Source organism: Pseudomonas sp. TH39(2020), from assembly GCF_016650715.1.
Classification (GTDB): domain Bacteria; phylum Pseudomonadota; class Gammaproteobacteria; order Pseudomonadales; family Pseudomonadaceae; genus Aquipseudomonas; species Aquipseudomonas mandelii_C.
The window spans coordinates 285,906-343,177 of record NZ_JAEKFF010000003.1 but is presented as its reverse complement, the minus strand read 5'-3'; the positions used below and the strand labels follow the sequence as shown (position 1 = coordinate 343,177).

Sequence of the window (57,272 nt, the reverse complement as noted above, 5' to 3'; positions counted from 1 at the left end):
CCACGTCATCTCGCGTTGGAAAATGCCGTAACAAAAACGTGGCATCACGCCTTACTCGATCTGGAAGGGAGCTATCTCGGCTTAGCTCAACTAGAAATTCGCGAGTCTGCACCACCGCGCGCGAACGCTCGTCTGGCATCGTCATTTTTTATCTCCACGAGGGCGGGTATGCACAGCTGCTGTGGCTTGCAGCCTCAAGTCCATCGCTCATTGGCTGGTAGTGTTATTCCTCCGGATGTTTTCATTCTACGTCGGTGTACTAAGCTTACGAGACCAAACCGACAAATGACAGAATGCGTGCAACTAATGTTTCTCAAAAATACGGAAACCGATTTTTCAGGAAATTAGTTCTCTAGTTTTCAACTTTTTAGTTCGGAGTTCTGGCGCATCAGTGCCTTACGAGGCTCATGAACATTTCTAACATGGCATCTGGTTTAACATAATATACATTACACGTAACAAGGTGTTTCGAGATTAGCCCGGTTGCACGCAGATTTTGAAGCGATCAAATCGCCTCAGCCACTCATTCTCCCATCAGCTTCTCAAACAACTCCGTGTGTTCGGGAAATTGCTCGGTAAGCTGCTGCTGATTACCCAACTCCATATCTGCAAAATCAAACCCTGGTGTAACCGCTTCGCTGATCAGGCCGTATCCCGCCAGTCCACTTGTAAGCTGCGAAGCTTTCCAAACGCCACCAGGTACAGGCAACTGCAGACATTGTCCGGCGATTATATCGCTGCCCATCACAACGGTTTTTAATGTCCCGTCTGGAAAAATCAGGCTGTACTGAATCGCATCTCCCACATGGTAGTAATGCACGATGTCCGATTGGTTCAGATGAAAATGACCTGTCGGCGAATCCTTGGTCAGCAAGTAGTAAATGGATGTCATCAGGTAGCGTCGGCCCTCAGTGGTCTCAACCATCGCGTGGTGATCGGTTTGAAAGGTTCTGCGGTAGAAACCGCCTTCCATGTGGGGTTCCAGGTTCAGTGCTGCGATTACAGCCTCAGCGCTGGGAATGTGTTTATCAAAGGTGTTGGTAGTCATGTTGTATGAGCCCTCAAGCCTTTGAAATAGCGCACCATCAATGCGCTCACTCTATTGCTGCTATGCAAGCGATTTATAATAACTATGCTAAATAGCTCTTTAGTAGAGCTAGCCATTAGAGCTTGAGCACACGAGTACTCACTACCCTCGTCCACTATTGTTATTCATGCCGCACTGGTGTTTGCGACACGAGCGGTTCGAATAAACAAAGCGCGCACTCCATAATCGTCGTACCTTTTTAACCGATGACAGTAGATTTGATGGCGCTTAAAAAGCGTAGCAGCCATGTGCCCATTTGGACGGCTATGCTCCAGTGATCTTTGTTGGTCGGGAAATGCGTAATGCATCCAGGTACAACTCTGCTGAAGTGGCCAGGCCGGCTCGTGCTGCTCGGCGTACTCGGCCTCAGTGGCTGCGTACGACTTGGGCCGGACTTCCAGCCGCCCGGCGAAGAATGGGTCAAACACTGGAGCACCCCTGCCCTTGAGCAATCCAGCCAGCGGAGCCTGAACCCGGACATTCGTCAGTGGTGGCAAGTCTTTGCCGATCCGGTCCTCAATCATTTGATTGCCGAGTCGGATGCACGCAACTCCAGTCTCAAAATCGCCGGCCTGCGCGTCATGGAAGCCCGTGCCCAACTCGGCATTGCTCAAAGTGGTCTTTACCCGCAACTGCAGCAAGCCAGTGTCGACAGCCTTTATTTCAACCGCAGGCAATCCGGTGGGACCAACCCGCAAGACAGCCATTTCTGGCAACACAGCGCGGGGTTCGACGTGGGTTGGGAGTTGGACTTCTGGGGCCGCTTCAGTCGCGCCATCGAGTCGTCCGATGCCAGCTACTTCGCCGCCCAAGCCAACTATGAAGACGTACTCGTACTGCTGCGCGCGCAAGTGGCCGATACTTATTTTTCGCTGCGCACCACCGAAGCTCGTTTGCGTGTCGCTCGGGAAAACGCCAAACAGCAAAAACGCAACTTCGAGATCACCGAAAAGCTCTTCAACAGTGGCCAAACTGCCGAACTCGACCTGCAACAAGCCAGAACCCAGTACCTGGGCACGTTGAGCACCATCCCCAATTTCGAAGACCAGTTGCAACGAACCCGCAATGCGTTGGCGGTGCTGATTGGTCAGCCGCCCGGCGCACTGCCACAACTGCTCGAGAACGAGGGATTGATCCCGCTGGTCGACCGTGCCGTGTTGCAAGATGTACCGGCCAACCTGCTCCTGCGTCGGCCCGACGTGCGCGCCGCCGAGCTCAATGTCGCCGCCCAGTCAGCGCTGATTGGCGTGGCCGAGAGCGATTTCTATCCGTCGCTGACCTTGCTGGGCAGCATCGTCTGGTCTACCGACACGCTCAGTGGCACACCCCGGAATCTGGATTTAATTGGCGGCCCCAGTCTGCGCTGGAATCTGTTCGATCACGGCCGGATCAGCAACAACGTGCGCGTGCAGGATGCGCGGTTGCAGCAGCTGATCGAGGCTTACCGCGACAAGGTTCGCCAGGCAGCACGCGAGGCAGACGATGCGGCCTATGGCCTGATCAAATCCCTGGAGCGCGAACGCATCCTGCGTGAGGCCGGAGTGGCGGCCAAGCGTTCGCTGGTGCTGGCCAGCGCGCAGTATCGCGAAGGTTATTCGGACTTCCAGCGTGTGCTGGATGCGCAGCGTGCCTTGCTCGAACAACAGGACAATTACCTGGTCGCCCGCAGCAATGCCGTGAGTAATGTCATTGCCTTGTACAAAGCCGTGGGCGGTGGCTGGTACAGCGCCCAGCCGACAGTTGATCCAACCACCCGCCAGCAAATGGAAAAACGTACCGACTGGGGCGATCTGCTGGAAGAACCCGCGACTGCACAGCCTGCCATTCCAATGTCTTACAAGGTAAAAGACCAATGAGTGAAACCGCCCCCTCCTCGTCCGAGCCCCCAGTCGCCCAGGCACCAGCGCCGGCTGCCGACCCGGCGAAAAAAGGCATCAAATGGGTGCTAGTACTGATCCTCCTGAGCCTGACCTGGTACCTGTTGGCGGATCGTTTCACACCCTACACACAACAGGCCCGGGTGGGTGCCTTTGTGATTCCGGTCGCCTCGGAAGTGGCAGGCCGCGTGACCCGGGTGAACGTGCGCAACAACCAGGACGTCAAGGCCGGCGAAGTTCTTTTCGAGGTGGACCCTCAGCCGTATCAGATTGCCGTCGACCGCGCGCGCGCCGACCTGGAATCGACCCGCCGACAGATCGGTGCCAGCACCGCCGGTATTGCTTCGGCGCAAGCCAACTTGCGGGCGGCCCAGGCCAATGAGCTCAAGGCGCGCCAGGACAATCAGCGTCTTGAGGGTTTGTATCGCGAAGACCCCGGCACCATTTCCGTACGCCTGCTCGAAGTCTCTCGCGCCAACCGGGAACAGGCTGTGAGTCAGGTCGCCGCGGCCCGCGCCGAAGTGCAGCGCGCGCGTGAGCAGGAAGGCGGCAGCGAGGAAGACAACGCCTTGCTGCGCAGTGCCGCCACGGCGTTGTCCAAAGCCGAACTGGATCTGTCCAACACGCAGATTCGCGCTCGCTCGGCCGGACTGATTACGGATCTGCGTACTGACGCTGGGCAATTCGCTGCCGCCGGCAGCCCGGTCATGACCCTGATCGCCATTCATGATGTGTGGATCAGCGCGGACATGACCGAGAACAACCTCGGTCTGGTGACGCTCGACACGCCGGTTTCGATTGTTCTGGATGCTCTGCCGGGCGAAGTATTCGAGGGGCGCGTGCGCAGCGTCGGTTATGGCGTCAGCGTGGGGCAGACACCCGCGCCTGGCACGCTTCCCAGTGTGCAGAACAGCCGTGACTGGCTGCGTCCGGCGCAACGCTTCCCGGTGATCATCGAGTTTTCCGAAGAGTCAATGAACACGCTGCGTAAGAGTCGCGGTATCCACGCCATTCGCGCCGGAGGGCAGGCCGAAGTCATGGCTTTCCCCTCCCAAGGCAACCCGCTCAACCCACTCGGTCGCGTATTCCTGGGGCTGATGAGTTGGCTGTCCTATGCCTACTAAACGCACACCCCGGGCTCAACGCGCACTGCGCCTGGCCACCGGCACGGCACTGTGCCTGGCGACCAGTTTTGGGCTGGGTTTGCCGATCCCGTTTATCGCCCCGGTGCTCTGCGTGCTGCTGCTCGCCTCACTCAATCGTGCGTTGCCTTTCAAGGCCGCCGTAGTACTCGCATTGGTGGCGCTGTTGACGACCGGCATCGGCCTGCTGTTGATTCCGATCCTGCGCTACTACCCCGTCAGCGGCCTGCTGCTGGTCGGTACAAGTCTGTTCCTGGCCTTCCGTTTCGGTCTGCGTGGCGGCAATAACCTGATCGTCACGTTTCTGGTGATTGGCCTGACCATGATCTCGGCGGCCGGTGTGGCGGAATTTGATTTAGCCGCAATGGTTATCGGTGCGTTGGTCAAGGGGTTACTCCTGGCGGTCCTGGTACTGGCGCTGAGTCATTGGTTGTTTCCCGAACCGGCCAACGCCCCTTCCCCCCGGCCGCCCCGACCCTGCCAGCCGAAGAAGTCGGTCGAGTGGCGCTGCGTGCCACCCTGATCGTGCTGCCGACCTTCCTGTTGGCGCTGATCGATCCGGCCAGTTATCTGCCGATCATCTTGAAGGCCGTGACCCTGGGCCAGCAAAGCTCGACGACGACCGCACGCCAAGCCGGCCGTGAGCTGGTCGGTTCAACCTTGCTCGGTGGCCTGCTGGCCATCCTGTTCTGGTGTGCCCTGAGTCTGTTCGTGCATCTGTGGATGTTCTTTTTGTGGATGCTGCTGTTTGGCCTCGTGCTGGCGCGCAAGCTGTATGCCCTGAGTCCTTCGGGATTGAGCCCGGGGTTCTGGCTCAACAGCCTGATCACGATGATTATTCTTTTGGGTCAGTCGGTTCAGGACAGCGCGGCGGGCAAGGACGTGTACACGGCGTTTGCGGTGCGTATGGGGTTGTTTATCGCCGTGACACTGTATGCCGACCTGATGGTGCATTTGCTCGATCAACATCGGCCAAAAAAGGCTCAAGGGTTAACCTGATACCCCTTCCCCTGCAGGCAACTGGTATAGGCCGTTGTGCTGGTCGCCGCACTGGTTTTCTGCTGCGCCCGGCGTTCCTGACGCTGACGTGAACCACCCACTACGGCTCCCGCTGCCGCAGTCCCTTTTGCCTGGTTCTGGCGATAGTCCTGCTTCACGTCATCATCGACGCCATTATAAAACTCGTCATGCTGACGGCCGCGCACCTCTGCCCCCGCAGCCCCGGCGGCAGCGCCCACAGCAGCGCCGCGTAATCTTCCCCCTGCTGGAGGTGGCGCCGCCGAGGCGCTCTGACTGGCCGCGATATTGTGGCAATCGGTGATGTCCAGTTGGGTTTGTTGCGAACTCTGCCCTTTCATCGGCACGACCGTTTCTGCCCAGCCCTGGGTCCAGGAAACCGACAATGCGACGCACAGGCTAATGGATGACAACCTTTTCATGATGACCTCCGACAGGGCCCGGCACTCTGCAAGCACACTGGGTCGGTAGACAGACTGCTCAATACGCCACACCTCGTGATCCTGAGCGTCGTTCAGCATAAAATATTGTAGATCACCCCTTCTCACCCGCCTCCTTCCCTATTCGTGATCCGCGTGGCACTAGACTTCCATGATCAATCGGTCTGCGACCCATCGCACCGGCACGGGCTCCAACTGTGCACCCTTGCAGGGACCGTCGATGCAATGCCCGTCGTCGAAACGAAACATCGCGCTGTGATGAGCGCACATCAGGATTTTGCCGCGATAAGTGCAGAATTCTTGCGGGCGATAGTCCAGAGGCACCGAGAAATGCGGGCAACGGTTGATGTAGACCCACACCTGCTCGCCTTGCCGCACCGCCACCAGACCGCCGGGATGCAATTGCTGGTGTTCGGGCAGACCCAGGGCGCCGCCATCGGTGATGTCATCCAGTTGGCATAACGTAATGATGGTCATGATCAGCCGCGCAATTCCGGGTTGCCAAGGCTCCAGCGCCAAGGGCGAATCTGGATACTGGCAAACAGTCCGGCCTGAACATACGGATCGTCCTGGATGAACGCTTCCACCTCCGGCAGACTGCCCGCTTCAATGACCAGCAACGTGCCGTTCATGGATGCACCCGCCTCATCGAGGGTCGGGCCGCCGAACCGCACGACCACTCGATGCGTTTCAGTCGCTCGCAAGTGCGCCTGATGACTCGGCCGTAAGCGCTGGCGCAAGGCCAGGGAATCCGGGTGGTCTGTAGCGAATACCGCAAAAAACTGTCCCATGGGTCACTCGGTTTCCATGACAAATTCGTAACATGCGCGCTTGAACGGCACTTCGATACCCAGTCGGGCGGACAAGTCATCGTGCGCGACCCGGTCTTCATAGATCACCTGCAACGACTGTTTGACGCCGAACACCGCATCGGACGCCAGGTACGGATCATCGTGATTGAACAGGTGGGTGACCAGTTTGCGATAGCCGGGCACATCGATCATGAAATGCAGGTGCGCAGGCCGCCACGGGTGACGGTTCGCAGCGTTGAGCATGCGCCCGACCGGACCGTCGGTGGGGATCGGATAGCACACCGGGACAATCGTGCGAATCGCAAAATAGCCATCGGCATCGGTGCGATAGCGACCGCGCAAGTTGCCAAAAGGCTGTTCGGTATCTTGACCTGAATACATGCCATTTTCGGCAGTCTGCCAGACGTCGAGCACTGCGCCGGCCAGGGGATTGCCCTGAGTATCAACCACACGACCGCGCACCAGCGCCGTCTCGCCCGCGGTGAAGGCCATGTTTTCGCCGAAGTCCCGTTCTGGCATGCCTTCGATGTAGAACGGTCCGAACACGGTGGTCTCGGTGGCGTTTGCACTGTGCCGATGGTTGATCGCATCGACCAGCATCGACACACCCAGGGTGTCCGACAGCAGGATGAATTCCTGGCGTACCTGGCCATCACACTTGTGGCCGGTCTCGGTCAGAAAGCGGATGCCTTCAAACCACTCCTTTTCGGTCAGTTCGACGTCGCTGACGAATGCGTGCAGGTGGCGAACCAGACTCTGCATGATCTGTTTGTAACGCGCATTGGGCGCATCGCCAAAACTGCTGACCGCCTGCTCGGAGATCAGGGTTTCCATGGCTTTGTCTTGATCGGTCATTGTTGTTATTCCGACGAGGTTGAATGCATCAGGCTGGCGCCAGGCCTTTCATGGCGCGGGTCAGCAGCGCTTCGATCGGGCCTTGTTCAAACGGCCGTGGGTTGTAATAAGGACTGGCACAGGCAATTTGCGCGGCGTCGGCCGGCCCGTTTTCAGGCAGGCCAATGTCCGCCAGCGCCAATGGAATACCCAGCTTCTGGTTCAGCGCATACAACAAGGCGCCCACCTCCCCCGCTTCGCTGCCGCCCAAGGCGCGGGCCGCACGCTGTAACGGTTCTGCGGCCGCTTCACGGTTGTAATGCGCCGCGTGTGGCAAAACGATCGCGTGTGCCTGAGCGTGAGGCAAATTGAACGTTCCGCCCAAGGTGTGGCAAAGCTTGTGGTGCAAGGCCATGCCCACCGAACCCAGGCAGATACCTGCCAGCCACGCGCCATACAATGCCTGGCTGCGCGCTTGTGGGTCGTTGGGATCATTGACCACGCCCGGCAGGGCCTGTGCCAGTGAGCGAATCGACTCTTGCGCCATGAAACCGATGATCGGATTGGCGTCCTGGGCGTACAACGCTTCGACCGCGTGGGCCATGGCGTTCATCCCCGAACAGGCGGAAATCTGCGCCGGCAAGGTCAGGGTCAATTGCGGATCGTAGATCACAGTCTTGGGCAAAACCCTTGGATCACGTCCGGTTTTCTTCAGGCGGTTTTCGGTCAGCCCGTAGATCGGGGTCATCTCCGAACCGGCGTACGTCGTCGGAATCGCCACGATCGGCAGCCCCGAATCCATGGCAATCGCCTTGCCCAGGCCAATGGTCGAACCACCGCCAATGGCGACGCAGCAATCGGCATCCAGACGCGCCGCTTCGACACGCGCCGCTTGCGCCACTTCCAGCGGCACATGCATCACTGCCTTGGGATAGACGCCCGCCGCGCGATCACCGAGCAACGCCGCGACCTGTTCGCCGAGCCCCTGCTGTTCAGGCGTGGTGAGGATCAGCGCACGCCTGGCGCCCAGGCGCTCGATCTCTTCAGCCAGCGCCGAGAGCTTGCCCCAGCCAAACACCACACGGGTTGGCAGGCTTTGGTACACAAAAGGATTCATGACAGGCCTCAACGTTTGAAGTGCGCAGCGATGTTGGCATCGACATTGACCCAGACCGAGCGTGCCTCGGTGTAATCATGGATCGCTTCAAAGCCCATTTCACGGCCGTAGCCCGACTGTCCAACGCCACCAAACGGGCTGCCAGGGCTCACACGTTTGTAGCAGTTGACCCAGCACATACCGGCATGAATGGCGTCGGCCATTTTGTGTGCGCGACTCAAGTTCTGCGTCCACAGGCCGCTGCCCAGCCCGTATTCAGTGCTGTTGGCGATGGCCAGGGCTTCTTCATCGGTGCTGAAACGTACCACGGTGACGAATGGACCGAAGACCTCTTCCTGGCAAACACGATCTTCTGGCGAAGCCTCGACAATGGTCGGCTCGACATAAAAGCCTTGGGCCAACGCCTGGTCATCCGGGGCCTTGCCGCCACAGAGGATTTTGCCGCCCTGCTCTATCGCGATATCGATATAGGCCAGCACACGGTCGCGGTGCAGCGCCGACGTCAGCGGGCCCATTTCGGTCTCTGGGTCCATCGGGTCGCCCAGGCGAATGGATTTGGCCAGCGCGATGAAACGCTCCAGGAACTGGTCAGCAATGTCTTTATGCAGAATCAAACGCGAACCGGCGATGCAGGCCTGGCCCTGATTGTGAAAGATCGCCCAGGCAGCGCCATTGACGGCCGCGTCCAGGTTGGCGTCTTCGAACACGATGTTGGCGCCCTTCCCGCCCAGCTCCAGTTGAATACGCTTGAGGTTGCCTTTCGACGCTTCAACGATCCGGCGACCGGTGGCCGTCGAACCGGTAAAGGCAATCTTGCCCACGTCCGGGTGTTCGGCCAGACGTTGACCGGCGGTATGCCCGTAACCCGGCACGACGTTGACCACGCCCTTCGGGAAGCCGACTTCGGTCATCAGTTCGACAATCCGCAAGGTCGTCAGCGGTGTGATTTCCGAGGGTTTGATAACGATCGTATTACCGGCGGCCAGTGCCGGGCCCATTTTCCAACTGGTGAACATCAGCGGGAAGTTCCAGGGCACGATCTGTCCAACCACACCGATCGGCTTGCGCTGCACGTAATTGAGAAACCCGGCTTCGACCGGAATAACTGCACCCTCGATCTTGTCGGCCATGCCGCCGAAATAGCGGAAGCACGCTGCCGTGCGCGGAACGTCGAGGCCGCGGGAGTCACGGATCGGATGCCCGGTGTTCAGGGATTCGAGCTGCGCCAGTTCTTCGCCGCATTCTTCGATCTTGTCCGCCAGTTTGAGCAACAAGCGCCCGCGTTCTGCGGCGCCCAAGGCAGACCAGGCTGGAAACGCACGTTTGGCCGCGGCGACAGCGAGGTCGATGTCAGCGGCTTCTGCGGCGGCGATGCGGGTGATCAACGAGCCATTATGGGGGCACACGACGTCGATAGTGCCGCCGGCGACCGCATCCACGAACCGGCCATCGATATAGAGCTGATTTTGCATAATATTTTCCTCGCACCGCGCCGATGGCGCAGTGTCTGACGAGTTGATTCTTGAGCGCATGCCTTGCTGGATAGCCCGGAGTGATGCCGGGCAAGACAAAGGTCTTAGAACTCGATCGGATACGGCTTGAGTTCACCGCTTTCGTAGCGCTGCGGCAGGTTCGGCGTGGCGTTCTCCCATACCAGCAGCATCGAGCGCTTGGTCGAGTAGCCCTGGTGACGAATGTCCGCCGGCATGGCGCAAATATCGCCGGCACGCATGGTGATGCGCGCCCGCGGGTTGCCGTCGTCCTTGTCGCCGACGTCCCAGAGGATTTCATCGGACAACTGCAAGAACCACTCGACCCGGTCATTGCCATGGAACACCGGCAGGATGAACTCTTCAGTGGTAGGGCAGAACAGGCTGGCCTTGCACACCGAAGTCACCGACGGGTTCCAGGTCACGTCGGAGCGCGACAGGTACTTGAACAGGCTGAACGCATGCAACTCACCTTCGAAACCTTCGGCTGCGTGTACTTCCGGCTCATCCTGAGGAACGTCGATGAACTGGCGATTGACCGGCAAATCGTTACGTAACGGCGAGTCATCCGGCAGGCCCGGCATGCGCTTCGTGGCGATGCGGAAACGTTCAATGGCTTCGATATTGTTGCCGTTCTTGCGACCGAACGCCGAACCGGTTTCTTCCGGTGCCGCGAAAGGGTCGAAGGTGGCATTGGTCCAGTCCCGCAGGATGGCCTTGAAGGTCGCCATGATCAGCGGTGTTTCAAAGTTTTCGGTGTAGTTGACGCCTGCGGCCTTGAGCGTGCCATTGAAGGTGCCGGCGTACAGGTCGACTTTACCGTAGTAGTTTCGGGTGCCGATGACGTGGTCGAAGTTGACCCAGCCATAGAAAAAGCCCCAGGCCACATCGCGCATCATGGCGCGCAGAAAGGCATCGACCGGAATCAGGTGCGAACGGGTCTGGCCTTTGGCGGGCCAGGTGATACGGGCAAAATACTCGTCGCGCGACAGTTCGAAGGCGCCGAGTTTGAAGGCGCGATAGCCGGTGACGGCATGAGGGGCGCCGGCCTGGACTTCGTCGTCGGCAAAGGATGTGTGATCGGCAGCGGTTTCAAGCATGGCCATGACGGGGTTCCTCTTGTTGCTTTTGTCAGATGAAAGGACGGTGATCACTTGAAGCAGATGTCTGCCCATTTCTCGACCGACAACGGTCCTTTAATGGTCTGCTGCAGAATCACGCCGGGACAGCTGGCTTCGAAGCGATACGCGGTGCCGGCGGGCAGCAGGCACTGGTGACCGCGCTTGAGCAGTACATAGCCCATCGGTTTACCAGCAGGCACTTCGCCAGCCAGCCGAGTGCCCTCGCCGTCTTTCAAAGGCGCATCGAGCTTGAGGAAATCCACACGGACTTCGCCGTCCATGACGATGGCGAACTCATCGTGCGCTGACGTGTACCAAGGCGACTGGCCTTCGGCGCGCAGGGTTTCAATGACGTATCCGAGATTGAGACCGACGATGACTTTTTCGTAAGGAAGGGATTTTTCCGCCACTTCGAAAATATTCGAAAAGGCGTAATGACTGGCCTGGCCGCTGATGATTTCGACCGACCCTTTGCTGTAATTATCCAGCGAGCCGAAGACCGTTTCGATTGCCGCGCTACTCATGGTTTTCACCGTTTTGTTGTTGTAGTAACAGTGAGCCAACATTACGTCCCAGCTCCTGCGGGGACAATTAGAGAGCGAGCGACAACAGTGTTTGCGAAACGCAAACACTGCCAGTGCAACCGTGCTGCTCAGCGTACCCAGCCACGCTCCAGCAACGGTTTGTCCCAGCACGGTTCGTCACCGAAGTTTTCCACCAGGAAATCGATCAGCGTGCGCACTTTCAAGGCCCGGCGCTGGGTGGCGGGATACACCGCTGAGAAATTGAAGGATGACAATGCGTACTCCGGCAGAACCGGAATGAGTCGACCGCTGAGCAGGTCATCGCTGGCCACCAACGTTGGCAAACACACAATGCAGACCCCGGTCGAGGCGTAGTCGCGCAGCAGATGAACCGAATTCGACCGTACCTGCCCCGGCAGGCTCAGCTCCACCTGCTCGTGCTCGCCGGTGAAGATCCAGCGGTTGCGCGACGGATAGCCTTCGTACAAGGCGATTTTGTGTTGCAGCAGCTCCTGCGGATGCTTGGGCACACCGAACTCGGCGGCATAGTCGGGTGACATGCAGAACAACCGGCGAACGCTGAACAACTTGCGCTCAATCAGGGTTTCCGCCATCGGCGGGAACATCTGGAACGCCACATCGAAACCCTCTTCGATCGGGTCCACCACCCGGTCATTGACGATGACGTCGACCTCAATGTCCGGGTACAGCCGCGTGAACTCGGCGAGCATTCTGCCGAAGTGACCGATGGCAAAGCCCGGCAGCATCTGCACGCGCAATTTACCGGTGGGTTTAGCGCGCAACTCACGCATGTGCTCGGTCAGCGAGTTGAAACTCGCGACCATGTCCGCGCACTCCTTGTAGTACGTCTCGCCCACTTCGGAGAGCCGGACATGCCGCGTACTGCGATGGAACAACGGCGCATTGATGAACTGTTCCAGCTGTTGAATACGATGAGTGATCACCGAACGGGTCACGCCCAATTGCTGGGCCGCCTTGGCGAAGTTGCCGGTTTCGGCAACCCGCACAAAGGCTTCGACACTGAGTAAACGATCCATGGGGCAGGCTCTCTGGATGTTTTTGTTCTTATAGGAACAGCGAGGTTAGCCTGTCGGCACCCCGCACTCCACATCCCTGGCAACGCGCTATTTGTGGTTCTGAACCGACAAGCGCCGCTGCATGGGGAAAACCTGCCAGCCCAGGCGTTCACTGATCAGCCCCCACACCCCTTGCGGCGCCTTGAGCATCATCACCACCGCCACCACGCCGAGGATGATCATGTACACCGCGCCGTACTGCGCCAGACAACCACGCAACACAAAGTAAATCAGCGTGCCGATCAATGGCCCCTCCAGGGTGCCGATGCCGCCGATGATGACGATGAAGATCACCACCGCCGTCCAGTCCTGCAGGTTGAACGCCGCGTCCGGAGAAATACGCAGCTTTTGCAGGAAGATCAGCGCCCCGACCACGCCCGTGCAACCGGCGGCCAGCACGTACACCATCAACTTGGTGCGGAAGGTGTTGACCCCCAGGCTGCCGGATGCTGGCTCGGAATCGCGAATCGACGCCAGGGCCAGCCCCTGTCGCGAACGCAGGACAAAGAACACCACCGCCACGGCGGTAATGGCGATGGCCAGAGCGGTGAAGTAGATCAGCATCTCGCGCTCGTCCCGGTCATTGCCGATCTGCCGCACAATCGCCGCCGGCAGACTTTGCCCGGAACCGCCGCCGAGACTGCTCATCTGTGCCAGGCCCAGGCGAAAGACTTCGGCCACCACCCAGGTGCCAATGGCGAAGTAGGCGCCGCGCAGCCGAAACACGATCAAAGCCGTGGGAATTGCCAACAACGCAACCAACACGCCCGAAAGCAGGACCGCGAACAACGGCGGAATACCAAACCGGGTGGCCAACATAAACAGCAGATACCCACCCAGACCGACGAACGCCTGCTGCCCGACCGAGACCATGCCCGCGTACCCCGCCAGCAAGTTCCACATTTGTGCCAGCGCCAGGTAATAGGCGAACTCCACCACCAGCCGCAAACTTGAGCGATCGGCCCAGAATGGCGCACTGATCAACACCAACACACAGACACCCAGCAATGACAGCCCGATCATGCTGCTGGTGGTCGTGCGTTGTACGCGATAGCTGAGCGCGGGATTGTTCAAGGCATTCATCAGTCGACACTCCGGGGGAACAGGCCACGCGGGCGCACGACCAGGATCAGCAGAAACACAAGATGACCGGCGAGGATTTGCCAGCCAGGATCGATTTTTGCGCCCAGCGCCTGGGCGACGCCGAGAATCACCCCGCCGGCCAGGGTGCCCCACAGGCTGCCCAACCCGCCGATGATCACCGCTTCGAAACCGTACAACAGACGCGCCGGCCCCACCGTGGGGTCGAAACTGGTGCGAATCGCCAGAAACACCCCGGCAATCGACACCACGGCCATCGCCAGTGCCATGGCCAGACCGAAGATATGCGCGTTATTCACGCCCATCAGCCGCGCGGTGTGCTGATCATCGGAGGTGGCGCGAAACGCCCGACCCAGTGCGGTCTTGTAAAACAGCAGCTGCAGACCACCGATGATCAGCAACGCACTGCAAAACACGATCAGCGGCATGACGCCCACGCTCAAACTGCCGAAGCCGACACTGGCGACTTCAAGATCACCCTGAGACAGCTTTTGACTGTCTGCGCTGAAAAACGCCAACAGCACGTTCTGCACGATGATCGACAAACCGAAAGTCACCAGCAGCGGCGGCAGGATGTCCTGGCCAAGCGTTCGGTTGAGCAACAGCCGTTGCAGCAGGTAGCCGAAGCAGAACATCAGCGGCACCACCACCAGCAGGCTCGCCAACGGGCTGAAGCCCAGATGATTGACCACCATCAGCGCCAGGTATGACGCCAGCACGATGAAGTCGCCATGGGCGATATTGACCAGGCGCATGATGCCGAACATCAGCGACAGCCCCACCGCGAACATCGCGTAGAGGCCTCCCAGCAACATGCCCTGAAGCAAAGTATTGAGCCATTCCATAACTAGATCCCGAAATACGCGGCTTTGATTTGTGCTTTGTCCGCATCCCCTGGGCGGCCGGTCAGGGACACGCGCCCTTCCTGGAAGCAATAGAAACGGTCGCAGACACTCAGCGCCTGATTGATGTCCTGCTCGACGAGAATCACCGTAGTACCGTCGGCCTTGATCGAAGGCAGCGCGGCGTAGATGTCCTTGATCGTGGTCGGCGCCAGGCCCAGGCTGATCTCGTCGCACAACAGCAAATGCGGGTTGGCCATCAAGCCTCGGCCTATCGCAACCATTTGCTGCTGACCGCCAGACAGCGCGGTGCCGGGGCGCTTGCGCAGTTTTTCCAGCACTGGAAACAGCTGATAGATCCGCGCCAGCGTCCACGGACCGGGGCGTTTGCTGTAGGCACCGATCAACAGGTTTTCCTCGACGCTCAGCGAAGGAAACAGCTTCCGGCCTTCTGGCACCAAGGCGATGCCACGCTCCAGCACCTGATTCGCCGCCAGATCACCAATCGCCTGGCCCTTGAAGGTGATGGCGTCAGGCTGGTTTTTGATCAGCCCGGCCAGCGAGCGCAGGAACGTCGATTTGCCGGCGCCGTTGGAGCCGATGATCGCCACGGTTTCGCCCGCCTCAAGGGTCAGGCTGATATCGAACAGGGCTTGAAAGTCGCCGTAGCCGGCACAGAGCTTTTCGATGGACAACAGGTTTGAAGGGGTCGACATGATTCAGCTCCCAATGCCCATGTAGATGTCCTGGACCCGAGGGTCGGCCATCACGCTGCGCGGTTCACCCTCAGCCAATTTGGCGCCGAAGTTGATCACCGTCAGACGGCTGACGACCGCCAGCAAGGCATGCACGATGTGTTCGATCCAGATGATGGCGACGCCGGCCTTGTGAATGCCCTGAATGGTTTCCACCAGCGCCAGGCACTCCGGTTCGGTCAAGCCACCGGCGATTTCATCCAGCAACAACAGCCGCGGTTGGGTCGACAACGCGCGGGCCATTTCCAGACGCTTGCGGTCGAGCAATGTCAGCGAGCCGGCCAGGACGTTGGCCTTGCGCATCAACCCCGTCAGCTCCAGGGTCTGCGCGCACCATTGGCTGGCCTCCTTGTCACGCAATCGCGCCCCGAAGGTTGCGCCGACCAGCAAGTTCTCGAACACCGTCATTTTCACGAACGGATGCGGGATCTGATGGGAGCGGCCGATGCCTTGCTGACAGCGTTTGAACACTGGCTCACGAGTGACGTTGCGACCTTCGAAATGGATCGTGCCGCTGTCGGCTGCCACGCCCCCGGCGATCAGGTTGAACAGCGTGCTTTTACCCGCGCCGTTGGGACCGATGATGCCCAGGGCCTCGCCCGGTTGCAGGGTCAGGCTCATCGCGTCCGTGACTTTCACCGAGCCGTAGCTTTTGTGCACATCGTTCATTTGCAGAAGTGGCTGTTGCATGGTGCACCCGTTTCTTTTCGAGCAATCAGTACGTAATGGCCTGCATGTCGCCGCCCAGTGGAATCGCTGGTGCGGTGGCATTGCTGGTCACGACCAGGTCGTATTTGTTGTCATTGCCCAATCGCCATTGGCCGCTGACCAAAGGTGTTTTGGCGACGTTCTTCACCGGTCCGTTTTTCCAGCTGATCGGCCCGACCACGGTGTTGAGGTCGGTCTTGAGCAAGGCATCGCGTACCGCATGCGGATTACCGATCTCTTCAGTGCGCTTGAGGATGTCCACCGCGAGTTCGAACAGCGCATGCACGAAACCCAGCGGTTGAGTCCACTGCTTGCCAGTCGCCTGAGTGAAGCCCTGGGCTAACTGCCCGGCACTGGCGCCGGTCAATGAAGAGCTGAACGGGTGCGTCGGGCTCCACCAGATTTCGGTCGACAGGTTGTTGCCGGCCTTGCCCAACGCTTCGACCGCCGTGGGAAACAGCAGCGCCTTGCCGACCGACACCGCTTTGGGTTTGAAGCCCTGCTGGCGAGCCTGAGTCCAGAAGGTGGTGAGGTCCGGTGGAATGACCACACCGGTGACGATCTCGACGTCAGCCTTCTTGAACGCGGCGATCTGCGCCGAGAAATCGTCTGTCAAGCTTTGAAAGCGGCCGGGGTCGACCACTTGGAAACCCTTCTGCGCCAATACCGGTGGAAAGCCCAGTTTCGGATCGCCCCAGGCATTGCCGTCGCCATCGTTGGGGAACAGACCGCCGACCACCTTGTTCGATGGCATGGCACCCCACATGGCGCTGTAAGTGCCGATCACATCCTCCAGGCCCCAGAAGAAGTGATAGGTCCATTCGAACCCCTGATCCGGCTTGCCTCCGCGGGTAAAGAACCATGGCTGCCACGGTGCCACCGTGGAAATACACGGAATCTCGTTGATTTCGCATTGGTCGGAGACCGGGTTGGTGGTTTCCGGCGTCGACGACACCAGCATCAGGTCGACCTGATCAGACAGGATCAACTCGCTGGCCACTTCCGCTGCGCGGTTAGGGTTGGACTGGCTGTCCTTGACGATGACTTCCAGGCGATACGCCTTGCCGGCCACGATGATGGAGTTCTTCAACACCTGCTTGAGCGATTCGATGATGTAGTTGTCGGCGGCCGCAAAGGGCGCCAATGGCCCGGTCTGCGGGCTGACATAACCGAGTTTGATCACCCGCTCGCTACCCAACGCAAAGTTGAACGGCAAACTCGCCAGCGCCACACCGCCGGCAGCAACGCCTGTGCTGCGCAGGAAATCACGGCGCGAGACGTCGCGGCCAAACAGGTTTTTATCGTTGTTGTCTGTCATGTAGTACTCCAATGCGGCTGCTAGCCGGCAAAGTCCGGACGAACACGGTCGCAGCGTGTGGGCTGAGCCAGCACGCAGGATCAGGTGCTTTGCGAAAGGGGCGGTTTAGAAAAAGAAGCTGACGTCGAAAGAAGCGACCAGTTGCGAGTCCTTTTGCCCATCGGCGTAGGCATCGCGACCGGGGCCGGAATGAATGTCGTAACGCAATTCAGGTCGCAGGCGCACGTTGGGTGTCGGCGTCCAGGCCAGGTTGGTGGTCACACCGTAGAAACTGCCCCAGGTCGGGTCTGGAATGCCGGTGTGCGAGTCGATGTTGGCCATCAGCACGTGCACCGGTGCATCGGTGTAGAACCACTCCGCGCGGCTGTTCCACATCAGGGTTTCGCTGACTCGGTGATACCAGTTGATATCGGTGCCGTACCAGGTGGCATCGTTTTTGTTGGCAAACCCGGCGAAAGCGCCCTGCTCCTGCTTGCCGTAATTCAACTCCAGTGCCACGCGATTATTCGGATCGAGCACTTGCGACAAGGTCAGGTACGAGGCCAGGCGCTTGTAGTCGTCATTCTTGGTGCCGGCCGGCAATGGCGAACCACACCTGCAGTCGGCGAAGCTGTCGCCGGCGCCGTTGCCATAGATGTTTTCCCAGTCGATCCAGGTGCTGAAGTCCGCAGAGCGCCAGCGTACGTTGGCAATCACGTCCGGGTCGTGGTTGGGGTCTTGCAGGTTGTTCCAGCCCTGCACCACGCCCAGTTCGAAGCCCAGCATGCTTTCCCCGGGTGCCGAGGGCAGTTTGAACGAATATAGCGCCCCGGCATGCTTGGCCGGGCCGTGCATGAAGGAATAGGTGTGCGAGTAGAAGTCGCTCGGTGCCGGGGATGGCAAGGCGAAGCCGATTTCATTTTCCAGCGGCGTGTGGAATATCCCGATCATCAAGTCGGAACCGCCCAGTACAGGGAAGTAAAAATCGACATACGCCTGAGCGACGGTGAAGGCTTCGTCTTCGGCCTTGTTGTCGCGATTGACACTCAGGTCCTCGTCCCAGCCATAGGTCTTGAAGAAACGCGCATCTTTGCCGTACAGCGCCGTGACATTGAAGCCCCAGTCAGCCTCTTGCGGCATGGGCCCGGGAAACGGTCCGACACGACCGATCACATTGCTCTTGGGTTTCTTTTCCACGGCCAGGGCGAACTGGTTGAGGTTCACGCCTTCGTCGGAAGTGAAGAAGCTCTGTTTGCTGACGTCATCCGTGCCGTTGTTGTTGTAGCTCACACCCACCTGGCCCCAGCCGTAGACCTTGATGCCATGCTCACGCTCAAGGCTGTCGCCGAAGACCCCGCGAACCAGCGAGCCCATTGGATCCTCGGCCGCCGAAGCCATCGAGGGACATACGATGCCGGCTCCCAGAACGGGGGCGAACAGGGTTGCTGCACATGCCCATGCACGAATACTCATACCTGTGTTCCTTATTTTTATTAGGCGCCAAACCCCCGAAAGGGCATCAGGCCGAAAGCAAGGTATGACGTGAAGGTGTCTGTCTTGAAAACCCTGGCTCGGGCTTCACTCGATCCTTGGCAGACCGTAGTGTTCGGCGTATTGCAGGCTACAAGTCCGCCACTACCCCAACAATTCCATTCTCGGCGACTTCAGTGTTTGCGTATTCAGAACAATCGAGCGCATCGCAGAACTATTTTTCGCGCCTGCACACGCCATGACCTAACCTGAATAGCTAAAGCCGCTGGAGGCATGCCTATGCGTCCTGCATTGAAATTACTCATATTCGTTGTGTTCGCGCTGATGGGGGCGAACATCGGCGAGCTGTCGGCGGATGAACTACCCAACACGTCTAGAAACGGTGAGGCCAGCGCCACCGCTACCGTGTCAAAAAGCGATCTGGAAGCACTGCAATTGAGGTTGGACAACCTTAAACAGCAGGTGTCACTGACCAGTAACTACACCCAGTTGATAGGCTTTCAGGACAACGTTCAGTTGCTCTTCAGTGATGCGGACAAGTTGGCGACCGCGTTACTTCCAGAGCAAGCACAATTGCAAGCGCAACTCAGCGTACTCGGGACGGCATCCGCCAACAGCGAGGCCATGGAAAAGTCCGATCTGGTGAAACAAAGGTCCTTTCTCAGCGCACAAAAAGACAAGGTGGATAACAATCTCAACATACTGCTGGCCATCAAGGCAGGCGCGACTAACCTCATCACCCAGATTGCCGCCATTCGGCGCACTCAACTGGAAACCGAACTGACCCAGCGCACCGCCAGCTTCCTCAACCCCCGGTTCTGGTTGCCGCTGTTTTCTCCACTGGAGGAGGATAAAAACCGTCTGAGGTTTTTGATCGACCAGTCCAACAGTGTCATCCAGTCCGTCTGGCAACCCGGCCGGCGTGCCGCGACCGTCACGTTGTTATTGCTGGCCCTGGCCTTCTGGACGCTGGGGCGAAGACTGGCTGAGCGTGGTTTGACATGGGTCTGCATCCATCGAGTACCGGAAGGTCGCCTGCGCAGAAGTTCATTGGCGATAGCGACGGTAGTTGCCACGATGTTGAGCGCAGGTTGCGCAATACAGCTCATCTCCGCGGCGGCTACCCGGCTTCAACCATTGCCGCAGTCACTGCAAGGTTACTTCGACGATGTCGAGAAAGTCGCTTACGCCTGCGCCCTGATTATCGGTTTGAGTCGGGCCCTGCTGTCTAAACGCAATCCCTCTTGGCGGTTGCCTGGCATCGCCGATGAAGTGGCACTTGCAATCAACCCTTTTCCGGCGCTGCTGGCCGGATCAATGCTGATACTCATCTCGCTGGTACAAGTCACCAATGCGACGGGTATGAGTTCGCAGGTGGTTCTTTTCAGCCGGGGCGTATTGTCACTCGTCGTCATCCTGATTATCGGTGCGCTATTGCTACGCGTCAGTAGAACCCGCCGAGCGATGGTCATTGCCGGGGAACACCCTGAGTCAGGTACTACGCTGGCGGGGGTGATTTATACCGGCCTCAGTATCGCCGTGTTGATCTCGATTTTTGGTCTGCTGGTCGGTTACATCTCCCTGGCCCGGTTCATCACTTACGAAGTTGTCTGGCTCTATATCGTTATTGCCAGCTTCTATTTGCTGACGCAGTTGTTCAGGGACCTGTGTGATTACTTGTTTTCGCCCAAGCAATCCAGCGGCAAGGCGATCAAACAGCTGCTGGGTATCGGCGACGTACGGCTTGAACAAATCGAGGTTGTTGTGACGGGTATTGGCAGAGCGACCTTACTGTTGATTGCCGCGATTACAACGTTTGTGGGGGGGGTTGGAGCGACCTTTGGACAACTGACTGACAGGGTTTCAGCGATCCTCGGCGGCGATGGCCTGCGCAAGCTGAACATCATTCCGGGCAATCTGTTGAATGCGGTCCTCGCGCTGTTGATCGGTATTTACCTGATTCGATCGCTGCGCAGATGGCTGGATAACGAGTTCCTGCCGAAAACCGATATGGACCCCGGCATGGGAGCGTCGCTGAGCACCCTGTTCAGTAATATCGGGTACGTACTGGTCATTTTGCTGGCGTTGTCTTCGTTGGGCGTCAAATGGACGAATCTGGCCTGGATCGTCAGTGCGTTGTCAGTGGGGATCGGCTTCGGTTTGCAGGAGATCGTCAAGAACTTCGTCTCCGGGTTAATCCTGCTCACCGAGCGGCCGGTCAAGGTCGGCGACCTGATCAGCATCAGCGGGGTTGAAGGCGATATCCGGCGAATCAATGTCAGGGCCACGGAGATACAGCTCAGTGATCGCTCGATCGTGATCGTGCCCAACTCGCAGCTTATTTCCCAGAACCTGCGCAATGTAACCATGGGCGGCAGCGCCCAAGGGGTGGCCACACTCGAACTGGTGTTCCCTCTGGATATTGACCCCGAACAAGTCAAAACCCTGCTGTACACCACCTATTGCGAACATGAAACCATCCTCGACAAACCCTCCCCCGTTGTTCGATTCAGCAATCTGAGCCCTGAAGGCATCACATTGACCATCACCGGCTATGTCAGCAGCCCAAGGATTGTCAGTACGACCAAGAGCGATCTGCTCTTTGAGATCCTGAAGCGATTGAGTGCGGCCGGCATCGAATTGGCCAAGCCTGTTCCTCCTGCGTAATACCCATCAATAGCCTGCCTGGCGCCTGAACGTGCTCGTGATCACACCGGATCGCTGTAAATTTGTACGCCATCGGTTGATATGTTTATTTTCATGGCGTTGCATTGTGAAATAAAACATGTCATTTATAGCTACGCAAAATCATCAGGACTGATCCACCGTGCCAGATCGGATGGCCAGTACCACCCCAACGCCCCTCCAAGGAGTCAACAATATGAACAAGACAGAACTTCTAGGTGCTCTGGCACTGTGCGCCGCAAGTTTGCTGGCACACGCCGATGAAGACAGCCTGCGTATCGGTATCGAAGCCGCCTACCCACCCTTCTCTTTCAAGACACCGGAAGGCAACGTCAGTGGTTTCGACTACGACATCGGCAACGCCCTGTGCGAAGAAATGAAGGTCAAATGCGAGTGGGTCATCCAGGAATTCGACGGCATGATTCCGTCGCTGAAAGTGCGCAAGATCGATGCCGTGCTGTCGTCGATGTCGATCACTGAAGACCGTATGAAGTCGGTCGACTTCAGCAAAAAGTACTACCACACACCCGGCAAGTTCGCGATGAAGGCCGGCAATGTGATCAACGACCCACTGGTTGATCTCAAGGGCAAGAAGGTCGGGGTGCAACGCTCATCGACCTACGACCGTTTTGCTACCGAGCAGCTTGAAAAAGCCGGGGTCGAAGTGGTGCGCTACGGCTCACAAAATGAAGCCTTCCTGGATCTGGCGTCGGGTCGTCTGGATGCCACGCTCGCCGACATCGTCAACACCGACGAGAGCTTCATCAAAACGCCAGCCGGCAAAGGCTTCGCGCTGGTTGGACCGGACATCAGCGACCCGAAATATTTCGGCCGAGGTGCCGGGATCGCGGTGCGTAAAGGCGACAGCGTGAACGTTGCACGTCTGAGTACAGCGATTGACGCCATCCGCGCCAACGGCAAGTACCAGCAAGTGATGGCCAAGTACTTCGCGTTCGATATCTACGGCGAATAAACCTTACCTGAAACCCTGTGGCGCCGGCCTCTTGCGGGCGCTTCGGGCTTGTCTCGCGCGCCTTTTGGCGCTCGTTTGAGGACCTTCATCATGCTTCACGGCTACGGATCGAGCATTCTCGATGGCGTCTGGCTGACCATTAACCTGGCCTTGACCTCCATGAGCATGGCGATTGCTTTGGGTCTGATCGGCGCGGCCTTTCGGTTGTCGCCGCTCAAATGGCTGGCGATGCTGGGCGAAGGCTATACCACCCTGATTCGCGGTATCCCTGACCTGGTGTTGATCCTGCTGATCTTCTACGGCGGCCAGGATCTGGTGAACCGCATCGCCCTTGCACTCGGTTACACCCGCTATATCGACATCAACCCCTTCATCGCCGGCGTCTGCACCATGGGCTTCATTTTTGGCGCCTATCTGTCAGAAACCTTTCGCGGCGCGTTTATGGCGATTCCTAAAGGTCAGGCCGAGGCCGGCGCGGCGTATGGCATGAGTGGCGGCCAGGTGTTCTGGCGGATTCTGGTGCCGCAGATGATTCGTTTCGCCATCCCGGGGTTTACCAACAACTGGTTGGTGCTGACCAAATCCACCGCACTGATCTCGGTGATCGGCTTGCAGGACATGATGTTCGAAGCCAAGAACGCAGCGGACGCTACCCATGAGCCGTTTACGTTTTTCCTCGCGGTGGCGGCGCTTTATCTGATGCTGACCAGCGTGTCATTGCTGGTGCTGCGCTATCTGGAAAAACACTACTCGGTCGGCATCAAAGCCGCCGAATTGTGATTGGGAGCAACCCCATGATTCTCGACTACAACCTGATCTGGGAAAACCTGCCGCTGTATTTCAATGGCGCCTTGTTGACCCTCAAAGTCCTGCTGATTTCCCTGGCCTTCGGCCTGGTGCTGGCGATTCCGTTGGCATTGATGCGGGTGTCCCGATCGCCCCTGATCAACTTCCCGGCCTGGCTCTACACCTACGTGATTCGCGGCACGCCGATGCTGGTGCAATTGTTCCTGATCTATTACGGCCTGGCGCAGTTCGCAGCGGTACGTGAAAGCGCGCTCTGGCCGTACCTGTCCAGTGCAACCTTTTGCGCCTGCCTGGCGTTTGCGATCAATACCAGTGCCTATAGCGCGGAACTGCTGGCCGGCAGTTTGAAGGCCACGGCCCACGGCGAGATCGAAGCCGCCAAGGCCATGGGCATGTCGCGCTTTACCCTGTACCGCCGCATTCTGCTGCCGTCAGCCTTGCGCCGGGCGTTGCCGCAGTACAGCAACGAAGTGCTGATGATGCTGCAAACCACCAGCCTGGCATCGATTGTCACCCTGGTGGACATCACCGGCGCCGCGCGTACGGTCAGTGCGCGGTTCTATCTGCCGTTCGAGGCGTTCATCACTGCCGGCCTCATCTACCTGGCCCTGACCTTCATCCTGGTTCGCCTGTTCAAGCTGGCCGAGCGTCGCTGGCTGGCGTACCTGGCACCGCGCAAGCACTAAGGAGCTGTTATGGAGCACATTGAATACCTGCTGCCGTGGAGTGCTTCGGGCACTGAACGGAAGCTGTCGCTGTTTCGTTTTGGCAGCGGGCCGCGCAAGGCCTACATTCAGGCGTCCCTGCACGCCGACGAATTGCCGGGGATGCGCGTGGCGGTTGAACTCAAACGACGCCTGCGGCTGCTGGAAGAACAAGGTCGCCTGAACGGAGTGATCGAGTTAGTGCCGATGGCCAATCCGATCGGCATCGCCCAGATGTTCCAGGCCACCCATCAGGGGCGCTTCGAGTTCTCCAGCGGGAAAAATTTCAATCGGGATTTCCCGGAACTGGCTGAAGCCGTGGCAGCGCTGGTGAAAGACCACCTGAGCGACAATGCCGACGTCAACACCACACTGATCCGCCGGGCCATGGCCGATGTCCTCGCCGACATGCCACCACCGACCTCGGAACTCGATGGCCTGCGTCGCGCGTTGCTGCAACATGCCTGTGACGCCGATGTCGTGCTGGACCTGCACTGCGACTTCGAGTCGATCATGCTGCTTTACGCCATGCCGCAAAACTGGCCGCGATTGCGTTCGTTGGCCGCTCGACTCGGTGCCGGCGCCGCGCTGCTGGCCGAGGGTGCGGGCGGCAGTGCCTTCGATGAAGCCTGTGCGATCCCTTGGTTGCGGTTGGCCGAGCTCTTTCCTGAAGCCGATATTCCGCTGGCCTGCGTGGCCACCACCATCGAATTGCGCGGCATGGCCGACACCGAACGCGAGCCATGCGTCGATAGCGCCGAGGCCATTCTTGGCTATCTCGCCGAACAAGGCCTGATCAGCGGTGACTGGCCAGCAGCGCCACCGAACTGTTGTGAAGCGACGCCGTTCGCCGGCGCTCAGTACGCCTATGCGCCGCACCCGGGGGTGGTGAGTTTTCTGCAACCGCTGGGCGCCCGGGTCAGGGTGGGCGATCCGCTGTTCGAAGTGCTGGATCCGCTGACCGATCGCCACAGTATCGTGCGCGCCAGCACCGACGGCATCCTCTATGCCCGAGAACGCCTGCGCTTTGCCCAGCCCGGTTTGTGGCTGGCCAAAGTCGCCGGCACCCGCCTTATTCGCCAAGGTCGCTTGCTCAGCGACTGATTCCAGAGAATAAAAACCATGTACAAACTTGAAGTTCAGGATCTACACAAAAGCTACGGCAGCCACCACGTGCTCAAGGGCGTGTCCCTGGAGGCGAAGGCCGGTGATGTGATCAGCCTCATCGGCTCCAGCGGCTCTGGCAAAAGCACCTTCTTGCGCTGCATCAACCTGCTGGAGCAGCCCAACGCCGGCAACATCGTGCTCAATGGCGAACCACTCAAACTGGTGACCAACACACTCGGCGGGCTCAAGGCTGCCGAACCCAAGCAGCTACAACGCATGCGTTCGCGACTGTCGATGGTGTTTCAGCACTTCAACCTGTGGTCACACATGAGCGCGCTTGAAAACGTCATGGAAGCCCCGGTGCATGTGCTTGGCCTAAGCAAAAAAGAAGCCCGGGAAAAGGCCGAGCACTACCTGAACAAAGTCGGCGTGGCGCACCGCATGGACGCCTGGCCGGCCCATATGTCGGGCGGCGAGCAGCAGCGTGTGGCGATTGCCCGGGCGCTGGCCATGGAGCCGGAAGTGATGCTATTCGATGAGCCGACCTCGGCACTCGACCCCGAGCTGGTCGGCGAAGTGCTCAAAGTCATGCAGGACCTCGCCCTCGAAGGTCGCACCATGGTGGTCGTGACCCACGAAATGGGTTTTGCCCGTGAGGTTTCCAATCAACTGGTGTTCCTGCACAAGGGGCAGGTCGAAGAACGTGGCGACCCGCGCGAAGTGCTGGTCAACCCGCAGTCCGAACGCCTCCAGCAGTTTCTTGCCGGCAGTTTGAAGTAATCCGACCGGCCAGCCGTAACGCAGCCCGTGTAGCAGCTGCCGAAGGCTGCGTTCGGCTGCGCAGCAGTCGTGAAACCTGACAGCAAGGTAGTCCTGAAGAACCGCATTGCCTGATTTTACGACTGCTGCGCAGCCGAACGCAGGCTTCGCCAGCTGCTACAGACTGCGTTGCCCGATCACCGACCCTTGGCAAGCGTTGCACACCAACGGTTGGCTTCGGATACACTCCAGCCAACCTTGTGCCACCCTTCTCCACCCCTCAGGAAATGTTGAGCCGGATATGCCGACCCCATCGAAAAACACCACGGTCTATGCCGCACCGGTCATGCGCAAACTGGCGGAGATCGTTGGCGATTTGCAGCCGTCACTGCGCAAGGTGGCGGACTTTATCCTGCGTCACCCGCTGAGGGCCGCAACGCTGACCATCGAGGAAATGGCTCACGAAACATCCACCTCGCCAGCCGCAGTCAACCGCTTGGCCAAGGCCCTGAACCTGGGTGGCTACACCGGCATGAAAGCCGAACTCGTCGCCACGTTGCAGCAGATGGTGTCGCCGGTCGACAAACTGCGCAACGAACTGGCACATCGTCCTGGCGGCGCGTTTGGCCTGCATGAGCAAATCCAGAGCGCCAGCAGCAACCTCGCCACGGCAGCGACCAACAACCATGCAGACACCTTCGAAGCGTTCGTCACGCGCCTGACCACCGCGCGAAAAATCTACATCCTGGGCTTTGGCAACAGCGTCTACTTCGCCGGCCTCGCCGCCTCGACCCTGATGCCTTTCTGCGCCGACGCCACTGCCATCAGCATGGAGGGCGGCAACGAAAACGCCGCTTACCGTCTGGCGGCGATTACCGATCAGGATGTGTTGCTGGCAATCTCCCTGCCGCGCTATTCCCTCGACACCCTGCAACTCGCCCGTTTCGCCAATGAGCGGGGTGCCTCGGTGCTGGCAATCACCGATTCACCCGCCTCGCCGCTCACCAGCATTGCCGAACATGTGTTGTTTGCTCCCGCCGACCATCCGGTATTGACCAGTTCCAACATCGCGGTGCTCGCCTTGATCGAAGGCTTGGTGGCGGGCGTTATGGCGCGCAACAAGGAAGCCGTCAAGCTGGCGACCGAACTGACCGAAAGCGTGATGGCTTACCTGCACATGCCTGGTAACAGCAAATCGGCGAAAGCCACAAAACCGCGCTGACGTGTCCCGGGCTTACCCGCGACGTGGTACGCCACAGGGTTTGCGGGCAAGCGTCTGACTGGGAAGTTCGTTGAACAATGCCCGATAACTGCTGGAAAATCGCCCTAAATGCCAGAAGGACCAGTGCATCGCCACTTCGGCAACCGTGGTGTCCATCACTGTGCGGCTGAGCAATTCTCGGCGCGCACTGTTGAGTCGGCGCAAGCGCAGCCAATGGGTTGGGGTCATCCCGGTATAAGCCTTGAACGCATGCTGCAACTGCCGCAGTGAAACCCCGGCAATTTGCGAAAGCTCCAGCAGATTCAGGGTCTCTTCCGGGGTATCAGCCGCCCATTCACCGATGCGTTTCATCACTGCACGTTCTTCGGCGCGGCGCTGTAACCCTCCGCGATCAAGGCAAACACACGCGTTGTCGAGGATGTACAGGCAGTCTTCGAGCAACTGCTGGGTCAACGCCTCCTTGCTCGGCGGATCGAGGGTCTGCGTCAGTCGGGTCAACGTCCCGCTGAGCCAGCGACTGAACAATGCGTTCTGTCCCGAGTTCAGCGGCGCCATGAACAGGCCTTCGAGCCTGGCCACGTTCAAACCGTGACGCTGCACGAACGCCGGGCCGAACACCACGGCGATTTCCTGGTAGTTCTCCGGGGTGATCCAGATATTGCGGCTTTCGCCATTCAACACGTACAGCGCGTTGTCACTTCGATCGAAACAGAACGCCAGCGCACCTTCGGGCGCGCTGAAATTCTGCTCGACCCGCGTGTTCATCTGTTCCTCGTAAATCTCCACGCCTTGCAGGTCCAGGTAGCGCACGCGCCCGGCGAAATGCCCCGGCGACATTTGCTGGTAATGCTGCACCCACCCCGGTGTGGCGCGGATTTGCTCGGCTACATCGGCAGTGTTGAACGCTTGGACTTGCAGGGGGTTGCACGCTGTCATGGGTGACCTTGCGCACTCTTTTGGTGCGCTTTGGTGCTGCTGAAAGTGGATAGATGGAACGTCAAGGCTCGCCCAAGATAGTCGTCAACGCGCCACAGGGGAAGTGTGTGGTGGATGAAACCAGCCTCCCCGGCGTTAATAAAACCAATAACGAGGTCTTTATGAATGTCCCTTTCGATCAGCTGCTCACGTGGCTGAAAGATCACAAGATTACCGAAGTCGAGTGTGTGGTCAGCGACTTGACCGGCATCGCACGCGGCAAAATTGCACCCACCAACAAGTTCCTACATGAGCGAGGCATGCGCCTGCCGGAAAGTGTGCTTTTGCAAACGGTAACCGGGGACTTTGTCGACGACGACATCTACTACGACCTGCTCGACCCGGCCGACATCGACATGGTGTGCAAGCCTGTCTCCGATGCGGTGTACGTGATCCCATGGGCCATCGAGCCCACCGCTATCGTGATTCACGACACCTTCGACAAGTTCGGCAACCCGATCGAGCTGTCGCCGCGCAACGTGCTGAAAAAAGTCCTGCAGCTGTACACCGACAAAGGCTGGCGGCCGATTGTCGCGCCCGAAATGGAGTTCTACCTGACCCAGCGCTGCGAAGACCCTGACTTGCCGCTCAAGGCACCGCTGGGGCGTTCGGGCCGTGCGGAAAGTGGTCGTCAGTCGTTTTCCATCGACGCTGCCAACGAATTCGATCCGCTGTTTGAAGACGTGTACGACTGGTGTGAACTTCAAGGCCTGGACCTCGATACCTTGATCCACGAAGACGGCCCGGCGCAGATGGAAATCAACTTCCGGCATGGCGACGCGCTGGATCTGGCCGACCAGATCACCGTGTTCAAGCGAACCCTGCGCGAGGCGGCGCTCAAGCACAACGTCACCGCGACCTTCATGGCCAAACCGATTGGCGATGAACCCGGCAGCGCCATGCATATCCACCAGAGCGTGGTGGACATCGCCACCGGCCAGCCGATCTTTGCCGATGCCGACGGGCAGATGAGCGAGCTGTTCCTGCACCACATCGGCGGCCTGCAAAAGTACATCCCCAAAGTGCTGCCGATGTTCGCGCCGAACGTCAATTCGTTCCGCCGCTTCCTGCCGGACACTTCGGCGCCGGTGAACGTCGAATGGGGCGAAGAAAACCGTACTGTGGGTCTGCGTGTGCCGACCTCCACGCCGGACGCGATGCGCGTGGAAAACCGTTTGCCGGGAGCCGATGCCAACCCATATCTGGCGATCGCAGCAAGCCTGTTGTGCGGGTATCTGGGGATGGTCGAGCGCATCGAACCGAGCGCTGCGGTGCAAGGTCGTGCTTATGAGCGTCGCAACCTGCGCTTGCCGATCACCATCGAAGACGCTCTGACGCAGATGGAAGAATGCGACACCGTTTCGCGTTATCTGGGCAGCAAATTCGTCCGCGGTTATGTGGCGGTCAAACGCGCCGAACACGAGAACTTCAAACGGGTGATCAGCTCCTGGGAACGTGAGTTCCTGCTGCTCAGTGTCTAACCCCCCTAATGATCGTTCCCACGCTCCGCGTGGGAATGCAGCCCGGGACGCTCTGCGTCCTAAAGCGGACGCAGAGCGTCCATTGAGGCATTCCCACGCAGAGCGTGGGAACGATCACAAACAAAACAATAAGAGGTGTCGATATGCGTCTATTGAAATCCGTGGTCCCGGTCGCGGCGGCTGTGTTGTTCAGCGCCGTTGCGCAAGCTCAGCCAACGGTCAGCGTCTACAACTGGACCGATTACATCGGCGAGACCACCCTCGTCGACTTCCAGGCGAAAACCGGGATCAAGGTGATCTACGACGTGTTCGATTCCAACGAAACCCTGGAGGGCAAATTGCTCGCCGGCCGTACCGGGTATGACGTGGTGGTGCCGTCCAACCACTTCCTCGCTCGCCAGGTGAAAGCCGGCGCGTTCCTGAAGCTCGATCGTTCGCAGCTGCCCAACTTCAAGAACCTCGACCCGAAACTGCTGGCGCTGCTGGAGAAAAACGATCCGGGCAACGAACACTCGGTCCCGTACCTGTGGGGCACTAACGGCATCGGCTACAACGTCGACAAGGTCAAGCAAGTGCTCGGCATTGACCGTATCGATTCCTGGGCCGTGTTTTTCGAACCGGAAAACCTGAAGAAACTCAGCCAGTGCGGCGTGTCGATGATGGATTCGGCGGATGAAGTGTTCCCGGCCGTTCTCAATTACATGGGCATGGACCCGCGCAGCGAAAACCCTGAAGACTTCAAAAAAGCTGAAGCCAAGCTGTTGACCATCCGCCCTTACATCACCTATTTCCACTCCTCCAAGTACGTTTCGGACCTGGCCAACGGTGACATCTGCGTGGCGTTCGGTTACTCGGGTGACGTGTTCCAGGCCGCGAACCGGGCCAAGGAAGCCAAGAACGGCGTGAACATCGCCTACGCGATTCCCAAGGAAGGCAGTAACTTGTGGTTCGACCTGTTGGCGGTTCCCGCAGACGCCAGCAACCAGAAAGAGGCGCATGCTTTCATCAATTACCTGCTCGATCCGCAAGTGATTGCCAAGGTCAGTGCGTCAGTCGGTTACGCCAACCCGAACCCGGCGTCCAAGCAAGACATGGACCCAGCGCTGGTCAACAACCCTGAGGTTTATCCGCCTCAGGCAGTCCTCGACAAGCTCTACATTTCGACCACCCCGCCCCAGCCGATCATGCGTTTGATGACCCGTTCCTGGAGCAAAGTGAAGTCCAATCAATGAACCAATACAGCAACGAACATGCTCGCTCCTATTACGCGGCGTCAGCCAATGGAATGGCGCCCTACCCCACACTGGCCGCGGATCTTGAGGCCGATGTCTGTGTGATCGGCGGCGGCTTTACCGGCGTTAACACGGCGATCGAACTGGCGCAGCGCGGGCTCTCGGTGATTCTGCTGGAGGGTCGGCGAATTGGCTGGGGTGCCAGCGGGCGCAACGGCGGGCAGTTGATCCGCGGTATCGGCCATGACGTCAGCGGTTTTGCCCGTCATGTCGGTGAAGAAGGCGTGCGCTACCTTGAGCGTGCCGGTGTCGAGTCGGTCGAGCTCGTGGGCAACCGCATTCGTGAACACGGGATTGATTGCGACCTGCGCTGGGGGTTCTGTGAACTGGCCAATACTAAAGCGCAGTTCGCGGCGTTCAAGGCTGAGCAGCAAGGCCTTGCCGAATCGGGTTACGCCCACGAAACCCGACTCGTCGGGCCGGAGCAGATCCGTCAGCAGGTGGTGAACTCCGGCATGTATGCCGGTGGTCTCGTCGATATGGGCTCGGGTCACTTGCACCCGCTCAATCTGGTCCTTGGCGAAGCGCTATTGGCGCAATCCTTAGGGGTGCAGATCTTCGAGCAGAGTCCGGTGCTGGAGTTGATCCATGGCAGCACCGTGCAGGTTCGCTGTGCCGGCGGCACGGTGCGCGCCGGCAGCCTGGTGCTGGCGTGCAACGCTCACCTGGAAGAACTCGAACCGAAACTGAGCGGCAAGGTGCTTCCGGCGGGCAGCTACATCATTGCCACCGAGCCGTTGGCGCCCGACGTTGCAGCGCAATTGATCCCGCATAACCTGGCGCTCTGCGACCAGAAAGTCGGCCTGGATTACTACCGGCTCTCGGCGGACCGACGCTTGCTGTTCGGCGGCGCCTGCCATTATTCCGGGCGAGATCCGGCGGACATCGAAGCCTACATGCGCCCGCACATGCTCAAGGTCTTCCCGCAACTGGCCAACGTGCGCATCGACTATCAATGGGGCGGCAAGATTGGCATCAGCGCCAATCGCTTCCCTCAGGTCGGGCGCTTGAGCCAGCATCCGAACGTGTTTTACGCCCAGGGTTACTCCGGTCATGGCCTGAACGTGACCCACTGGTGCGCAAAGCTGTTGGGCGAAGCGATCCACGTCGGACACAGTCGAGGCTTTGACGTGTTCATCGCCGTGCCGCACATGACCTTTCCCGGTGGGCCGATGCTGCGTTCTCCATTGCTGGCCCTCGGCATGTTTTGGTATCGCCTGCGCGAACTGCTGGGGTGAAGAACAACAGTGTTTTGATCATTCCCACGCTCCGCGTGGGAATGCAGCCCGGGACGCTCCGCGTCCCAACAGCGGACGCAGAGCGTCCATTGAGGCATTCCCACGCGGAGCGTGGGAACGATCAGTACCCGCCTTTTAATTTGCTCAATCGCTAGGCGCTTCTATATTGAGGGAGTGCTCTGACTTTCCTGCGTCCTGGCGAGTGCAGCCTATGGCTACTACTGACCCACTGATCATCTGCGAGCACTGCGACTGCGTGTATGAAAAAGTCACGCTCGCCAAACATCAAAAAACCCTGTGTACGCGCTGCGGCGGCGTGCTTCAGCGCTATAACGGCTTGACGGTGGAACAACGTCTGGCGTTGACCTTCACCGCGTTGATGCTGTGGATTTTCGCCAACTTCTATCCCGTCATGAGCATCAGCCTCAAAGGCCTTAAAAACAGCGCAACACTCTGGGACTCGGTGCTGGCCCTGAGTCTGGGGCCGATCACTTTTATCGCCATGGTGGCGGCGATCTCGATGATCATCGCGCCGATTTTCCAGTTGTCGCTGCTTATCTGGGTCCTGAGCTTCGCCCTCGCCCACCAGCGCTCGCCCGGCTTCAAGTTTTGCATGCGCTGGCTGGAAACCCTCAGGCCGTGGAGCATGCTGGAGGTCTGTCTGCTGGGGGCGATGGTCGCGGTCATCAAACTCGCCGGCTTGCTGGATGTGCTGCCCGGCATCGGCCTGTTTGCCCTGGCCATTCTCAGTCTGATGATGATCCGCATCGCAGGGCGCGACATCCGTGATCTATGGGACATTTTATGAACAGGCCCCCGGTGGCGAGTGAACTCAACCTGTGCCTGTGTCATAGCTGCGGCCTGGCCTGCGACATGACCGATGAACCTCACGAATGCACACGGTGCGGCGCGCCGTTGCATCGGCGCAAAACCAACTCACTGGCCCGGACCTGGGCCTACATGTTCACTGCCCTGGCGTTTTACGTCCCGGCTAATCTGCTGCCAGTGATGAACACCAAGATGGTCGGCAACGGCGCCGATAGCACGATCATGAGCGGTGTACTGGAGTTCTGGCAGCACGGCGCCTGGGACATTGCCCTGATTATTTTCATCGCCAGCATCGCGGTGCCGGGTATCAAGTTCGTCGCCCTGACGCTGTTACTGGTGACCGTTCAGCGCGACAGCCAATGGGCGAGTAAGCAGCGGTCAACGCTGTACCGTTTCGTCGAGCTCATCGGTTACTGGTCGATGCTCGATGTGATCGTGGTCGCCTTGGTGGCCTCACTGGTGAAGTTTCAAGCCCTGGCCGATATCGAACCGCGCCCGGGCATTCTGTTCTTTGGCCTGGTGGTGGTCTTCACCATGCTGTCGGCAATGAGTTTCGACCCACGCCTGATCTGGGATAAAGAAGAGCGGGATAACCCAAACGAGGAGGTCATGGATGAAGTCGCAAGCCACTGACGGGCCGCAAGCCCCTGGGCAGGCCCCTGTCAAAACCCGTCGTTTCAGCGTTTCGCTGGTATGGATCGTGCCGATCGTCGCGGTGCTGGTGGGGATTTCCCTGGTTGTACACACCATGATGCAGGAAGGTCCGACCATCACCGTTACCTTCAAGACCGGTAGTGGTCTGACCGCCAACAAAACCGAAGTCAAATACCGCAACGTGGTGATCGGGCAAGTTACCGATGTCGAATTGAGCAACGACCAGAAAAGTGTCAACGCCACCATCAAACTGGCCAAACAGGCGGAAAGTTTTACTCGCGAAGACTCGGAGTTCTGGGTCGTGCGCCCGCGCATTGGTGCCGGCGGGGTGTCGGGTATCGATACCCTGCTGTCCGGGGACTACATTGGCGCCGACATTGGCCAGGCCAATGCTCGCGCAAAAAAATTTACCGGCCTGGAAAACCCGCCGCCGATCACCTATGGCGAACCGGGTAAGCGCTTCACCCTGCACACCGAAGACCTCGGTTCGCTGGACATCGGCTCTCCGGTTTATTACCGCAAGATTCCAGTAGGTCAAGTGGTGGCCTATGCATTGGACGCCGACGGTAAAGGGGTCAACATCGAAGTGTTCGTCCACTCGCCCAACGATGCCTACGTCACTGAAAACACCCGGTTCTGGAACGCCAGCGGGATCGACGTGAACGTTGGCGCCAATGGCTTTTCGGTGAAAACCGAGTCGCTGTCATCGATCCTGGTGGGCGGCATCGCCTTCCGCGCTCCAGAATACAGCCCCAACGATCAACCGGCCGCCGAGGACAAAGCCTTCGACCTGTTCGAAGACCAGCTAACCGCCCTCGCCCCGCCCAGCGGCAAGGGGCAATTCTTGAGTTTGCGTTTCGATCAGGCCTTGCGCGGGCTCAAGGTCGGTGCGCCGGTGGAGTTCCTGGGCATGGAGTTCGGCAGAGTCGTGGCGGTCAATCTGGATTTCGACGCGAAAAAGCGCAGTTTCCCGGTCAATGTCGGCATCGTGATCTACCCGCAACGCCTCGGCCAGGCCCACACCAAAATGCTCGAGGTGTTGAAGCATGACCCCAACGACGAAGCCGCTGGGGTGCGCCTGATCGGCAGCTTCATCGAAAATGGTCTGCGGGCCCAGGCCCGGAGCGGCAATCTATTGACCGGCCAGCTCTACATTGCGCTCGACTTCTACCCCAAAGCGGAGAAAGTCGTGTTCGATCCAACCGCTCGTCCAGTCTCTATCCCAACCATTCCTGGCAGCCTCGAACAATTGCAGGAAAAACTGGAGGGCATGGTCAACAAGATCAACCAACTGCCAATCGAGCGCATTGCCGGCAACCTGGACAGCAACCTCGTTGAACTGCGTAAAGGTCTGGCGCAATTCAACGCCAAGACCCTGCCCGGCGTGCAGACCACCCTGGCGGATGTCAGCAAGACGCTGCAATCGGCCAGTTCGACCTTGGCCGAAGACTCGCCGCAACGCGAACAATTAGGTCAGACCCTCGACGAGCTCGGGCGCATGTCGCGCTCCTTGCGTGAACTCTCGGATTACCTGGGACGGCATCCAGAATCGCTGATTCGCGGTCGTCCCGACAATGCTGCGCCGATGGACCTGCAGGGGCCGCCGCGCAAATGACCACAGGAGCATCACTCATGGTTTATCCGCTGAAGATCAGCTTGGTCACTGCATTGTTGCTACTCGCCGCTTGCCGCAGTGAGCCGATTCAATTCCACACCCTGACCCCGGCCCAACAGAGCGGCAATTCAAGGACCAGCGCTGCGGATATCCAGATCGAGAGCCTCAGCGTCCCGCCCCAGGTCGACCGCCCGCAAATCGTGATTCGCCAGGGCAACAGCGGCCTGGCGATCCTCGAAACCGAGTGGTGGGGCGCGAGTCTGTCGGATGAATTGCGCAGTGCCCTGGTCGATCAACTGGTCAACAGCAATCCCCAGCGCAAGGTATCGGTGCGGCTGGACGTGCAACGTTTTGATTCGATTCCTGGCCAATACGCCCTGATCGACGTCAAATGGCGTCTGCGCCATTTCGGCGAAAGCGATAACGCGCTGATCACTTGCCGCAGCACGTTGCAGACACCGTCAGGGCCTTCCATCGACGACCTGGTGATCGCCCAACAGAACAACATCAAACGCCTGTCCGCGTTGATCAATCAGGCCGCTTCCGGTACATCAAGAGGTTGTCCAGCGGCTCAGTAAGAGACGACCTCTCAGTCAAGTCAACCGTGAAGCAACATCCGTTTGGCTGGCGGCTGGTGAGCTCCACGCTCCAGTTCTGATGGGTGCAAATACGTTGGATCAACGACAGCCCCAGGCCCAGTCCTTCGCCACGTTGCTCATCACCGCGCACGAACGGTTGAAACATCGCATGACGTTTTTCTTCCGGAATGCCTATGCCACTGTCTTCGACACTGAAACCGTGCTCACGTAGCGTCAACCGAATGAAACCCTGATCGGTGTAGTGCCACGCATTACGCAACAAATTGCCCATGACCGATTGCAGGAACGTGAGGTTAAAGCGATCCGTTGAAACCTGTTCGACCAAGTAAATAAACTCGATGTTCTTTTCCCTGATCAGCGGCTTCCAGACATCCTCCAGCGCATCGGCGATGTCCTTCAGGGTGGCACTCGCACCTGAACCAGAATCCTCCCGCGCGCGCGCCAGCATCAAAAACGTCTCGACCAATTGGCGCATTTCATGACTGGCACGGGCGATTCGCTGGACCTGCGCCATGGAACGGTGGTCCAGCGAGGGATTGCCGAGTAGCAGTTCACAGGAGCTGGCCAGCACCATCAATGGCGTGCGCAGTTCGTGACTCACATCGCTGGTAAAGAGCTTTTCCCGTCCCAGTGCTGCGCGCAAACGGCCCAGAGTCTGATCGAAGGAGAGCGCCAGTTCGCCCACTTCGTCCGTTGCATAATCGGGATGTAACGGTGGAGCCAGCTCCAGCAGTTGATCGCGATGCCGCACCTGACGCGCCAGACGAATCACAGGAGCGAGGACGCGCCGGGCCAGCAACCGGCCCATCAAAATCGCCAGCAAGACACTCAAAAAAAACCCGACAACCACCACCGAGAACAGCACATGTTCCCGTCGTTCGAGGCTTCGTTGATTGCGCAACAAAACGTATTTGCGATCTCCCACCAGGTTCACCATGGCGTAGTACTTCGCACCGTTGTAGAGAATCTCCTGAAACCCCGGGGGCAGCGCTTCCAGCATCGAGTTCAGGGCCATGGGGGGCTTGGCTCCCTGGGCGAAAAACAGTTCATCTTTCTCGGGTTGATGGGGCCATTTATCGGGGTTGTCCATCAACAGCAGACGGTGCAGTCCGCCTCCCAGTGTCGTGGCCGTGAGCCTTCGCTCTACCACGTGGACAGTCGCAACAATGCCAAACGCAAAAATGCCCGCGACCAGCGCGCTCATCAGGGCGAATACGATGACAATCCGTTTCGTCAGGCTTTGCTTTAAATCCATTCTGTTGCCGGGCTCCATTGTCGGGGTCAATTGCCACAGAACCGGGGCTAAAACCAACGTCAGCCCACAGGCAAGGTGCATTAGAGAAGCGTTTTCAATAACGTTCTAATAGTTAACTGACCATCCCTCTCGCAAAACTTTCACATTTCTTTCACCCCTCAGGCACCTGACACCTTTTAGTTTGTCGCTAATTGCGCCGTGACTACCCAAATAGCCGGAGAACTTCAAAGTCTTATTGGAAGAAGCGCATTGAAAGTTGATGTTTGTCGCGCATTCAGGGGTAAAACATACGTGCTTAATTTACTATCGCGCAAGTTTCCGCAAAAACCAACGTGGCTATCGCGGCTATTCGGGCTCACGGGGTTGATCGTGGTGTTGGTCATCATTGCCGGGGGCACCGGTTTTGCCTTGTGGTCAAGATCTCCGCCCAACCTGGTCACTGCCGGAACCGAAACTAAAGCGGACCTGCTCCAGCGCTGGCAAGCCGGTGAGATCGTCGCTCTGGTACGCCATGCCGAGCGATGCGACCGATCCTCGAACCCATGCCTGGGCCCGGCTGACGGTATTACCCAAGCCGGCAGCGTTGAGGCCGCGGCGGTGGGCCAGGGTTTCCAGCGCCTGGGCCTGTCACAGACCGACGTCCTGAGCAGTCCGGTTACCCGTACAGTGCAAACCTCACACTATATGCTCGGCAAAGACGCGATGACTCAGGAGTGGCTGTCGATCTGCGGCAAGACTATGCGTAACGATGTGGTGGCGCACAAGGTGGCCCATCGCAATTTGGTGTTGGTCACTCACAGCGGTTGTATTCACGAATTTGAAGCGCAGACCGGTTTCCGACACGCGCCGAAAAGTGAATATGGCAGCTCGTTGTTCGTGCGCATTAGTGCTGATGGACAACTTAAAGTGCTCGGTATCGTCAAAGCCGATGACTGGCATTCCCTGTTGAACGAAAAGTAGCTGGGCCAATAATCCTGCCGATGCGTCCGAACGCGGCGTTTGCGAACGAATCGCTTTAACTTAAAAATATCCAAAAAATAGTTGAGCCAACTTCCAACTTAAAAGTTCAGGTCGCGGTGGCGTCGTGACAGTCAAGAAGTTGCCTTCTTGCTGTGTCGTGCTGCGCGCGCCCGTTCATTTACAAACGTTGCCAAGGACTAGCCATGACGCCCGATAACTTGCTTTCCCGTTCTGCTGGCCATTTGTCCCGAACAGACGCCTCGGCCCGGTCGATCGCCGAGCGCTGGATGGTTCCGGGTTTGCTGCTGGTCTTCCTGGTCTTTTATCTCCTGCCGCTCGTGACCCATGGCTTATGGACGCCTGACGAAACCCGTTATGGTCAGATCAGTCAGGAAATGCTGTTGAGTGGCAACTGGGTCGCTCCGCATTTCATGGGGATTCGTTATTTCGAGAAGCCGATTGCCGGTTACTGGATGATCGCCATCGGTCAGGCTGTATTTGGCGACAACCTGTTTGGGGTGCGTATCGCCTCGGCACTGAGCACCGGGCTGAGTATCTGGCTCACGTACCTGATTGCCCGTCGCCTCTGGAACGACCCGCGCAAAAGCTTCGCCTGCGCACTGTTGTATATGAGCTTCGGGTTGATCGCCGGTCAGGCCGGATACGCCAACCTCGATCCGCAATTCACGTTGTGGGTCAACCTGAGTCTGGTTGCGCTGTGGTTTGCCATCGATAGCCAGGGTTCACGCGCTCGACTCGGTACTTGGGCGCTGTTGGGCGTTGCTTGCGGGATGGGCTTCATGACCAAGGGTTTTCTTGCCTGGTTGTTGCCCATGTTGATCGCCCTGCCCTGGATGCTCTGGCAACGACGCTTGGGTGAGTTGTTACGTTATGGGCCGCTGGCGGTCGTCGTGGCCGCGGCGGTCTGCCTGCCATGGGTACTTGCGATCCACCATCAGGAACCGGACTTTTGGCGGTTTTTCTTCTGGAACGAACACATTCGCCGTTTCGCTGCCGATGATGCGCAGCATGCTCGTCCTTGGTGGTTCTACGTGCCGCTGCTGGTCGTATCGAGTCTGCCCTGGGCAGCCTTGCTGCCAACGACATTCGTTCAGGCCTGGCAGCACAAACGCCAGCCGGCGATCTGCTTTCTGTTGCTCTGGTTGCTATTGCCACTGGGGTTCTTCAGCCTGAGCAGCGGCAAGCTGCCAACCTATATCATGCCGTGCCTGTTACCCCTGGCGTTGCTGATGGGCCATGCGTTGACCGAGTTGCTGAACCAGGCGCGCGGCCGGGCGATTCGTATCAACGGCGTGATCAATGTCGTCATGGCAACCACAGCCCTGATCGTCCTGCTTTATCTGCAGGCCACCAAAGAGATCTACGAAAACACTGAATATTTCAGCCTGTCGCTGGTGTTTTTCGTGCTGCTTGGCTGGATCATCGCTAACGCGTTGCAAGTCTTGCGTCCATTGATGTTCTGGGCCATGCCGGCCCTGGGCATCTGGCTGCTGGTCGCATTGCTGCCGGCGGCGATGCCCGGCCAGATTGTCGATAGCAAGATGCCCGATCAGTTCATTGCCGAGCATCTGGATGCCTTGAGCCAGACGACCTCGCTGCTCAGCAACGATTTGGGTGCGGCATCGGCTTTGTCCTGGCGCCTGAAACGACCGCAGATCGGGCTTTACAATACCGTTGGCGAACTGAAGTACGGCCTCGACGATCCCGCCATGGAATCCAGGAAAGTGACCAAGGACAGTGTCGGTCAATGGATGACCGAGGCTCGCAAGAAAGGCTCGGTTGGCGTGGTGATGCGGGTCAACAGTGTTCAGGAAGTGCAAGAAGTCGAGTTGCTGCCCATCGACGGCAAGCGTTATGAGCGCGGCAACCTGCAAATTCTGATATTCCCGCAGCGCCAACCCTGACAAGCCGCTGGAAGGCACCGTAGACACCGCCCGGCAGTCGAGCGTCTCGGTGCCCGAGCCCAAAAGCCAAATGACAGGAATTAACGATAAATTTGACGTTTTTTTCACATTTCAAGCTCTACATTCGCCGCGTCTTAAACATGCAAATGATTCCTATTGATCTACACTCATCGACGACCCACTTCGTCGACGCTGTCGAATCTGCGTGCACGATTTAAAAAAAACGGAGCTGCCACCGCATGAATTCCCCTGTCCCTTCGTTCCTGAAGAAGGCGTTATTGGTCACCGCTCTGCTGACCACCGGCCACGTGTATGCCGCAGATGCCGATGGCATCGTGGTCTACAACGCCCAGCACGAAAGCCTGACCAAATCCTGGATCGAGGGCTTTACCAAGGAAACCGGGATCAAAGTCACCGTGCGCAATGGCGACGACACCGAGATGAGCAATCAGATCGTGCAGGAAGGCGCCGCCTCCCCGGCCGACGTATTCCTGACCGAAAATTCTCCGGCCATGGTGCTGGTTGACAACGCAGGGCTGTTTGCACCGGTTGCGCCGGCCACTCTGGAACAGATCGGCGCGGCTTACCGCCCGGCCCATGGCAAATGGGTGGGGATCGCCGCGCGCTCCACGGTGTTTGTCTATAACCCGAGCAAACTGCCCGAAGCCGAATTGCCCAAGTCGCTGATGGACCTCGCCGGCCCAAGCTGGAAAGGTCGCTGGGGCGCTTCGCCGGCCGGTGCCGACTTCCAGGCCATCGTCGCTGCCGTGCTGGCACTCAAGGGCGAAGCCGCCACCCTGGAGTGGCTCAAAGGGATGAAAACCAACTACACGGCCTATCGCGGCAACAGCGCTGTGCTCAAGGCGGTCAACGCCGGGCAGATCGACAGCGGCGTGATCTATCACTATTACAGCTTCGGCGACCAGGCCAAGACTGGCGAAAACAGCAACAACACCGCCCTGCACTACTTCAAGCACAAAGATCCTGGCGCGTTTGTCAGTGTCTCCGGTGGCGGCGTTCTGGCGTCCAGTAAACATAAGGAACAAGCCCAGGCGTTCCTCAAATGGATTACCGGAAAAGATGGCCAGGAAATCCTGAAAACCGGCAAATCGTTCGAATACGCCGTGGGCAAAAATGCTGAATCCAACCCGAAACTGGTGCCTTTGCAGCAACTCGACGCGCCGACAGTCGATGCCTCAAAACTCGACAGTAAAAAAGCCGTGGAGTTGATGACCCAGGCTGGACTGCTCTAATTGATACCTGAAACCTTGCCGGCGGGTGTCGCTGAGGCGATACCCGCAAACTTGCGACGACGATCCCGCGGTATCTTCGCGGGGCGCGGTGGCGCGTGGGTGATCGGTTTGTCGGTGCTGGTGTCGTTGCTGTCGCTGCTGCCGATTGGCTTCGTCGTTGGCGTTTCGTTTCAGACAGGCTGGGCGACCCTGGTTCCACTGGTATTCCGGCCGCGGGTCGCTGAACTATTGATCAACACCGTTTTACTGGTGGTCATCACGATTCCGCTGTGCGTCACGTTAGGCCTGACTCTGGCCTGGCTGACAGAACGCACCAACCTGCCGGGTCGACGCTGGTGGTCGTTGCTGGCCACCGCGCCGCTGGCGGTGCCGGCCTTCGTTCACAGCTATGCGTGGGTCAGTCTGGTTCCACCGATACACGGGCTGTTTGCCGGGGTTCTGGTCTCGGTCATCGCCTACTTCCCGTTCCTGTACCTGCCGATTGCTGCGACCCTGCGCCGGCTCGATCCGGCTATCGAAGACGTCGCCGAATCGCTCGGCCTCAAACCCTGGGCGATATTTTTTCGTGTGGTGCTGCCGCAATTGCGCCTGGCCATCTGCGGCGGCGCATTGCTGGTGGGCTTGCACCTGCTGGCTGAATATGGCCTGTACGCGATGATCCGCTTTGACACCTTCACCACGGCCATCTTCGATCAGTTCAAGTCCACCTTTAACGGCCCCGCCGCCAACATGCTGGCCAGCGTGCTCGCCTTGTGTTGCCTGGCGATGCTGACCACAGAATCGGCCGCTCGCGGCACGGCGCGTTACGCCCGGGTCGGGTCGGGAAGCGCTCGCGAGCAGCGGGTAGTACGCCTGAAACCCGCAACCACCCTCCTCGCCCTTACCGTACAGATCGTGACCTGCGCGCTGGCGCTGGGCGTGCCGCTGGTGACATTAGTTAACTGGCTGGTGGCCGGTGGTACGCAGGTGTGGCAGATGGACGAGCTTCTGCCGGCGCTGGAACAAACGCTGTTGCTCGGTGTGGCGGGTGCAGCCATCACCACTTGCGCCGCCATCCCGATTGCCTGGCTGTCGATTCGCTCTCCGGGCCGGTTACAACGTGTACTGGAAAGCTGTAACTACATCACCAGTTCGTTGCCCGGGATCGTCGTTGCCCTGGCGTTGGTGACCGTCACCATCCATTTCGCCCGGCCGATTTACCAGACAACCATCACGGTGTTGCTGGCGTATCTGCTGATGTTTTTGCCCCGTGCCCTGGTGAGCTTGCGCGCCGGTATTGCACAGGCGCCGGTAGAACTGGAAAACATGGCCCGCAGCCTCGGCCGCTCGCCTGCCCGGGCATTGTGGCTGATCACCCTGCGCCTGGCCGCACCCGGCGCTGCCGCGGGCGCCGCGCTGGTGTTTCTGGCGATCACCAATGAGTTGACCGCCACCCTGCTGCTCGCCCCCAACGGCACGCGGACCCTGGCCACCGGGTTCTGGGCCATGACCAGCGAGATTGATTACGCCGCCGCCGCACCCTATGCCCTGCTGATGATTTTGCTGTCGCTTCCGTTGACCGGACTCCTTTATCACCAATCCAAACGAACGGCTGGCCGATGAACGCTCTTGAACTCCATTCCATTTCCAAGGCCTACGGCGCCCATCAAGCGCTGCAGAACATCAACCTGTCGGTGCCAACGGGCAGCCGAACGGTCATCGTCGGTCCCTCCGGCTCAGGAAAAACCACGCTGTTGCGAATGATCGCCGGCTTCGAGTTCCCGGACTCGGGCCGTCTTTCACTCAATGGCCAAACGCTCGTCGACGACACCCACGAAGTCCCGGCGCATCAGCGCTTGATTGGCTATGTTCCCCAAGACGGCGCCTTGTTCCCGCACATGACCGTGGCCGCGAACATCGGTTTCGGGCTTTCGATCAAGGGCAGTGCAAAACAGGAGCGAGTCGCAGAGTTGATGGACAGCGTGGCGCTGGATGCAATCATGGCCAACCGTTGGCCCCATGAACTGTCCGGCGGCCAGCAACAACGCGTGGCACTGGCACGGGCGTTGGCGCAACAGCCGCGCTTGATGCTGCTGGACGAGCCGTTTTCGGCCCTCGACACCGGACTTCGAAGCGCCATGCGCAAAATGGTCGCGCGGCTGCTGACAGACGCCGGCGTGACCACCATTCTGGTCACCCATGACCAGAGTGAAGCGTTGTCGTTTGCCGATCAGCTGGCGGTGATGCGCGACGGCCGGCTGGTGCAATCGGGCCATCCGCTGGACCTTTACCGTTACCCCGAGGATGAACAAACCGCGCTGTTTCTGGGGGATGCCGTGGTCTTGCCCGCCAGAATCGAAGCCGGCTGGGCCCATTGCGATCTCGGCCGTATACCGGTGAACAACCACCGGAACAACAAATCGGCGCAGATCATGCTGCGCCCCGAGCAACTGCAACTCGTCAGCATCCAGCCCAGCCCGACCAAGACTGCCGGGTGTCGCGCCGTCGTGACCGAGCGGGATTTCAGCGGCAATACCTGCACGTTGACGGTGGAACTGGAGACGTTGGCTTCCGCGCAACAGCCTGGTCGATCATTAATGGTGCGCAGTTCGGGCCTGTATGCGCCACCCGCCGGCAGTGAGGTTCACGTCTCGACAATCGGCCATGCCCACGTACTGAGCGAATCCTGAACCCCGTCCATCAAAGATCGAACCGGTCCACGGCCCGACGCCGCTCATTGTCATCGCGCACATCGTAGTTGGCCGTGGTCTGGATGTTGCTGTGATGGGCGAGTTTCTGGGCGATCGACAAGTCGTACTCCTCAATCACTCGGGTAATGAACGAACGTCGAAAATCATGCGGCATGATTTTCACCCCGACCTGCGCCCCCCGCTGTCGGGCGATGTAATAGATCGCATGTTTGGTGATGCGCTCGCGGGTGATGTGACTGCCGCGACGGATGCGGTTGAACAGGAACGGATCGTCCGTTTCGCCCTCCTTCAGTAGCGAGCGCCGCAGTTCCAGCCAGTCATTGAGCTTGGCGAACGCCCAGGCCGGTGCGTACTTGATCAATTGCTTGTTGCCCTTGGCGGTCACACGAAGGCTGCGCTCGGCAAAATCGACCTGGTTCAGGTCCAGGTTCACCGATTCCGATTTGCGCATGCCCGAGCCATACAAAATCCCGATGATCGCCGCATCCCTCAACCCTTGTGGCCGTGGATCGGCGGCGCAGACTGCCATCAATTCCTGGATCAGCGTGCGCCTGAGGTTACGCCCCTGGGACAATCGCGTACCGGAAATCCCCTTCACCGAACGCATTTTCAGCAAGTGTTCCTGACTGATCAGGCTCATGCGCCACGCCTCGTTCATCACCCCGCGCACCGCGTTGACGTACAGCGAAGAGGTGTTTGGCGCGTAGCCGTCGGTGCGCAAGGTTGCCACCAGCGCAATGACATCTTCCGGTTGCAGGTTGTGCCAGGGAATCTCCTCAACGTTCATGTCTTCGAAGCCCAACCGGTCAGCAGCGTCCTGCAACACGTAACGCATGGTCAGTTGGCTGGAGGGCGCCAGGCGTGCCAGGTACAGGGTCAGCGGATTGGTCTTTGAGGAAATTGAGTCGGTAGCGGGTAAGTCAATCAAACGAAACGGCCTTGAGTGGAAACAGTTTATTAAACAACTAAGGATTGAAACATCCTTCATGTAAAGCGGAACACTTCTATAGGACTTTCGACTAAAAAACGCGATGAGCGGCAGAAGTCTGAACAGTGGCTGTATGACGTTCAGATAAACGATTCGGCGACCGGTTTTTCATGTTCCTTTCACAAAATCGGGAATAACCTCAACGGGTCCAGCCTGTCTCTTGGCGACGGACCAAACTGCCGGGCACGGCAGAAATTGTCAACAGATGTAAATCGCCAGGTATTTCGGGTAACTAATTGATGCAGCTTTTGTTTTAGCGTCTACGCTTGCAGTGGATCCAAATTTTTTTAGCCTCACAGGCTATTCATTTTTAAGCCCCGAGGTGCCCATGAGCCAGGCTTTTCTCCCCTTCTCCCGCCCGAGTATCGGCGATGAAGAAATTGCCGCCGTAGAGCAAGTATTGCGCTCCGGCTGGATCACTACCGGGCCCAAAAACCAGGAACTGGAAGAACAATTCGCCAACTATGTGGGTTGTCGTCATGCCGTGGCACTGTCCTCGGCGACCGGCGGGATGCACATCACTTTATTGGCATTGGGCATTGGTCCGGGCGATGAAGTCATTACGCCGTCCCAAACCTGGGTATCCACCGCCAACATGATCTGCCTGTTGGGCGCGACACCGGTGTTCGTCGACGTTGACCGCGACACGCTGATGAGTGACCTGGCAAGCATCGAAGCAGCGATCACGCCGCGCACCAAAGCCATCATTCCAGTGCATTACGCCGGTGCCGCATTCGATCTCGATCCGCTTTATGCGTTGGCCGACAAACACGGCATCCCGGTCATCGAGGACGCCGCTCACGCAGCAGGCACCCTCTACAAAGGTCGGCATGTCGGCGCAAAAGGCACGGCGATCTTCTCGTTCCACGCGATCAAGAACATGACCTGCGCCGAGGGCGCGATGTTCGTCAGTGACGATGAAGCCCTCGCCAGTCGGGTGCGCATGCTCAAGTTCCATGGCCTCGGTGTCGACGCCTATGACCGCCTGACGCATGGCCGCAAACCCCAGGCGCAGGTCATGGAGCCCGGCTTCAAGTACAACCTGGCCGACATCAATGCCGCCATCGCCTTGGTGCAACTCAAGCGACTGGACGACATCAACGCCAAACGCACGGAGCTGGCCACTACTTATTTGCAGCGACTGGAAGGTTTGCCGGTGCAACCCCTGGCCCTTCCAGCTTATGCGCAGCAGCACGCCTGGCACCTGTTCATCCTGCGGATCGACAGCGAGCGCTGCGGTCTGGACCGTGAAGCGTTCATGAAGGCCTTGCAGGAACAGAACATCGGCACCGGCATTCATTTCATTGCCACTCACCTGCACACCTACTACCGCCAGCGCTTCCCCAACATCTACCTACCCAACACCGAATGGAACTCGGCGCGGCTGTGTTCGATCCCGTTGTTCCCCGACATGACCAACGATGATGTCGATCGTGTCGTCGGGGCCATTGAAAACATTATGGACAGAAGCCTGTGAAACCTTATCCGATCCGTTGCGTGTCGATCGTCATCCCGGTCTACAACGAACAGGACAGCCTGCCCGAGTTGCTCAGGCGCACTGAAGCGGCGTGCCAACTGCTGCACCATGACTACGAAATCGTACTGGTCGATGACGGCAGCCGCGATAACTCGGCGCAAATCCTCGAAGAGGCCGCCCAACGCGAATGCAGCGCGGTGGTGGCGGTCATTCTCAACCGTAACTACGGCCAGCACGCAGCAATCATGGCCGGTTTCGAACAGTGCAAGGGCGATGTGGTGATTACCCTCGACGCCGACCTGCAAAACCCTCCCGAAGAGATCCCGCGGTTAGTGGCTCAGGCCGAACTCGGCTATGACGTGGTCGCCACCGTGCGCAACAACCGTCAGGACTCGGCGCTGCGCCGCTGGCCGTCGAAGCTGATCAACCTGGCCGTGCAGCGCTCCACCGGCGTTGCCATGAGCGACTACGGCTGCATGCTGCGCGCTTATCGCCGAACGATTGTCGATGCCATGCTCGCCTGCCGTGAACGCAGCACCTTTATCCCGATCCTGGCCAACAGCTTCGCCCGGCACACCACGGAAATCGTGGTGATGCACGCCGAACGCGAACACGGCGAATCCAAATACAGCCCCATGCGCCTGGTCAACCTGATGTTCGACCTGATCACCTGCATGACCACCACGCCTCTGCGTTTGTTGAGCATTGTCGGCTTCGGCATGGCGGCGCTCGGCTTGATATTTGCCACGGTGTTGATCGTGTTGCGCGTGGCCTTCGGCGCCCATTGGGCCGGCGACGGGACATTCGTGCTGTTCGCCGTGCTGTTCATCTTCACCGGTGGCCAGTTTATCGGCATGGGCCTGTTGGGCGAGTACCTGGGGCGCATGTACGGCGACGTGCGCGCCCGCCCCCGGTTCTTTATAGAAAAAGTTCTGCGTAACCAACCCGCTGCTCCTGCTCCCGTTATCACCGTCGACGGTCTCACCTCCACTTCTTCAGATCAGGTTCACTCATGAGTGCAAAAGCTGTTGTCTTCGCCTATCACGATATTGGCTGTGCCGGCATCGAATCCCTGCTTAATTGCGGTTATGACATTGCCGCTGTGTTTACTCATCCTGATGATCCGAAGGAAAACGCGTTCTACGGCTCCGTTGCGCAACTGTGCGCCCGCAAGGGTATCCCGGTGCACGCCCCGGAAGATGCCAACCACCCACTGTGGATCGAGCGCATCAGTAAGCTCAACCCCGATTACCTGTTCTCGTTCTACTACCGCAACCTGTTGAGCGAACCGCTGTTGGCCACCGCCAGCAAAGGCGCCTTCAACCTGCACGGTTCGTTGCTGCCGCGCTACCGTGGACGCGCGCCGGCCAACTGGGTGCTGGTCAACGGTGAGACCGAAACCGGCGTCACCCTGCACCGCATGGTCAAACGGGCAGATGCCGGCGCAATCATCGCCCAGAAACGAGTGGCGATTGAGCGCAGCGACACGGCGTTGAGCCTGCACGGAAAATTACGCCTGGCCGCTACCGACTTGTTGCGTGACACGCTACCAGCGTTGCTCCAGGGCAAAGTCAGCGAAACCCCTCAGGACGAATCCAAAGCCACGGTGTTTGGCCGCCGCACCCCGGCCGACGGCAAACTGCTCTGGAGCAAACCGGCGGAACAACTGTTCAATCTGGTTCGCGCCGTCACCCAGCCTTACCCGGGCGCATTCTGCGCCGTCGGCGAACACAAGCTGATTGTCTGGAGCGCAGAAGTCGCCCAAGGCAATGAAGGCCAGGCACCGGGACGGGTCATCAGCGTCGACCCGCTGCGAATCGCCTGCGGCGAAGATTCCCTGGTGATCACTGCCGGCCAGCGCAACGACAACGGTCTGTACCTGAGCGGCCCGCAACTGGCCAACGAACTGGGACTGGTGGACGGTTCCGTGCTGCGTGGCGCCGAGTCGGGTCGTGCCCCGCGTCGCACTCGCGTGCTGATCCTCGGCGTCAACGGCTTCATCGGCAATCACCTGTCCGAGCGCCTGCTGCGCGACGACAAGTACGAAGTGTATGGCCTGGACATCGGTTCGGACGCCATTGAGCGTCTGCGCAGCCATCCGAATTTCCACTTTGTCGAAGGTGACATCAGCATCCACTCCGAGTGGATCGAATACCACATCAAGAAGTGCGACGTGATCCTGCCACTGGTGGCGATCGCCACTCCGATCGAGTACACCCGCAACCCGCTGCGGGTGTTCGAACTGGACTTTGAAGAGAACCTGAAGCTGGTTCGCTACTGCGTCAAATACAACAAACGCGTGATCTTCCCGTCGACGTCCGAAGTCTATGGCATGTGCCAGGACCAGAACTTCGACGAAGACACCTCCAACCTCATCGTCGGTCCGATCAACAAGCAGCGCTGGATCTACTCGATCTCCAAGCAACTGCTCGACCGCGTGATCTGGGCCTACGGCCAGAAAGGCCTGAACTTCACGCTGTTCCGCCCTTTCAACTGGATGGGCCCACGCCTCGACCGCCTGGACTCGGCGCGTATCGGCAGTTCCCGCGCGATCACCCAACTGATCCTGAACCTGGTGGAAGGCACGCCGATTCGCCTGTTCGATGGCGGTGAGCAAAAACGTTGCTTCACCGACATTGCCGATGGCGTGGAAGCGCTGGCGCGGATCATCGACAACGACAACGACGCCTGCAACGGCCAGATCATCAACATCGGCAACCCGGACAACGAAGCCAGCATCCGTCAGTTGGGCGAAGAGCTGCTGCGTCAGTTCGAAGCGCACCCGTTGCGCGACAACTTCCCTCCGTTCGCCGGGTTCCGCGATGTCGAAAGCAAAGCGTTCTATGGCACCGGTTACCAGGACGTGTCCCACCGCAAACCGAGCATCGCCAACGCCAAGCGCCTGCTGGACTGGACGCCGACCGTGGAAATGAGTGAAACCATCGGCAACACGCTGGACTTCTTCTTGCGTGAAGCCATGCTCGAAATCGCGGACAAGCGTTAATGCAGGCAGGTCTTCGAATCGATGTCGACACGTACCGAGGCACCCGTGAGGGGGTGCCGCGGTTGCTGGAAATCCTCGATGAAGCGCAGGTCAAGGCGACGTTTTTCTTCAGCGTCGGGCCGGACAACATGGGGCGTCATTTATGGCGCCTGATCCGGCCACAATTTCTCTGGAAAATGCTCCGCTCCAACGCGGCCGGCCTGTACGGCTGGGACATTTTGCTGGCCGGCACCGCGTGGCCCGGCAAACCGATCGGCCGTGATCTGGGGCATTTGATGCGTCAAGCCGCGGCAGCCGGGCATGAAGTCGGCCTGCACGCCTGGGATCATCACGGCTGGCAGGCCAATGCCGGGCGCTGGAGCGACAAGCAACTGATCGAGCAACTTCGCCGGGGCGTGGACACCCTCGCCGACATCCTTGGGCAAAACGTCGAGTGCTCGGCGTGCGCCGGGTGGCGGGCCGACGAACGCGTGATCGAGGCCAAACAGGCGTTCAGTTTCCGCTACAACAGCGATTGTCGGGGGCAGAGCCTGTTCCAGCCGAGATTGTCCAATGGCGGTTTGGGTGCGCCGCAGATTCCGGTGGACCTGCCGACCTTCGATGAGGTGGTCGGCCCCAGTGTGGCGGCCAAGGACTTCAACGCGTTCATTCTTGATCGCTTCAGCTCTGAAAAGCTCAACGTCTACACAATCCATGCCGAGGTAGAAGGGATTCTGATGGCCAACGATTTTCGTCAACTGCTGGCCGATGCGCGCCAGCGAAACATCCATTTTCAACCCTTGGGCGATCTGCTGCCCGAGGCGCCCGACTCCTTGCCGGTCGGCCGAGTGCTGCGTGGCACGCTCGAAGGACGCGAAGGCTGGTTGGGGGTGCAAGGCGTATGAGCAAGCGCTGGGCATTACCGTTGTTGCTGGCCATCTTCGCTCTGGCTTATCTGCTGCCGCTGGGCAGCCATGGCCTATGGATTCCTGACGAAACCCGTTACGCCCAGATCAGCCAGGACATGCTCCTGAGCGGCAACTGGGTGTCGCCGCACTTCATGAGCCTGCGCTATTTCGAAAAACCGGTGGCCGGTTACTGGATGATCGCCATCGGCCAGGCGCTGTTTGGCGACAACCTGTTCGGTGTCCGTATCGCATCGGCCTTCAGCACCGGGCTTAGCGTGTTGTTGTGCTACCTGATTGCCCGCAGGCTCTGGAACGAGCCGCGCAAGAGCTTCGCCTGCGCGCTGCTCTACATGAGTTTCGTGATCGTTTCCGGCCAAGCCGGTTACGCCAACCTCGATCCGCAATTCACGTTCTGGGTCAATTTGAGTCTGGTTGCCTTGTGGTTTGCCCTGGACAGCGTCAGCCGTGGCCAGCGCCTGATCGGTTGGGCGGCGTTGGGCCTGGCCTGCGGCATGGGGTTCATGACCAAGGGCTTTCTCGCCTGGCTGCTGCCGGTGCTGATCGCCCTGCCCTGGATGATCTGGCAAAAACGCTGGCGCGAACTGTTGATCTACGGTCCGTTGGCGATTGTCGTGGCCATCGCCGTCAGCTTGCCGTGGGCCTTGGCGGTACACGCGCAGGAGCCCGATTACTGGCGGTTCTTCTTCTGGCACGAACACATTCGCCGTTTCGCCGGCGACGATGCCCAGCACGACGCGCCGTGGTGGTTCTATTTGCCGTTACTGGTGGCGTTCAGTCTGCCGTGGGTGGCGTTGCTGCCGTCGGCGCTGAAGCAGGCGTGGGACACACGACGCCAGGCCAACATCGCTTTCCTGCTGCTGTGGCTGCTGATGCCGCTGATTTTTTTCAGCCTGAGCAACGGCAAGCTGCCGACCTACATCATGCCGTGCCTGTTGCCATTGGCGTTGCTGCTGGGCCATGCACTGGTGGACCGCTTGAAACTTGAGCAAGGCCGGGTACTGGGCATCAATGGTCTGCTGAATCTGCTGCTCGGTCTGACAACCCTGTCGGCTCTGGTCTACCTGCAACTGAAGAAGCCGCTCTACAACCATGAACTGCACAACCTGGTGCTGGTGTTCATCGGCCTGACCGGCTGGATCATGGCCAACCTGCTGCAAGCCTTCAGACCTCTGCAATGCTGGGCGGCGCCAGCCTTCGGCAGTCTGCTGCTGATCGGCCTGTTGCCGGCCGGGCTGCCCGAATCGGTAGTCGCCAACAAGATGCCCGATCAATTCATCCTCGAGCATGCCCAGGAACTCGGGCAGACCGACCAGTTGCTGAGCAACGACCTTGGCGCCGCCGCGGCCCTGGCCTGGCGCCTGCAACGCCCGGACGTGGCGTTGTACAACACGATAGGCGAATTGAAATATGGCCTTGCCTATCCTGACGGCGCACAGCAACAAGTCGATCCGAACCGGGTTCAAGCGTGGATGACCGAAGCCCGCCAGAGCGGTTCGGTCGGCGTGGTCATGCGCATCAAGGGTGACGACGAGTTGCACGAAATCGACCGGCTGCCCAAGGATGGCAAGCGCTATGAACAAGGCAACATTGTGATTCTGATTTTTCCTCAGGAGGCGTCATGAGCCTGTTACTGCTCCTGGCCGCCTGCCTGCTGACCTGCCTGGGCCAGATCGCCCAGAAGTACGCCGTGGAAAGCTGGCGCGGCAAGACGTCAGGCTGGAGCGAGAAACTGCGTTCGCCGTGGTTGTGGCTGGCGCTCGCCTCTTTGGGACTGGGCTTATTGGTGTGGCTGCTGGTGTTGCAGCGTCTCGAAGTCGGCGTCGCCTACCCGATGCTGAGCCTCAATTTCGTGCTGATCACCCTGGTCGCCCGCTTCGTTTTCCACGAAATCATCGACCGTCGCCACTGGATCGGCGTGGCGTTGGTGATCAGTGGCGTCGTTCTGCTGGGGCAACACACATGAACCTGCGTCGCGGAATCACCTTCGCGCTGGGCAGTGTGCTGCTGGTCAGTGCCGCGCAATTGGGTATGCGCTGGAGCATGAGCCGCCTGCCATCGCCTGAGCACTGGTTCACCACCAGCATTGATTTATCCGCTGTCGCGGTGGTGCTGATCGCCATTCTCGCTTATGCCCTGTCGATGCTCTGCTGGCTCGCCGCCCTGCGGGATTTACCGCTGGGCCGGGCTTATTCGCTGCTGAGCATCAGCTACGCGCTGGTGTACCTGCTGGCCGCCAGCCTGCCGCTGTTCAACGAAGCGTTCAGCCTTTCAAAAACCATCGGGGTGGCCTTGGTCATCCTCGGTGTCATTACCATTAATTCTCGGCCTGCTCGCACGCGCGAACTCAGGAGTGCCCCATGAAAATCAGTGTATTTGGTAGCGGTTACGTTGGTCTGGTGCAAGCCGCCGTCCTGGCAGAAGTTGGCCACGACGTGGTCTGCATGGACATTGACGAGAAGAAAATCGCACTGTTGCAACAAGGCCATGTGAGCATTTTCGAACCGGGGCTCGCCAGCCTGGTGCGCGAAAGCCTGGAAGCCAAACGTCTACAGTTCACCACCGACGAAAAACTCGCGGTTCAGCATGGCCAGGTGTTGTTTATCGCGGTCGGTACACCGTCCCAGGAGGATGGTTCGGCGGACTTGCGTTATGTGCTGTCGGTGGGAGAAGCCGTGGCGCGTCATCGTGAACAACCGGTGATTCTGGTGGAGAAATCCACGGTGCCGGTGGGCACGGGTGACACCTTGCGCGCGCACATCGACAAGTGCCTGATCAAGGTCGGCCGCTTGCTGCAGTTCGATATCGTCTCCAACCCGGAATTTTTGAAAGAAGGCTCGGCCGTGGCCGATTGTCGGCGCCCGGACCGGATCATCATCGGCTGCGAACGCGATGAAGTGCGTGAGGTGATGCGTGACCTCTACGGGCCCTTCAACCGCAATCATGACCGCGTCATGTTCATGGACCTGCGCAGCGCCGAGCTGACCAAGTACGCCGCCAACTGCATGCTGGCGACCAAGATCAGCTTCATCAACCAAATCGCCGAACTGGCCGAACACCTGGGCGCCGACATCGAATCGGTGCGCCTGGGCATCGGTGCCGATTCGCGCATTGGCTACCATTTCATCTACCCCGGTTGCGGTTATGGCGGCTCGTGCTTTCCCAAGGACATGCGTGCGCTGATCCACAGCGCCGAAGAGGCGCATTGCTCCAACGATTTGCTGAAAGCGGTAGAAGCCATCAACGAGCGTCAGAAGCACAAGCTGTTCGAGCGCATCAATGCGTTCTACAAGGGGGATTTGCGCGGCAAGACCTTTGCCGTGTGGGGACTGGCGTTCAAACCGAACACCGACGACATGCGCGATGCACCGAGTCGGGTGCTGCTCGAATCGCTGTGGGCCGCCGGAGCCAGCGTCCGCGCGTTCGACCCGGAAGCCATGCAGGAAACCCAGCAACTGTATCCCAATGAACCCAAGTTGATGCTCATGGGCACACCGGAATCGGTATTGTCCGGCGCTGACGCGTTGATCATCTGCACCGAATGGCAGCAGTTCAAAGCTCCGGATTTCGACCTGATCGAACAGCGGCTCAACGCACCGGTGATCTTCGACGGACGCAACCTCTACGACGCCGATCGCCTGGCCCGCGCGGGTTTCAAATACTTCCCGATGGGCCGCGGTGAATCGCGCAATCTGCCGATTCCGCATCAGCAGTGGCCCGCCGCTTCGGTCATCGCTTGATTTCGATGTCACCCGGTATCCGCCGACAGTCTCTAGGCCTAGGGCTGTTGGCGCTGCTGCTGTTGAGCGCCGGGGTGTATCAGCAGGCGGTGATCGGCTTCGATTCGCGTTTTGTGCTGTTCGCTCAGGAGATGCTGCGCCACGGGCCATCCTTTTTTCCGACCACCTATGGCCAGCCGTATGCGGACTACTCTGCGCTGACGACGCTGTTCATCTGGCTGCTGTCGCTGCCGTTCGGTCAGGTCAACAGCCTGACGGCCTGGTTGCCGAGCGCCTTTGCCGGGGCGGTAATCGTCACGTTGATGTACCGGTTGCTGGCGCCCTACTCCCAGCGCTGGGCGGTGCTGAGCATCGCCCTGATGCTGCTGACCAACACCTTTGTCACCGAAGCCCGCGCCGTGTCCCTGGATTTGATGCTCGCGGCGGTGGCATTTTCAGTGTTCTACCTGGGCTATGCCGCCGATCATTTCGCAGCAAAGCGCCGGTGGTGGCTGATCTTTGCCTTGTTGCTGCTGGGCTTCGGGATTCGCGGGCCGATCGGGCTGGTGATTCCCACTGGCATGCTGTGCAGCTATTTTTTGCTCAATCGACAATGGCAGCATTTTTTTGGTTTTGGCCTGGTGGCGGCGGTGCTGCTGGCCGTGTGCGTCGGTGTGCTGCTGTGGCTGGCGGAAGCCATTGGCGGCCCGGACTTCATGCACGACGTGGTGCGCATGCAGTTCATGGGGCGCCTGGACGGTAGCGAAGGCGTCAGCGGTTCGCTGTACTACTTCACCGGCTCGGTGGGCAACTATGCGCTCGCGTATCCGTTGGCGTTGCTGGTACTGGCCGCCGTCTGGCTGACAACTCCACGGCAGGCCGGTCCCGCGTTGCGCCTGTTGCAGTACTGCACGGCAGCCGGCCTGATCGTGATGGTCGGGCTCTCGATACCCCAGGCCAAAAAGGCCCGTTATCTGCTGCCGATGTTACCCATGGCGGCGATCATTGCGGCGTATCCGTTTCAGGTGGCGCAAGGTCGGGTATTCGTCTGGTTGCGGGGGTTGATGCAAGGGGTGTGGTTGTTGATTCCCGCCCTGTTGGCCGTTGGATTGATGGTCGCTCACCGACGTTTTTCCGAGCAAATGCCGGGGCTGCTTTCTATTTTTATCATTCTTGGCGTGCTGCAAGTCATTGCGCTGGCGGTGCTTTTGCGGCCCGGCTGGCAGGCTCAGACACTGGCCTTGTGCGCGGTCCTGGCGTTGTGGTCGGTCTACATTCTGGTATTCGAACCGGTTGAACGCCGACTCTACGACACCCGGACTTTCAGCCGCGCGGCATTCGCACTGGTCCAGAAAGACCCGGCGCCTCTGGTGCTGCACGCCATGGGTAAAGACGCCAAGGCAATCAAGTTCATGGTTAACATCGAGCAGGACGTACAGCCGGTTTTTACCGAATCAATCCAGGAGCTGGAAAACCTTCAGGGGTCGCATTGGCTGATGATGGATGAAAACGACTACCGCGCCCTGCAAGGCACACCTTTGGGTGCGTTGCCGCCCATTTTGAGCGGCAGTTTCGACAAAAACGATTACGTCCTGCTGCACCTCAATCCCTTGTAGCAGCTGCCGAGCCTGCGAGGCTGCGTTCGGCGACGCAGTCGTCGCAACACCTGCGCATGAGGTCTTCCTGAAACACCGCGTTGCCTGGGTTCACGACGACTTCGTCGCCGAACGCAGCCTCGCAGGCTCGCAGGCTCGGCAGCTGCTACATTGGCCCGCATGAATTTCACTAATCGCCGTGCCCAACTTGCCGACGCCTCCGACCTCCCCGCCATTGAACGCTCGGCGGCCGAGTTGTTTCGCTGCGACCCGTCCTTGGCCTGGCTTGCCGATGCAGAGGTGACCGATGCCGAACAACATCGCCGGGCAATCGAGACGGATGAGGTTTGGGTTGCGCAATCCCCTGATGGCGAACTTATGGGATTTCTCAGCGCTGTTGAAGTCGACAACGAACTGCATATTCAGGAACTGTCCGTCAGACAATGCTTCCAGGGCCGGGGCGCGGGTCGCAAGTTACTGTTAACCGCGGTTGCGCATGCCCGGGATCGAGCACTCTATGGCCTGACGCTGACCACGTTCCGCGACTTGCCGTGGAATGAACCGTTCTATCAGCACCAGGGCTTTGAAACATTGAGCCCAGCACAATTGGGTCCGCGATTAGCGACTGTATTAAACAACGAAGTCACCCACGGCTTACCCGGTGAACGGCGTTGTGCGATGCGTTTGCGTCTTAGAGCGGCGCCTTCAAATCAACCCCCAACGCCTGGGCAAACGCCTTGACCAGCGGACTGCGCACAGTGTTGTGGCGAAGGATCAGATTGAACGGCGTGACGATGTGGATCAGGTCCGGGCGCACCGCGCGAAATAGCCCCTGAGCGACCATCGAGGCAGCGTAATGCTGTGGCAGAAAACCCACGAAACGCCCGGTCTTGATCAACAATGCCACCGCTTCGACCTGGCTGGCCGAGGCGGAGAAGCTGTCGTAGTGAGCAAAATTCAGTTTGTCGCGATGGATCGCATAGCGATGGTTGATGCACTCGTAATCCTTGAGCACATGACTGCCGATTTCTGCGTCCGGCACCGAGAACAACGGATGACCGACCGCGCAATAAACTTCGGAGCGTTCTTCGTACAACGAGTAATAATCGAACTCTTCCCTTTTCTGATAAACCGGCACGATCCCCGCCACTAACCGTCCCTCTACGACGCCTCTTTCCACCTCATCCAACTGAGAGGCTTGAAGTTGGAACCTGACTTTAGGTGATGTTTCATTAATTATTCTAAGCGCAGCAACTAACGGCGAATTAACATCGGAAATCGTATTATCAATAACCCCCACACCAAGGTCACCGATCAGTTCGTTTTGTGCTGAACTAAGTCGATCACGAAAGTTGTCGACCGAGGCAAATAAATCAATGGACGCCTGATACACCAGACGGCCCTCTTCGGTCAGATGAAAACCCTCGCGACCGCGGGTGCACAGGCGCATGCCGATGCGAATCTCCAGGTCGGAAATCTGTTTGCTGATGGCTGCCAGTCCCACATTCAGCTCGTTCTGGGCGGCACTGAAGCCGCCGGCCTCGACCACGGCCTTGAACACTTTGAGCAGTTTGAAGTCCAGACCGCTGAGGGTCAGCGGTGCCCGATGGCCCGTTTTCAGCGGCGGGTTTCCGGAATTGGAAAGTGGGGTTTCCATAATGCCTATTTACCTCTGACGCCCTATTCAACAACCTGTGTCCAACAACAAAAATAGTGCTGGTAAATAATAATGACCACAGAAAACCAGGCTTGGCAACCGCTAATAAATCCCGCACATCAGTGCCAACTCACTGATTTCGAACTATTAAAA

At 58.9% G+C, this 57,272-nt stretch carries 52 protein-coding genes and 1 pseudogene (1 of these 53 only partly in view); 32 read left to right on the top strand and 21 right to left on the bottom strand.

Annotated features, from left to right (window positions below; genetic code table 11):
• Positions 1-139, bottom strand: partial view of a BPSL0761 family protein gene (locus JFU47_RS33350; RefSeq protein WP_342215350.1) — the 5' portion only. Its footprint begins 86 nt before the window's first position; 139 of the gene's 225 nt are visible here — the first part of the coding sequence; it begins with the start codon at positions 137-139; the stop codon falls past the left edge of the window.
• A 384-nt stretch (positions 140-523) separates the two neighbouring features.
• Entirely contained in the window at positions 524-1,048 is a 525-nt protein-coding gene (locus tag JFU47_RS03970) for a cupin domain-containing protein (protein ID WP_201181085.1), read from the bottom strand.
• Between the two features lie 341 nt (positions 1,049-1,389).
• Here JFU47_RS03970 and JFU47_RS03965 point away from each other — a divergent pair, with 341 nt between their 5' ends.
• The 3 genes and pseudogenes from JFU47_RS03965 to JFU47_RS03955 all read left to right on the top strand — a co-directional run bounded on the left by JFU47_RS03965 (position 1,390) and on the right by JFU47_RS03955 (position 5,105).
• The gene (locus tag JFU47_RS03965; protein ID WP_201181083.1) at positions 1,390-2,943 is read left to right on the top strand and encodes an efflux transporter outer membrane subunit; all 1,554 of its coding nucleotides are present in this window, start codon (positions 1,390-1,392) and stop codon (positions 2,941-2,943) included.
• Positions 2,940-4,088, top strand: a complete 1,149-nt coding sequence (locus tag JFU47_RS03960) for an HlyD family secretion protein (protein ID WP_201181081.1) — start codon at positions 2,940-2,942, stop codon at positions 4,086-4,088. Before JFU47_RS03965 ends, JFU47_RS03960 begins: the two co-directional genes overlap by 4 nt.
• Positions 4,078-5,105: pseudogene (locus tag JFU47_RS03955) on the top strand (DUF2955 domain-containing protein). Before JFU47_RS03960 ends, JFU47_RS03955 begins: the two are co-directional and overlap by 11 nt.
• On the opposite strand, the gene JFU47_RS03950 reads toward JFU47_RS03955, so the two are convergent.
• The 15 genes from JFU47_RS03950 to JFU47_RS03880 form a co-directional block, all read right to left on the bottom strand.
• The gene (locus tag JFU47_RS03950) at positions 5,090-5,545 is read right to left on the bottom strand and encodes a YMGG-like glycine zipper-containing protein (RefSeq protein ID WP_201181080.1); all 456 of its coding nucleotides are present in this window, start codon (positions 5,543-5,545) and stop codon (positions 5,090-5,092) included. The pseudogene JFU47_RS03955 and the gene JFU47_RS03950 sit on opposite strands and share 16 nt — an antisense overlap.
• Before the next feature lie 159 nt (positions 5,546-5,704).
• Positions 5,705-6,040 carry a Rieske (2Fe-2S) protein gene (locus JFU47_RS03945; protein WP_201181078.1) on the bottom strand — a complete coding sequence of 112 codons (336 nt, stop codon included), beginning with the start codon at positions 6,038-6,040 and terminating at the stop codon, positions 5,705-5,707.
• A gap of 2 nt (positions 6,041-6,042) precedes the next feature.
• A complete protein-coding gene (locus JFU47_RS03940) occupies positions 6,043-6,354 on the bottom strand; it encodes a YciI family protein (protein WP_201181076.1) in 312 nt (103 codons plus the stop codon).
• Positions 6,355-6,357: 3 nt separating this feature from the next.
• Entirely contained in the window at positions 6,358-7,230 is an 873-nt protein-coding gene (locus tag JFU47_RS03935; RefSeq protein ID WP_201181075.1) for a dioxygenase family protein, read from the bottom strand.
• A gap of 28 nt (positions 7,231-7,258) precedes the next feature.
• A complete protein-coding gene (locus JFU47_RS03930; protein WP_201181074.1) occupies positions 7,259-8,326 on the bottom strand; it encodes a maleylacetate reductase in 1,068 nt (355 codons plus the stop codon).
• Positions 8,327-8,334: 8 nt separating this feature from the next.
• Positions 8,335-9,798 (bottom strand): aldehyde dehydrogenase family protein, encoded by a 1,464-nt coding sequence (locus tag JFU47_RS03925; RefSeq protein ID WP_201181073.1) that lies wholly within the window; start codon positions 9,796-9,798, stop codon positions 8,335-8,337.
• 104 nt (positions 9,799-9,902) lie between these two features.
• Entirely contained in the window at positions 9,903-10,922 is a 1,020-nt protein-coding gene (locus JFU47_RS03920; protein ID WP_201181065.1) for a hydroxyquinol 1,2-dioxygenase, read from the bottom strand.
• Positions 10,923-10,966: 44 nt separating this feature from the next.
• A complete protein-coding gene (locus tag JFU47_RS03915) occupies positions 10,967-11,461 on the bottom strand; it encodes a hydroxyquinol 1,2-dioxygenase (RefSeq protein WP_201181519.1) in 495 nt (164 codons plus the stop codon).
• Positions 11,462-11,589: 128 nt separating this feature from the next.
• Positions 11,590-12,519, bottom strand: a complete 930-nt coding sequence (locus JFU47_RS03910) for a LysR family transcriptional regulator (protein ID WP_140678827.1) — start codon at positions 12,517-12,519, stop codon at positions 11,590-11,592.
• Between the two features lie 87 nt (positions 12,520-12,606).
• Positions 12,607-13,641 (bottom strand): branched-chain amino acid ABC transporter permease, encoded by a 1,035-nt coding sequence (locus JFU47_RS03905; RefSeq protein ID WP_201181063.1) that lies wholly within the window; start codon positions 13,639-13,641, stop codon positions 12,607-12,609.
• Positions 13,641-14,504: a branched-chain amino acid ABC transporter permease gene (locus JFU47_RS03900; RefSeq protein ID WP_201181061.1), complete on the bottom strand. Its 864-nt coding sequence runs from the start codon at positions 14,502-14,504 to the stop codon at positions 13,641-13,643. The genes JFU47_RS03905 and JFU47_RS03900 overlap by 1 nt, the downstream gene beginning before the upstream one ends.
• Before the next feature lie 2 nt (positions 14,505-14,506).
• Entirely contained in the window at positions 14,507-15,199 is a 693-nt protein-coding gene (locus JFU47_RS03895) for an ATP-binding cassette domain-containing protein (protein WP_201181518.1), read from the bottom strand.
• A 21-nt stretch (positions 15,200-15,220) separates the two neighbouring features.
• Positions 15,221-15,946: an ABC transporter ATP-binding protein gene (locus JFU47_RS03890; RefSeq protein ID WP_140678833.1), complete on the bottom strand. Its 726-nt coding sequence runs from the start codon at positions 15,944-15,946 to the stop codon at positions 15,221-15,223.
• A 25-nt stretch (positions 15,947-15,971) separates the two neighbouring features.
• On the bottom strand, positions 15,972-17,282 hold the full coding sequence (locus JFU47_RS03885) for an ABC transporter substrate-binding protein (protein WP_201181059.1): 1,311 nt from the start codon (positions 17,280-17,282) through the stop codon (positions 15,972-15,974).
• A gap of 105 nt (positions 17,283-17,387) precedes the next feature.
• Entirely contained in the window at positions 17,388-18,734 is a 1,347-nt protein-coding gene (locus tag JFU47_RS03880; RefSeq protein ID WP_201181057.1) for an outer membrane beta-barrel protein, read from the bottom strand.
• Between the two features lie 297 nt (positions 18,735-19,031).
• On the opposite strand from JFU47_RS03880, the gene JFU47_RS03875 reads away from it, so the two are divergent.
• The 7 genes from JFU47_RS03875 (at position 19,032) to JFU47_RS03845 (ending at position 27,009) form a co-directional block, all read left to right on the top strand.
• Positions 19,032-21,419: a DUF3772 domain-containing protein gene (locus tag JFU47_RS03875; protein ID WP_140894981.1), complete on the top strand. Its 2,388-nt coding sequence runs from the start codon at positions 19,032-19,034 to the stop codon at positions 21,417-21,419.
• A gap of 214 nt (positions 21,420-21,633) precedes the next feature.
• Complete coding sequence (locus tag JFU47_RS03870) at positions 21,634-22,410, top strand: ABC transporter substrate-binding protein (protein ID WP_046047038.1); 777 nt, start codon at positions 21,634-21,636, stop codon at positions 22,408-22,410.
• Between the two features lie 90 nt (positions 22,411-22,500).
• Positions 22,501-23,190 (top strand): ABC transporter permease, encoded by a 690-nt coding sequence (locus JFU47_RS03865; RefSeq protein ID WP_201181055.1) that lies wholly within the window; start codon positions 22,501-22,503, stop codon positions 23,188-23,190.
• Positions 23,191-23,204: 14 nt separating this feature from the next.
• Positions 23,205-23,903 (top strand): ABC transporter permease, encoded by a 699-nt coding sequence (locus JFU47_RS03860; protein ID WP_056746042.1) that lies wholly within the window; start codon positions 23,205-23,207, stop codon positions 23,901-23,903.
• Between the two features lie 9 nt (positions 23,904-23,912).
• The gene (locus tag JFU47_RS03855) at positions 23,913-25,025 is read left to right on the top strand and encodes a succinylglutamate desuccinylase/aspartoacylase family protein (RefSeq protein ID WP_201181053.1); all 1,113 of its coding nucleotides are present in this window, start codon (positions 23,913-23,915) and stop codon (positions 25,023-25,025) included.
• Positions 25,026-25,043: 18 nt separating this feature from the next.
• Positions 25,044-25,808, top strand: a complete 765-nt coding sequence (locus JFU47_RS03850; RefSeq protein ID WP_140678847.1) for an ABC transporter ATP-binding protein — start codon at positions 25,044-25,046, stop codon at positions 25,806-25,808.
• 280 nt (positions 25,809-26,088) lie between these two features.
• Positions 26,089-27,009, top strand: a complete 921-nt coding sequence (locus JFU47_RS03845) for a MurR/RpiR family transcriptional regulator (RefSeq protein ID WP_134421518.1) — start codon at positions 26,089-26,091, stop codon at positions 27,007-27,009.
• Positions 27,010-27,021: 12 nt separating this feature from the next.
• Here JFU47_RS03845 and JFU47_RS03840 read toward each other — a convergent pair whose 3' ends face one another.
• On the bottom strand, positions 27,022-27,945 hold the full coding sequence (locus JFU47_RS03840; RefSeq protein WP_201181051.1) for a helix-turn-helix domain-containing protein: 924 nt from the start codon (positions 27,943-27,945) through the stop codon (positions 27,022-27,024).
• A 161-nt stretch (positions 27,946-28,106) separates the two neighbouring features.
• Here JFU47_RS03840 and JFU47_RS03835 point away from each other — a divergent pair, with 161 nt between their 5' ends.
• The 7 genes from JFU47_RS03835 to JFU47_RS03805 all read left to right on the top strand — a co-directional run bounded on the left by JFU47_RS03835 (position 28,107) and on the right by JFU47_RS03805 (position 35,670).
• Positions 28,107-29,465: a glutamine synthetase family protein gene (locus tag JFU47_RS03835; protein WP_074876680.1), complete on the top strand. Its 1,359-nt coding sequence runs from the start codon at positions 28,107-28,109 to the stop codon at positions 29,463-29,465.
• 143 nt (positions 29,466-29,608) lie between these two features.
• Positions 29,609-30,697, top strand: a complete 1,089-nt coding sequence (locus JFU47_RS03830; RefSeq protein WP_201181049.1) for a polyamine ABC transporter substrate-binding protein — start codon at positions 29,609-29,611, stop codon at positions 30,695-30,697.
• Positions 30,694-31,995: an NAD(P)/FAD-dependent oxidoreductase gene (locus tag JFU47_RS03825; RefSeq protein ID WP_201181047.1), complete on the top strand. Its 1,302-nt coding sequence runs from the start codon at positions 30,694-30,696 to the stop codon at positions 31,993-31,995. The genes JFU47_RS03830 and JFU47_RS03825 overlap by 4 nt, the downstream gene beginning before the upstream one ends.
• Before the next feature lie 211 nt (positions 31,996-32,206).
• On the top strand, positions 32,207-32,803 hold the full coding sequence (locus tag JFU47_RS03820) for a paraquat-inducible protein A (RefSeq protein WP_140678855.1): 597 nt from the start codon (positions 32,207-32,209) through the stop codon (positions 32,801-32,803).
• Positions 32,800-33,456 (top strand): paraquat-inducible protein A, encoded by a 657-nt coding sequence (locus JFU47_RS03815; RefSeq protein ID WP_123364063.1) that lies wholly within the window; start codon positions 32,800-32,802, stop codon positions 33,454-33,456. Before JFU47_RS03820 ends, JFU47_RS03815 begins: the two co-directional genes overlap by 4 nt.
• The gene (locus JFU47_RS03810; RefSeq protein WP_201181045.1) at positions 33,437-35,092 is read left to right on the top strand and encodes a PqiB family protein; all 1,656 of its coding nucleotides are present in this window, start codon (positions 33,437-33,439) and stop codon (positions 35,090-35,092) included. Before JFU47_RS03815 ends, JFU47_RS03810 begins: the two co-directional genes overlap by 20 nt.
• Before the next feature lie 17 nt (positions 35,093-35,109).
• Positions 35,110-35,670 carry a PqiC family protein gene (locus JFU47_RS03805; protein WP_201181029.1) on the top strand — a complete coding sequence of 187 codons (561 nt, stop codon included), beginning with the start codon at positions 35,110-35,112 and terminating at the stop codon, positions 35,668-35,670.
• Here the strand turns inward: JFU47_RS03805 and JFU47_RS03800 are convergent.
• Positions 35,621-36,946, bottom strand: a complete 1,326-nt coding sequence (locus JFU47_RS03800) for a sensor histidine kinase (RefSeq protein WP_201181517.1) — start codon at positions 36,944-36,946, stop codon at positions 35,621-35,623. The genes JFU47_RS03805 and JFU47_RS03800 overlap by 50 nt on opposite strands.
• Positions 36,947-37,237: 291 nt before the next feature.
• Between JFU47_RS03800 and pmrG the strand changes: the two genes are divergently transcribed.
• From pmrG to JFU47_RS03775, 5 genes are all read left to right on the top strand, one after another.
• The gene (pmrG, locus tag JFU47_RS03795) at positions 37,238-37,906 is read left to right on the top strand and encodes a lipopolysaccharide core heptose(II)-phosphate phosphatase PmrG (RefSeq protein WP_140678865.1); all 669 of its coding nucleotides are present in this window, start codon (positions 37,238-37,240) and stop codon (positions 37,904-37,906) included.
• Positions 37,907-38,109: 203 nt separating this feature from the next.
• Entirely contained in the window at positions 38,110-39,831 is a 1,722-nt protein-coding gene (gene arnT, locus JFU47_RS03790; RefSeq protein ID WP_201181027.1) for a lipid IV(A) 4-amino-4-deoxy-L-arabinosyltransferase, read from the top strand.
• Positions 39,832-40,070: 239 nt separating this feature from the next.
• Positions 40,071-41,084: an iron ABC transporter substrate-binding protein gene (locus tag JFU47_RS03785; RefSeq protein ID WP_201181026.1), complete on the top strand. Its 1,014-nt coding sequence runs from the start codon at positions 40,071-40,073 to the stop codon at positions 41,082-41,084.
• Positions 41,085-41,087: 3 nt separating this feature from the next.
• Complete coding sequence (locus JFU47_RS03780) at positions 41,088-42,686, top strand: ABC transporter permease (RefSeq protein ID WP_140679429.1); 1,599 nt, start codon at positions 41,088-41,090, stop codon at positions 42,684-42,686.
• Positions 42,683-43,753 (top strand): ABC transporter ATP-binding protein, encoded by a 1,071-nt coding sequence (locus JFU47_RS03775; RefSeq protein ID WP_123364070.1) that lies wholly within the window; start codon positions 42,683-42,685, stop codon positions 43,751-43,753. Before JFU47_RS03780 ends, JFU47_RS03775 begins: the two co-directional genes overlap by 4 nt.
• Positions 43,754-43,763: 10 nt before the next feature.
• On the opposite strand, the gene JFU47_RS03770 is transcribed toward JFU47_RS03775, so the two are convergent.
• Positions 43,764-44,702 (bottom strand): site-specific integrase, encoded by a 939-nt coding sequence (locus JFU47_RS03770; protein WP_201181024.1) that lies wholly within the window; start codon positions 44,700-44,702, stop codon positions 43,764-43,766.
• 388 nt (positions 44,703-45,090) lie between these two features.
• Between JFU47_RS03770 and arnB the strand changes: the two genes are divergently transcribed.
• The 10 genes from arnB to JFU47_RS03720 all read left to right on the top strand — a co-directional run bounded on the left by arnB (position 45,091) and on the right by JFU47_RS03720 (position 56,203).
• Positions 45,091-46,239: a UDP-4-amino-4-deoxy-L-arabinose aminotransferase gene (gene arnB / locus JFU47_RS03765; protein WP_123364072.1), complete on the top strand. Its 1,149-nt coding sequence runs from the start codon at positions 45,091-45,093 to the stop codon at positions 46,237-46,239.
• On the top strand, positions 46,236-47,255 hold the full coding sequence (gene arnC / locus JFU47_RS03760) for an undecaprenyl-phosphate 4-deoxy-4-formamido-L-arabinose transferase (RefSeq protein ID WP_123364073.1): 1,020 nt from the start codon (positions 46,236-46,238) through the stop codon (positions 47,253-47,255). The genes arnB and arnC overlap by 4 nt, the downstream gene beginning before the upstream one ends.
• Positions 47,252-49,243: a bifunctional UDP-4-amino-4-deoxy-L-arabinose formyltransferase/UDP-glucuronic acid oxidase ArnA gene (gene arnA / locus JFU47_RS03755; RefSeq protein WP_201181015.1), complete on the top strand. Its 1,992-nt coding sequence runs from the start codon at positions 47,252-47,254 to the stop codon at positions 49,241-49,243. Before arnC ends, arnA begins: the two co-directional genes overlap by 4 nt.
• The gene (gene arnD / locus JFU47_RS03750) at positions 49,243-50,127 is read left to right on the top strand and encodes a 4-deoxy-4-formamido-L-arabinose-phosphoundecaprenol deformylase (RefSeq protein WP_201181013.1); all 885 of its coding nucleotides are present in this window, start codon (positions 49,243-49,245) and stop codon (positions 50,125-50,127) included. Before arnA ends, arnD begins: the two co-directional genes overlap by 1 nt.
• Positions 50,124-51,773 (top strand): lipid IV(A) 4-amino-4-deoxy-L-arabinosyltransferase, encoded by a 1,650-nt coding sequence (gene arnT, locus JFU47_RS03745; protein ID WP_201181011.1) that lies wholly within the window; start codon positions 50,124-50,126, stop codon positions 51,771-51,773. Before arnD ends, arnT (JFU47_RS03745) begins: the two co-directional genes overlap by 4 nt.
• Entirely contained in the window at positions 51,770-52,114 is a 345-nt protein-coding gene (gene arnE / locus JFU47_RS03740) for a 4-amino-4-deoxy-L-arabinose-phosphoundecaprenol flippase subunit ArnE (RefSeq protein ID WP_140678885.1), read from the top strand. Before arnT (JFU47_RS03745) ends, arnE begins: the two co-directional genes overlap by 4 nt.
• The gene (gene arnF / locus JFU47_RS03735) at positions 52,111-52,512 is read left to right on the top strand and encodes a 4-amino-4-deoxy-L-arabinose-phosphoundecaprenol flippase subunit ArnF (RefSeq protein WP_123364078.1); all 402 of its coding nucleotides are present in this window, start codon (positions 52,111-52,113) and stop codon (positions 52,510-52,512) included. The genes arnE and arnF overlap by 4 nt, the downstream gene beginning before the upstream one ends.
• Positions 52,509-53,888, top strand: coding sequence for a UDP-glucose dehydrogenase family protein (locus JFU47_RS03730; RefSeq protein ID WP_201181009.1), 1,380 nt, complete (start codon positions 52,509-52,511; stop codon positions 53,886-53,888). The genes arnF and JFU47_RS03730 overlap by 4 nt, the downstream gene beginning before the upstream one ends.
• Before the next feature lie 5 nt (positions 53,889-53,893).
• The gene (locus tag JFU47_RS03725; protein ID WP_201181007.1) at positions 53,894-55,483 is read left to right on the top strand and encodes an ArnT family glycosyltransferase; all 1,590 of its coding nucleotides are present in this window, start codon (positions 53,894-53,896) and stop codon (positions 55,481-55,483) included.
• 159 nt (positions 55,484-55,642) lie between these two features.
• On the top strand, positions 55,643-56,203 hold the full coding sequence (locus tag JFU47_RS03720) for a GNAT family N-acetyltransferase (protein WP_201181000.1): 561 nt from the start codon (positions 55,643-55,645) through the stop codon (positions 56,201-56,203).
• On the opposite strand, the gene JFU47_RS03715 is transcribed toward JFU47_RS03720, so the two are convergent.
• Positions 56,154-57,119, bottom strand: a complete 966-nt coding sequence (locus tag JFU47_RS03715) for a LysR family transcriptional regulator (protein ID WP_140678891.1) — start codon at positions 57,117-57,119, stop codon at positions 56,154-56,156. The genes JFU47_RS03720 and JFU47_RS03715 overlap by 50 nt on opposite strands.
• Positions 57,120-57,272 lie beyond the last annotated feature (153 nt).

Bases quoted from the DNA above. Each gene is read 5' to 3' on its own strand.
- arnT (WP_201181011.1), top strand. From the start codon at position 50,124: ATGAGCAAGCGCTGGGCATTACCGTTGTTGCTGGCCATCTTCGCTCTG.
- JFU47_RS03715 (WP_140678891.1), bottom strand. From the start codon at position 57,119: ATGGAAACCCCACTTTCCAATTCCGGAAACCCGCCGCTGAAAACGGGC.
- JFU47_RS03855 (WP_201181053.1), top strand. From the start codon at position 23,913: ATGGAGCACATTGAATACCTGCTGCCGTGGAGTGCTTCGGGCACTGAA.
- JFU47_RS03820 (WP_140678855.1), top strand. From the start codon at position 32,207: ATGGCTACTACTGACCCACTGATCATCTGCGAGCACTGCGACTGCGTG.
- JFU47_RS03880 (WP_201181057.1), bottom strand. From the start codon at position 18,734: ATGAGTATTCGTGCATGGGCATGTGCAGCAACCCTGTTCGCCCCCGTT.
- JFU47_RS03960 (WP_201181081.1), top strand. From the start codon at position 2,940: ATGAGTGAAACCGCCCCCTCCTCGTCCGAGCCCCCAGTCGCCCAGGCA.
- JFU47_RS03845 (WP_134421518.1), top strand. From the start codon at position 26,089: ATGCCGACCCCATCGAAAAACACCACGGTCTATGCCGCACCGGTCATG.
- JFU47_RS03910 (WP_140678827.1), bottom strand. From the start codon at position 12,519: ATGGATCGTTTACTCAGTGTCGAAGCCTTTGTGCGGGTTGCCGAAACC.
- JFU47_RS03865 (WP_201181055.1), top strand. From the start codon at position 22,501: ATGCTTCACGGCTACGGATCGAGCATTCTCGATGGCGTCTGGCTGACC.
- JFU47_RS03925 (WP_201181073.1), bottom strand. From the start codon at position 9,798: ATGCAAAATCAGCTCTATATCGATGGCCGGTTCGTGGATGCGGTCGCC.
- JFU47_RS03805 (WP_201181029.1), top strand. From the start codon at position 35,110: ATGGTTTATCCGCTGAAGATCAGCTTGGTCACTGCATTGTTGCTACTC.
- JFU47_RS03885 (WP_201181059.1), bottom strand. From the start codon at position 17,282: ATGACAGACAACAACGATAAAAACCTGTTTGGCCGCGACGTCTCGCGC.
- JFU47_RS03860 (WP_056746042.1), top strand. From the start codon at position 23,205: ATGATTCTCGACTACAACCTGATCTGGGAAAACCTGCCGCTGTATTTC.
- JFU47_RS03900 (WP_201181061.1), bottom strand. From the start codon at position 14,504: ATGGAATGGCTCAATACTTTGCTTCAGGGCATGTTGCTGGGAGGCCTC.
- JFU47_RS03850 (WP_140678847.1), top strand. From the start codon at position 25,044: ATGTACAAACTTGAAGTTCAGGATCTACACAAAAGCTACGGCAGCCAC.
- arnT (WP_201181027.1), top strand. From the start codon at position 38,110: ATGACGCCCGATAACTTGCTTTCCCGTTCTGCTGGCCATTTGTCCCGA.
- JFU47_RS03835 (WP_074876680.1), top strand. From the start codon at position 28,107: ATGAATGTCCCTTTCGATCAGCTGCTCACGTGGCTGAAAGATCACAAG.
- JFU47_RS03890 (WP_140678833.1), bottom strand. From the start codon at position 15,946: ATGCAACAGCCACTTCTGCAAATGAACGATGTGCACAAAAGCTACGGC.
- JFU47_RS03940 (WP_201181076.1), bottom strand. From the start codon at position 6,354: ATGGGACAGTTTTTTGCGGTATTCGCTACAGACCACCCGGATTCCCTG.
- JFU47_RS03945 (WP_201181078.1), bottom strand. From the start codon at position 6,040: ATGACCATCATTACGTTATGCCAACTGGATGACATCACCGATGGCGGC.
- JFU47_RS03810 (WP_201181045.1), top strand. From the start codon at position 33,437: ATGAAGTCGCAAGCCACTGACGGGCCGCAAGCCCCTGGGCAGGCCCCT.
- arnE (WP_140678885.1), top strand. From the start codon at position 51,770: ATGAGCCTGTTACTGCTCCTGGCCGCCTGCCTGCTGACCTGCCTGGGC.
- JFU47_RS03825 (WP_201181047.1), top strand. From the start codon at position 30,694: ATGAACCAATACAGCAACGAACATGCTCGCTCCTATTACGCGGCGTCA.
- JFU47_RS03815 (WP_123364063.1), top strand. From the start codon at position 32,800: ATGAACAGGCCCCCGGTGGCGAGTGAACTCAACCTGTGCCTGTGTCAT.
- JFU47_RS03905 (WP_201181063.1), bottom strand. From the start codon at position 13,641: ATGAATGCCTTGAACAATCCCGCGCTCAGCTATCGCGTACAACGCACG.
- JFU47_RS03950 (WP_201181080.1), bottom strand. From the start codon at position 5,545: ATGAAAAGGTTGTCATCCATTAGCCTGTGCGTCGCATTGTCGGTTTCC.
- arnF (WP_123364078.1), top strand. From the start codon at position 52,111: ATGAACCTGCGTCGCGGAATCACCTTCGCGCTGGGCAGTGTGCTGCTG.
- JFU47_RS03875 (WP_140894981.1), top strand. From the start codon at position 19,032: ATGCGTCCTGCATTGAAATTACTCATATTCGTTGTGTTCGCGCTGATG.
- JFU47_RS03725 (WP_201181007.1), top strand. From the start codon at position 53,894: ATGTCACCCGGTATCCGCCGACAGTCTCTAGGCCTAGGGCTGTTGGCG.
- arnB (WP_123364072.1), top strand. From the start codon at position 45,091: ATGAGCCAGGCTTTTCTCCCCTTCTCCCGCCCGAGTATCGGCGATGAA.
- JFU47_RS03870 (WP_046047038.1), top strand. From the start codon at position 21,634: ATGAACAAGACAGAACTTCTAGGTGCTCTGGCACTGTGCGCCGCAAGT.
- JFU47_RS03775 (WP_123364070.1), top strand. From the start codon at position 42,683: ATGAACGCTCTTGAACTCCATTCCATTTCCAAGGCCTACGGCGCCCAT.
- JFU47_RS03785 (WP_201181026.1), top strand. From the start codon at position 40,071: ATGAATTCCCCTGTCCCTTCGTTCCTGAAGAAGGCGTTATTGGTCACC.
- JFU47_RS03935 (WP_201181075.1), bottom strand. From the start codon at position 7,230: ATGACCGATCAAGACAAAGCCATGGAAACCCTGATCTCCGAGCAGGCG.
- JFU47_RS03965 (WP_201181083.1), top strand. From the start codon at position 1,390: ATGCATCCAGGTACAACTCTGCTGAAGTGGCCAGGCCGGCTCGTGCTG.
- JFU47_RS03720 (WP_201181000.1), top strand. From the start codon at position 55,643: ATGAATTTCACTAATCGCCGTGCCCAACTTGCCGACGCCTCCGACCTC.
- JFU47_RS03830 (WP_201181049.1), top strand. From the start codon at position 29,609: ATGCGTCTATTGAAATCCGTGGTCCCGGTCGCGGCGGCTGTGTTGTTC.
- JFU47_RS03930 (WP_201181074.1), bottom strand. From the start codon at position 8,326: ATGAATCCTTTTGTGTACCAAAGCCTGCCAACCCGTGTGGTGTTTGGC.
- JFU47_RS03920 (WP_201181065.1), bottom strand. From the start codon at position 10,922: ATGGCCATGCTTGAAACCGCTGCCGATCACACATCCTTTGCCGACGAC.
- JFU47_RS03970 (WP_201181085.1), bottom strand. From the start codon at position 1,048: ATGACTACCAACACCTTTGATAAACACATTCCCAGCGCTGAGGCTGTA.
- JFU47_RS03800 (WP_201181517.1), bottom strand. From the start codon at position 36,946: ATGGATTTAAAGCAAAGCCTGACGAAACGGATTGTCATCGTATTCGCC.
- arnA (WP_201181015.1), top strand. From the start codon at position 47,252: ATGAGTGCAAAAGCTGTTGTCTTCGCCTATCACGATATTGGCTGTGCC.
- JFU47_RS03730 (WP_201181009.1), top strand. From the start codon at position 52,509: ATGAAAATCAGTGTATTTGGTAGCGGTTACGTTGGTCTGGTGCAAGCC.
- JFU47_RS03840 (WP_201181051.1), bottom strand. From the start codon at position 27,945: ATGACAGCGTGCAACCCCCTGCAAGTCCAAGCGTTCAACACTGCCGAT.
- JFU47_RS03915 (WP_201181519.1), bottom strand. From the start codon at position 11,461: ATGAGTAGCGCGGCAATCGAAACGGTCTTCGGCTCGCTGGATAATTAC.
- arnD (WP_201181013.1), top strand. From the start codon at position 49,243: ATGCAGGCAGGTCTTCGAATCGATGTCGACACGTACCGAGGCACCCGT.